Annotated in this window: 53 protein-coding genes, 3 tRNA genes and 1 riboswitch (2 of these 57 running past the window's edge); of the genes, 21 read left to right on the forward strand and 35 right to left on the reverse strand. The window is 70.6% G+C overall.

Annotation, left to right across the window (positions count from 1 at the left end; translation table 11 throughout):
* Together ctaD and ACIRQ9_RS10425 are read left to right on the forward strand one after the other, a co-directional pair.
* Positions 1-1,526 carry the 3' portion of a cytochrome c oxidase subunit I gene (ctaD, locus tag ACIRQ9_RS10420; RefSeq protein WP_404169539.1) on the forward strand. It extends 169 nt beyond the left edge of the window, so 1,526 of the gene's 1,695 nt are visible here — the last part of the coding sequence; its start codon lies beyond the left edge, outside the window; the stop codon is at positions 1,524-1,526.
* Positions 1,523-1,891 (forward strand): cytochrome C oxidase subunit I, encoded by a 369-nt coding sequence (locus tag ACIRQ9_RS10425; protein ID WP_404169542.1) that lies wholly within the window; start codon positions 1,523-1,525, stop codon positions 1,889-1,891. The genes ctaD and ACIRQ9_RS10425 overlap by 4 nt, the downstream gene beginning before the upstream one ends.
* On the opposite strand, the gene ACIRQ9_RS10430 is transcribed toward ACIRQ9_RS10425, so the two are convergent.
* Both ACIRQ9_RS10430 and ACIRQ9_RS10435 read right to left on the reverse strand, forming a co-directional pair.
* Complete coding sequence (locus ACIRQ9_RS10430) at positions 1,877-3,385, reverse strand: MFS transporter (protein ID WP_404169545.1); 1,509 nt, start codon at positions 3,383-3,385, stop codon at positions 1,877-1,879. The two genes, ACIRQ9_RS10425 and ACIRQ9_RS10430, sit on opposite strands and share 15 nt — an antisense overlap.
* A 71-nt stretch (positions 3,386-3,456) precedes the next feature.
* Positions 3,457-4,719: a DUF445 domain-containing protein gene (locus tag ACIRQ9_RS10435; protein ID WP_404169896.1), complete on the reverse strand. Its 1,263-nt coding sequence runs from the start codon at positions 4,717-4,719 to the stop codon at positions 3,457-3,459.
* Between the two features lie 230 nt (positions 4,720-4,949).
* Here ACIRQ9_RS10435 and ACIRQ9_RS10440 point away from each other — a divergent pair, with 230 nt between their 5' ends.
* Positions 4,950-6,287, forward strand: coding sequence for an SGNH/GDSL hydrolase family protein (locus tag ACIRQ9_RS10440; protein WP_404169548.1), 1,338 nt, complete (start codon positions 4,950-4,952; stop codon positions 6,285-6,287).
* Positions 6,288-6,642: 355 nt separating this feature from the next.
* On the opposite strand, the gene ACIRQ9_RS10445 is transcribed toward ACIRQ9_RS10440, so the two are convergent.
* From ACIRQ9_RS10445 to ACIRQ9_RS10460, 4 genes are read right to left on the reverse strand one after another with little or no spacing between them, the layout of a single operon-like run.
* Positions 6,643-7,368 (reverse strand): DUF1707 domain-containing protein, encoded by a 726-nt coding sequence (locus tag ACIRQ9_RS10445; RefSeq protein ID WP_404169551.1) that lies wholly within the window; start codon positions 7,366-7,368, stop codon positions 6,643-6,645.
* A 9-nt stretch (positions 7,369-7,377) separates the two neighbouring features.
* Positions 7,378-8,376: an ATP-binding cassette domain-containing protein gene (locus ACIRQ9_RS10450; RefSeq protein WP_404169554.1), complete on the reverse strand. Its 999-nt coding sequence runs from the start codon at positions 8,374-8,376 to the stop codon at positions 7,378-7,380.
* Positions 8,377-8,391: 15 nt separating this feature from the next.
* Entirely contained in the window at positions 8,392-9,231 is an 840-nt protein-coding gene (locus ACIRQ9_RS10455; protein WP_404169899.1) for an ABC transporter permease, read from the reverse strand.
* A 4-nt stretch (positions 9,232-9,235) separates the two neighbouring features.
* Entirely contained in the window at positions 9,236-10,036 is an 801-nt protein-coding gene (locus tag ACIRQ9_RS10460) for an ABC transporter permease (protein ID WP_404169557.1), read from the reverse strand.
* Positions 10,037-10,289: 253 nt separating this feature from the next.
* Between ACIRQ9_RS10460 and ACIRQ9_RS10465 the strand changes: the two genes are divergently transcribed.
* Entirely contained in the window at positions 10,290-12,722 is a 2,433-nt protein-coding gene (locus ACIRQ9_RS10465; RefSeq protein WP_404169560.1) for a transglycosylase domain-containing protein, read from the forward strand.
* 18 nt (positions 12,723-12,740) lie between these two features.
* On the opposite strand, the gene ACIRQ9_RS10470 is transcribed toward ACIRQ9_RS10465, so the two are convergent.
* From ACIRQ9_RS10470 to ACIRQ9_RS10480, 3 genes are all read right to left on the reverse strand, one after another.
* Complete coding sequence (locus ACIRQ9_RS10470) at positions 12,741-13,061, reverse strand: DMT family transporter (RefSeq protein WP_404169563.1); 321 nt, start codon at positions 13,059-13,061, stop codon at positions 12,741-12,743.
* 32 nt (positions 13,062-13,093) lie between these two features.
* Positions 13,094-13,167: riboswitch (guanidine-III (ykkC-III) riboswitch) on the reverse strand.
* A 53-nt stretch (positions 13,168-13,220) separates the two neighbouring features.
* Positions 13,221-13,523 carry a co-chaperone GroES gene (locus ACIRQ9_RS10475; protein ID WP_076089203.1) on the reverse strand — a complete coding sequence of 101 codons (303 nt, stop codon included), beginning with the start codon at positions 13,521-13,523 and terminating at the stop codon, positions 13,221-13,223.
* Between the two features lie 72 nt (positions 13,524-13,595).
* Positions 13,596-13,925: a DUF3618 domain-containing protein gene (locus ACIRQ9_RS10480; RefSeq protein ID WP_404169566.1), complete on the reverse strand. Its 330-nt coding sequence runs from the start codon at positions 13,923-13,925 to the stop codon at positions 13,596-13,598.
* A gap of 95 nt (positions 13,926-14,020) precedes the next feature.
* Between ACIRQ9_RS10480 and bcp the strand changes: the two genes are divergently transcribed.
* Complete coding sequence (bcp, locus tag ACIRQ9_RS10485) at positions 14,021-14,488, forward strand: thioredoxin-dependent thiol peroxidase (protein WP_351322972.1); 468 nt, start codon at positions 14,021-14,023, stop codon at positions 14,486-14,488.
* Positions 14,489-14,848: 360 nt separating this feature from the next.
* Positions 14,849-14,933, forward strand: a tRNA-Leu gene (locus ACIRQ9_RS10490).
* A 42-nt stretch (positions 14,934-14,975) separates the two neighbouring features.
* Here ACIRQ9_RS10490 and rdgB read toward each other — a convergent pair.
* The 4 genes from rdgB to ACIRQ9_RS10510 form a co-directional block, all read right to left on the reverse strand.
* Positions 14,976-15,581 (reverse strand): RdgB/HAM1 family non-canonical purine NTP pyrophosphatase, encoded by a 606-nt coding sequence (gene rdgB / locus ACIRQ9_RS10495; RefSeq protein ID WP_404169569.1) that lies wholly within the window; start codon positions 15,579-15,581, stop codon positions 14,976-14,978.
* Between the two features lie 33 nt (positions 15,582-15,614).
* Positions 15,615-16,016, reverse strand: a complete 402-nt coding sequence (locus ACIRQ9_RS10500; RefSeq protein WP_404169572.1) for a hypothetical protein — start codon at positions 16,014-16,016, stop codon at positions 15,615-15,617.
* 139 nt (positions 16,017-16,155) lie between these two features.
* Complete coding sequence (gene rph, locus ACIRQ9_RS10505; RefSeq protein ID WP_404169575.1) at positions 16,156-16,893, reverse strand: ribonuclease PH; 738 nt, start codon at positions 16,891-16,893, stop codon at positions 16,156-16,158.
* 77 nt (positions 16,894-16,970) lie between these two features.
* Positions 16,971-17,204, reverse strand: coding sequence for a glucose PTS transporter subunit EIIB (locus tag ACIRQ9_RS10510; RefSeq protein ID WP_234544142.1), 234 nt, complete (start codon positions 17,202-17,204; stop codon positions 16,971-16,973).
* 189 nt (positions 17,205-17,393) lie between these two features.
* On the opposite strand from ACIRQ9_RS10510, the gene ACIRQ9_RS10515 reads away from it, so the two are divergent.
* Positions 17,394-18,692, forward strand: a complete 1,299-nt coding sequence (locus ACIRQ9_RS10515; RefSeq protein ID WP_404169578.1) for a PTS transporter subunit EIIC — start codon at positions 17,394-17,396, stop codon at positions 18,690-18,692.
* Positions 18,693-18,826: 134 nt separating this feature from the next.
* Positions 18,827-20,077 carry a PTS transporter subunit EIIC gene (locus ACIRQ9_RS10520; protein ID WP_404169581.1) on the forward strand — a complete coding sequence of 417 codons (1,251 nt, stop codon included), beginning with the start codon at positions 18,827-18,829 and terminating at the stop codon, positions 20,075-20,077.
* A 90-nt stretch (positions 20,078-20,167) separates the two neighbouring features.
* On the opposite strand, the gene ACIRQ9_RS10525 is transcribed toward ACIRQ9_RS10520, so the two are convergent.
* Positions 20,168-20,920, reverse strand: coding sequence for an MBL fold metallo-hydrolase (locus ACIRQ9_RS10525; protein ID WP_404169584.1), 753 nt, complete (start codon positions 20,918-20,920; stop codon positions 20,168-20,170).
* A gap of 250 nt (positions 20,921-21,170) precedes the next feature.
* On the opposite strand from ACIRQ9_RS10525, the gene ACIRQ9_RS10530 reads away from it, so the two are divergent.
* The gene (locus ACIRQ9_RS10530; protein WP_404169587.1) at positions 21,171-21,629 is read left to right on the forward strand and encodes a type II toxin-antitoxin system PemK/MazF family toxin; all 459 of its coding nucleotides are present in this window, start codon (positions 21,171-21,173) and stop codon (positions 21,627-21,629) included.
* Positions 21,630-21,632: 3 nt separating this feature from the next.
* Here ACIRQ9_RS10530 and ACIRQ9_RS10535 read toward each other — a convergent pair whose 3' ends face one another.
* The 9 genes from ACIRQ9_RS10535 to clpS all read right to left on the reverse strand — a co-directional run bounded on the left by ACIRQ9_RS10535 (position 21,633) and on the right by clpS (position 29,396).
* A complete protein-coding gene (locus tag ACIRQ9_RS10535) occupies positions 21,633-22,124 on the reverse strand; it encodes a hypothetical protein (RefSeq protein WP_404169590.1) in 492 nt (163 codons plus the stop codon).
* 122 nt (positions 22,125-22,246) lie between these two features.
* Entirely contained in the window at positions 22,247-24,301 is a 2,055-nt protein-coding gene (locus tag ACIRQ9_RS10540; protein ID WP_404169593.1) for a putative Ig domain-containing protein, read from the reverse strand.
* A 246-nt stretch (positions 24,302-24,547) separates the two neighbouring features.
* Complete coding sequence (locus tag ACIRQ9_RS10545) at positions 24,548-25,498, reverse strand: PLP-dependent cysteine synthase family protein (protein WP_404169596.1); 951 nt, start codon at positions 25,496-25,498, stop codon at positions 24,548-24,550.
* 7 nt (positions 25,499-25,505) lie between these two features.
* Positions 25,506-25,784 carry a MoaD/ThiS family protein gene (locus tag ACIRQ9_RS10550; protein WP_351322960.1) on the reverse strand — a complete coding sequence of 93 codons (279 nt, stop codon included), beginning with the start codon at positions 25,782-25,784 and terminating at the stop codon, positions 25,506-25,508.
* An 84-nt stretch (positions 25,785-25,868) separates the two neighbouring features.
* A complete protein-coding gene (locus ACIRQ9_RS10555; RefSeq protein WP_404169599.1) occupies positions 25,869-25,964 on the reverse strand; it encodes a putative leader peptide in 96 nt (31 codons plus the stop codon).
* A 117-nt stretch (positions 25,965-26,081) separates the two neighbouring features.
* The gene (locus tag ACIRQ9_RS10560) at positions 26,082-26,504 is read right to left on the reverse strand and encodes a Mov34/MPN/PAD-1 family protein (RefSeq protein ID WP_404169602.1); all 423 of its coding nucleotides are present in this window, start codon (positions 26,502-26,504) and stop codon (positions 26,082-26,084) included.
* A gap of 141 nt (positions 26,505-26,645) precedes the next feature.
* Positions 26,646-28,085: an amino acid permease gene (locus ACIRQ9_RS10565; protein WP_404169604.1), complete on the reverse strand. Its 1,440-nt coding sequence runs from the start codon at positions 28,083-28,085 to the stop codon at positions 26,646-26,648.
* 331 nt (positions 28,086-28,416) lie between these two features.
* On the reverse strand, positions 28,417-29,022 hold the full coding sequence (locus tag ACIRQ9_RS10570) for a DUF2017 domain-containing protein (protein WP_404169607.1): 606 nt from the start codon (positions 29,020-29,022) through the stop codon (positions 28,417-28,419).
* A 56-nt stretch (positions 29,023-29,078) separates the two neighbouring features.
* Entirely contained in the window at positions 29,079-29,396 is a 318-nt protein-coding gene (clpS, locus tag ACIRQ9_RS10575; protein WP_404169610.1) for an ATP-dependent Clp protease adapter ClpS, read from the reverse strand.
* A 56-nt stretch (positions 29,397-29,452) separates the two neighbouring features.
* On the opposite strand from clpS, the gene ACIRQ9_RS10580 reads away from it, so the two are divergent.
* Positions 29,453-30,799, forward strand: coding sequence for a nicotinate phosphoribosyltransferase (locus ACIRQ9_RS10580; RefSeq protein WP_404169613.1), 1,347 nt, complete (start codon positions 29,453-29,455; stop codon positions 30,797-30,799).
* Between the two features lie 148 nt (positions 30,800-30,947).
* Entirely contained in the window at positions 30,948-31,532 is a 585-nt protein-coding gene (locus tag ACIRQ9_RS10585) for an isochorismatase family protein (protein ID WP_404169616.1), read from the forward strand.
* Positions 31,533-32,073: 541 nt separating this feature from the next.
* Here the strand turns inward: ACIRQ9_RS10585 and ACIRQ9_RS10590 are convergent.
* A complete protein-coding gene (locus ACIRQ9_RS10590; RefSeq protein ID WP_351322953.1) occupies positions 32,074-32,403 on the reverse strand; it encodes a hypothetical protein in 330 nt (109 codons plus the stop codon).
* Positions 32,404-32,524: 121 nt separating this feature from the next.
* Positions 32,525-34,885 (reverse strand): immune inhibitor A domain-containing protein, encoded by a 2,361-nt coding sequence (locus tag ACIRQ9_RS10595; RefSeq protein ID WP_404169620.1) that lies wholly within the window; start codon positions 34,883-34,885, stop codon positions 32,525-32,527.
* A gap of 420 nt (positions 34,886-35,305) precedes the next feature.
* Between ACIRQ9_RS10595 and ACIRQ9_RS10600 the strand changes: the two genes are divergently transcribed.
* Positions 35,306-35,590: a hypothetical protein gene (locus ACIRQ9_RS10600; RefSeq protein WP_404169623.1), complete on the forward strand. Its 285-nt coding sequence runs from the start codon at positions 35,306-35,308 to the stop codon at positions 35,588-35,590.
* Between the two features lie 91 nt (positions 35,591-35,681).
* Here the strand turns inward: ACIRQ9_RS10600 and ACIRQ9_RS10605 are convergent, their stop codons facing one another.
* Positions 35,682-36,389 carry an RDD family protein gene (locus ACIRQ9_RS10605; protein ID WP_404169626.1) on the reverse strand — a complete coding sequence of 236 codons (708 nt, stop codon included), beginning with the start codon at positions 36,387-36,389 and terminating at the stop codon, positions 35,682-35,684.
* A gap of 68 nt (positions 36,390-36,457) precedes the next feature.
* Positions 36,458-37,798: an RDD family protein gene (locus ACIRQ9_RS10610; protein WP_404169629.1), complete on the reverse strand. Its 1,341-nt coding sequence runs from the start codon at positions 37,796-37,798 to the stop codon at positions 36,458-36,460.
* 234 nt (positions 37,799-38,032) lie between these two features.
* Here ACIRQ9_RS10610 and ACIRQ9_RS10615 point away from each other — a divergent pair, with 234 nt between their 5' ends.
* The gene (locus ACIRQ9_RS10615; RefSeq protein WP_404169632.1) at positions 38,033-38,446 is read left to right on the forward strand and encodes an SsgA family sporulation/cell division regulator; all 414 of its coding nucleotides are present in this window, start codon (positions 38,033-38,035) and stop codon (positions 38,444-38,446) included.
* 17 nt (positions 38,447-38,463) lie between these two features.
* On the opposite strand, the gene ACIRQ9_RS10620 is transcribed toward ACIRQ9_RS10615, so the two are convergent.
* The gene (locus ACIRQ9_RS10620) at positions 38,464-39,870 is read right to left on the reverse strand and encodes an FAD-binding oxidoreductase (protein ID WP_404169635.1); all 1,407 of its coding nucleotides are present in this window, start codon (positions 39,868-39,870) and stop codon (positions 38,464-38,466) included.
* 92 nt (positions 39,871-39,962) lie between these two features.
* On the opposite strand from ACIRQ9_RS10620, the gene ACIRQ9_RS10625 reads away from it, so the two are divergent.
* Positions 39,963-41,465 (forward strand): tetratricopeptide repeat protein, encoded by a 1,503-nt coding sequence (locus tag ACIRQ9_RS10625; protein WP_404169638.1) that lies wholly within the window; start codon positions 39,963-39,965, stop codon positions 41,463-41,465.
* 29 nt (positions 41,466-41,494) lie between these two features.
* Here ACIRQ9_RS10625 and hppD read toward each other — a convergent pair whose 3' ends face one another.
* Positions 41,495-42,643 (reverse strand): 4-hydroxyphenylpyruvate dioxygenase, encoded by a 1,149-nt coding sequence (hppD, locus tag ACIRQ9_RS10630; protein WP_404169641.1) that lies wholly within the window; start codon positions 42,641-42,643, stop codon positions 41,495-41,497.
* Positions 42,644-42,768: 125 nt separating this feature from the next.
* Here hppD and ACIRQ9_RS10635 point away from each other — a divergent pair, with 125 nt between their 5' ends.
* From ACIRQ9_RS10635 to ACIRQ9_RS10655, 5 genes are all read left to right on the forward strand, one after another.
* Positions 42,769-43,251: an Lrp/AsnC family transcriptional regulator gene (locus ACIRQ9_RS10635; protein ID WP_362168128.1), complete on the forward strand. Its 483-nt coding sequence runs from the start codon at positions 42,769-42,771 to the stop codon at positions 43,249-43,251.
* 27 nt (positions 43,252-43,278) lie between these two features.
* A complete protein-coding gene (locus ACIRQ9_RS10640) occupies positions 43,279-43,926 on the forward strand; it encodes an ABC transporter permease (RefSeq protein ID WP_404169645.1) in 648 nt (215 codons plus the stop codon).
* Positions 43,919-45,151: a betaine/proline/choline family ABC transporter ATP-binding protein gene (locus tag ACIRQ9_RS10645; protein WP_404169648.1), complete on the forward strand. Its 1,233-nt coding sequence runs from the start codon at positions 43,919-43,921 to the stop codon at positions 45,149-45,151. The genes ACIRQ9_RS10640 and ACIRQ9_RS10645 overlap by 8 nt, the downstream gene beginning before the upstream one ends.
* Positions 45,152-45,198: 47 nt before the next feature.
* Positions 45,199-46,002, forward strand: a complete 804-nt coding sequence (locus tag ACIRQ9_RS10650) for an ABC transporter permease (RefSeq protein WP_404169903.1) — start codon at positions 45,199-45,201, stop codon at positions 46,000-46,002.
* An 89-nt stretch (positions 46,003-46,091) separates the two neighbouring features.
* Positions 46,092-46,973, forward strand: coding sequence for a glycine betaine ABC transporter substrate-binding protein (locus ACIRQ9_RS10655; protein WP_404169906.1), 882 nt, complete (start codon positions 46,092-46,094; stop codon positions 46,971-46,973).
* A 183-nt stretch (positions 46,974-47,156) separates the two neighbouring features.
* Here the strand turns inward: ACIRQ9_RS10655 and ACIRQ9_RS10660 are convergent, their stop codons facing one another.
* From ACIRQ9_RS10660 to ACIRQ9_RS10675, 4 genes are all read right to left on the reverse strand, one after another.
* Positions 47,157-47,945 carry a S16 family serine protease gene (locus ACIRQ9_RS10660; protein WP_404169651.1) on the reverse strand — a complete coding sequence of 263 codons (789 nt, stop codon included), beginning with the start codon at positions 47,943-47,945 and terminating at the stop codon, positions 47,157-47,159.
* A 47-nt stretch (positions 47,946-47,992) separates the two neighbouring features.
* Positions 47,993-48,634, reverse strand: a complete 642-nt coding sequence (locus ACIRQ9_RS10665) for an IclR family transcriptional regulator (protein WP_404169654.1) — start codon at positions 48,632-48,634, stop codon at positions 47,993-47,995.
* 308 nt (positions 48,635-48,942) lie between these two features.
* Positions 48,943-50,745, reverse strand: coding sequence for a DEAD/DEAH box helicase (locus ACIRQ9_RS10670; protein WP_404169657.1), 1,803 nt, complete (start codon positions 50,743-50,745; stop codon positions 48,943-48,945).
* Between the two features lie 118 nt (positions 50,746-50,863).
* Positions 50,864-52,294: an MFS transporter gene (locus ACIRQ9_RS10675; RefSeq protein WP_404169660.1), complete on the reverse strand. Its 1,431-nt coding sequence runs from the start codon at positions 52,292-52,294 to the stop codon at positions 50,864-50,866.
* Positions 52,295-52,497: 203 nt separating this feature from the next.
* On the opposite strand from ACIRQ9_RS10675, the gene ACIRQ9_RS10680 reads away from it, so the two are divergent.
* Positions 52,498-52,595: transfer RNA gene (locus ACIRQ9_RS10680), tRNA-OTHER, on the forward strand.
* 20 nt (positions 52,596-52,615) lie between these two features.
* Positions 52,616-52,687, forward strand: a tRNA-Cys gene (locus tag ACIRQ9_RS10685).
* Positions 52,688-52,819: 132 nt separating this feature from the next.
* On the opposite strand, the gene ACIRQ9_RS10690 is transcribed toward ACIRQ9_RS10685, so the two are convergent.
* A complete protein-coding gene (locus ACIRQ9_RS10690; protein WP_404169909.1) occupies positions 52,820-54,268 on the reverse strand; it encodes a HEAT repeat domain-containing protein in 1,449 nt (482 codons plus the stop codon).
* A 554-nt stretch (positions 54,269-54,822) separates the two neighbouring features.
* Positions 54,823-55,029, reverse strand: partial view of a tyrosine-type recombinase/integrase gene (locus ACIRQ9_RS10695; RefSeq protein WP_404169664.1) — the 3' end only. 1,035 nt of this gene lie beyond the right edge of the window; the window shows 207 of its 1,242 coding nt (coding positions 1,036-1,242); its start codon lies beyond the right edge, outside the window — the gene reads right to left on this strand; its stop codon occupies positions 54,823-54,825.

Consider the following 55,029-nt stretch of genomic DNA (forward strand, 5'->3'; position numbering starts at 1 on the left):
GTGGCGTGATGGCGCTGCTGATGCGCGCCGAGCTCGCCCGACCGGGTCTGCAGATCATCTCGAACGAGCAGTACAACCAGGCGTTCACGATGCACGGCACGGTGATGCTGCTGATGTTCGCGACGCCGCTGTTCGCGGGCTTCACCAACTGGATCATGCCGCTGCAGATCGGCGCGCCGGACGTCGCGTTCCCGCGGCTGAACATGTTCGCCTACTGGCTGTACCTGTTCGGCTCGACCATCGCGGTCGGCGGTTTCATCACGCCGCAGGGCGCGGCGGACTTCGGCTGGTTCGCGTACTCGCCGCTGTCGGACGTCGTCCGCTCGCCGGGCATCGGCGCCGACATGTGGATCATGGGTCTGGCCTTCTCCGGGTTCGGCACCATCCTCGGCGCGGTCAACTTCATCACCACGATCATCTGCATGCGCGCACCCGGCATGACGATGTTCCGGATGCCGATCTTCGTGTGGAACGTGCTGCTGACCGCCGTCCTGGTCCTCTTCGCGTTCCCGGTCCTCGCGGCCGCGCTGTTCGCGCTGGAGGCGGACCGGAAGTTCGGGGCGCACGTCTTCGACGCCGCCAACGGCGGGGCGCTGCTGTGGCAGCACCTGTTCTGGTTCTTCGGCCACCCGGAGGTGTACATCATCGCGCTGCCGTTCTTCGGCATCGTGACCGAGGTGCTGCCGGTCTTCTCCCGCAAGCCGGTCTTCGGCTACATGGGCCTGGTCGCGGCGACGATCGCGATCGCGGGTCTGTCGGTGACGGTGTGGGCGCACCACATGTACGTCACCGGCGGTGTGCTGCTGCCGTTCTTCTCCTTCATGACGTTCCTGATCGCGGTCCCGACCGGCGTGAAGTTCTTCAACTGGATCGGAACGATGTGGAAGGGCTCGGTGTCGTTCGAGACGCCGATGCTGTGGGCCACGGGCTTCCTCGTGACGTTCCTCTTCGGCGGTCTGACCGGTGTCATCCTGGCCTCGCCGCCGCTGGACTTCCACGTCTCGGACTCGTACTTCGTGGTGGCCCACTTCCACTACGTGGTCTTCGGCACGGTCGTCTTCGCGATGTTCGCCGGGTTCCACTTCTGGTGGCCCAAGTTCACCGGCAAGATGCTCGACGAGCGTCTCGGCAAGATCACCTTCTGGACGCTGTTCGTCGGCTTCCACGGCACCTTCCTGGTCCAGCACTGGCTGGGCGCCGAGGGCATGCCGCGCCGGTACGCCGACTACCTGGCGGTCGACGGGTTCACCGCCCTCAACACGGTGTCGTCGATCGGTTCGTTCCTGCTCGGCCTGTCGGTCCTGCCGTTCCTCTACAACGTGTGGCGGACCGCCAGGTACGGCAAGCCGGTCGGCGTCGACGACCCGTGGGGCTACGGCCGTTCGCTGGAGTGGGCGACGTCCTGCCCGCCGCCGCGCCACAACTTCGTCACCCTGCCGCGGATCCGCAGCGAGTCCCCGGCGTTCGACCTGCACCACCCGGACATGGCCCTGGCCGAGGCCGAGGCCCACGGCGTGCACTCATGACCGACGCGGGACATCGCGTGGGCGGCGGGCCGCGCCGGGGAACCGGCCAGGACCTCGGCAACCAGGTGGAGGGATACCTGCTGTGGCGGGCCCGGATCGCCGAGGCCGAACAGCGGGCGCGGGAGTTCACCCGCCGTATGGACTGGCTGACCACGTCCCAGCGCGACGAGATCGAACGCCACTACGTCGACGACAGCCTGCGGCGGGCCCGGCAGGACCTGGAGCGGGTCGCCGCCCGCGCGGTGTCCCTGCGGGGCGAGTACGAGCGGCGCTACCGCGTGCTGCGGGCCCGCTGCGCGGGCTGGACGCTGGCCGTGTGCGGGGGCGCCGCCTTCCTGGCGGCCGCGGTGTCACTGGGGCGCTGAGAGCCCCTTCGCGCCGCCCGCCGGGGCCGCCGTGAGCGGGGTGGCGATGTCCTCCAGCGACCGCCGCTCCGCGTTCACCGCGCAGACCGCCGCCACCAGCCCGGCCGCGCACATCAGGCCCGCGCCGATCCCGAAGGCCAGGACCGTGTCGGAGACCTTGCCCGTGGTCGTCAGGTCGGCGAACAGGAGCGGGCCGCTGATGCCGCCGGCCGCCGTGCCGAGCGCGTAGAAGAACGCGATCGACATCGCCCTGGTCTCCATCGGGAAGATCTCGGAGACCGTCAGATAGGCGCTGGAGGCTCCCGCCGAGGCGAAGAACAGCACCCCGCACCAGCACGCCGTCAGCGTCCCCGCCGTCAGCACGCCCTGGTCGAACAGCCACGCCGTGAGGAACAGCAGCACCCCCGACAGCAGGTACGTCGACGAGATCATCACCCGCCTGCCCACGGTGTCGAAGAGCTTGCCGAGCAGCAGCGGGCCCAGGAAGTTGCCGACCGCGATGACCACGAAGTAGTACCCCGTGTCGCCGGTCGGCACGTCGAAGAACGTGGTGAGGATCGTCCCGAAGCCGAAGGTGATCGCGTTGTAGAGGAACGCCTGGCCGATGAAGAGGGAGAAACCGAGGACGGCCCGGCGCCGGTAGTCGTGGAAGACGGTGCGGGCGATCTCGCCGAAGGTGACGCCGGAGCGCTGGTGGATGACCAGCTCCTTCTCCGGTTCCGGCAGCGGTTCGCCCTTCTCGGCCTCCACCCGGCGCTCGATCGAGGAGACGATCTCCTCCGCCTCCTGTTCCCTGCCGTGGATCAGCAGCCAGCGCGGGCTCTCCGGGACGTTGCGCCGTACCAGCAGGATGACCAGGCCCAGCACCACGCCCAGCGCGAACGTCAGCCGCCAGCCGACGTCCTTGGCCAGGAAGTCCGTGTTCAGCGCGACGATCGAGAGCAGCGAGCCGCCGACCGCGCCCACCCAGAAGCTGCCGTTGATGGCCAGGTCCACACGACCGCGGTAGGAGGCCGGGATCAGTTCGTCGATCGCGGAGTTGATGGCCGCGTACTCGCCGCCGATGCCGAAACCGGTCAGGAAACGGAAGATGAAGAACCACCACGGGGCGAAGGAGAGCGACGTCAGGGCGGTGGCGGCCAGATAGACCACCAGGGTGATCATGAAGAGTTTCCTCCGGCCGTGGCGGTCCGTCAGCCGGCCCCAGAAGAGCGCTCCGACGCAGGCGCCCGCCACGTACAGCGCGGCGGCCAGTCCGGTCACCTGGGACGAGGAGATCGCCAGTCCGCTGCCCGGCTCCGACAGGCGGCTCGCGATGTTGCCGACGACCGTGACCTCCAGGCCGTCCAGGATCCACACCGTGCCCAGGCCGACGACGATCGTCCAGTGCCAGCGGGACCAGGGCAGCCGGTCCAGGCGGGCCGGGATCCGGGTGGTGATCGTCCGGCCGGAGCCGTCCGCCCCGTGCACGCCCACGTCCGCACCCATAGCCATCCGCGCCTCCTCGACCGGGAAGGGAACCGACATCCTGGCTCGGGTGCCCCGCCCCCGGCGGTCGAAGCGCCCTACGCGCCCAGCGCCCGCGACACCGTGAAGATCAGCACTCCGGCCAGCGACCCCACCACCGTGCCATTGATCCGGATGAACTGCAGATCACGTCCGATGTGCGCCTCGATCTTCCGGGTGGTGTGCTCGGCGTCCCAGCCGGCCACCGTCTCAGTGATCAGGGAGGTGATCTCCGTGCGGTACGTCGACACCACGTGCACGGCCGCGCCCTCCACCCAGCTGTCGACCTTGTCCTGGACCTTGGCCTCGCCCGCCATCCGGGCCCCCAGGGAGATCAGCGAGGCGCGCACGCGCAGCCGCAGCTCGCTGCGCTCGTCCTCGGCCGCCGAGACGATCATGGACCGTACGGCCGTCCAGGCGGACGCGATCAGGTCCTGCACCTCGCCGCGGCCCAGCACCTCGCCCTTGAGCCGCTCGACCCGTGCCCGGGTCTCGGTGTCGGACTGCAGGTCGTTCGCGAAGTCGGCCAGGAAGCGGTCGAGGGCGCCGCGCGCCGGGTGCGAGGGCATGTCCCGCATCTCGGTGCAGAAGCGCAGCAGTTCCTTGTAGACGCGCTCGCCGACCTTGCGGTCCACGAACCGGGGCGTCCAGCCGGGCGCGCCGCCCTGCACGGCGTCCATCACCGAGTCCGCGTGCAGCTCCAGCCAGTCGTGCGCGCGGCCGACCACCAGGTCCACGACCCGCCGGTGACCGCCGTCGGCGACGACCCGGTCCAGCATCTTGCCGATGCCCGGGGCGATCTCCTGGGCGTCGGCCCGCCGGGTGATCGCCTCGCCGACCACCGCCTGCACGTCGGAGTCGCGCAGCACGGTCAGGGCACCGCGCAGCGCGGTCGCCAGTTCCGCGGTGACCCGGTCGGCGTTCTTCGGCTCCGCCAGCCACGCGCCGAGCCGGCCCGCGATGCCGACGGCACGCAGCCGCTGGCGCACGACGTCCCCGGAGAGGAAGTTCTCGCCGACGAACTCGCCCAGCGAGACGCCCAGCTGGTCCTTCTTGGTCGGGATGATCGCGGTGTGCGGGATCGGCAGGCCGAGCGGGTGCCGGAACAGGGCCGTCACCGCGAACCAGTCGGCGAGCGCGCCGACCATGCCCGCCTCGGCCGCCGCCGCCACGTAGTCCGCCCAGGAGCCGGCGCCCGCGCCGGACGCCCACCTGGCCAGCACGTACACCAGGGCGACGAACAGCAGCAGGCCGGTCGCCGTCGCCTTCATGCGCCGTACCCCTTGCCGGCGCTCCTCGTCGGCGGGGGTGAAGGCGTTCATGGACTTGTAGGACGGGGCGCTGTCCGTCCCGCCGTCCGGCGTCTTTGTACGTTCCGCCATCTGCTCCACCCGTTCGCAGCGGTCCACCCTCTTGGTGATCCCGCACATAGTGTCCCTTCCTGGCTTACTCCTGGAACGGAACGGGAGTTCCCACCGTCTGTCTCTTCGGAAAACTCCGGCAGGTCCGCGCGACGGCGCCCTGCCCGTCGTTCGAGGAGAACTGAACACGCATGCCCCGGCGTCACCACGGTTACGCCCTGCTCAGTGCGGTCGCCGCGCTGATCGTGGCCTTGTCCGCCGCCCTCTACGCCGGTGTGGCCGCCGGCGGCACCTCCCCGCGCGCCGCCGCCCCGGACGGCGGCCGCCGTCACGGTGTCTCGGCGGCACCCGTCTCGGCCGGCACCTGGGTCGGCGCCTGGTCGGCGTCCCCGGTGGGCGGCGAACCCGGCACCGAGACCGAGGGGCTGGCGGGCCGCTCGGTGCGCAACGTGGTGCACCCGACCGCCTCCGGTACGAGTGCCCGGATCACGCTCTCCAACCTGTACGGGCAGTCGGCGCTCACCTTCTCCCACGCCTCCGTCGCCCTCGCGGCCGGTCACGGCACGGCGGCCGCCGACGCCGGGACGCTGCGGCGGCTCACCTTCGGCGGCGCGGCGTCCGTCGTGGTCCCGGCGGGCGGGCAGGTGGTCAGCGACGCGGTGCCGATCCGGGTGGAGCGCGGTGACGACGTGCTGGTCACGACGTACTCGCCGACGCCTTCCGGGCCGGTCACCTACCACCCGCGGGCCCGTCAGACGTCGTACGTCGCGGACGGCGACCACACGCAGGACGCGGGCGCGGACGCGTACACCGGGCAGACGCCGTACTGGCGGTACCTCACCGCGCTGGACGTGCTCAGCGACGACTCCGCCGGCACGGTCGTGGTGTTCGGGGACTCGCTGACCGACGGCATCACCTCGACGGTGGGGGCGAACCGGCGGTGGCCGGACGTGCTCGCGGGGCGGCTGCGGCAGGCCCTCGCGGCGGGGGCCGCCGTGCCGCGCTACAGCGTGGTCAACGAGGGGATCAGCGGCAACCAGGTCCTCGCGGACGGGCTGGGGCGGCCGGCGGAGAACGAGAGCGGGGTCGGGCGCTTCGGCCGTGACGTCCTGTCCCGTCCGAACGTCAGGGTCGTCGTCATCGACCTCGGGATCAACGACATCCTGCGCAACCGCCGGCTGGCCGACCCGGACGCGGTCGTCGCCGGGCTGCGCACGCTGGTCCGTGCGGCTCATGCGCGCGGGATCAAGGTGGTGGGGGCGACGCTGATGCCGTTCCAGGGGCATCTGGGCTGGTCACCGGCCAAGGAAACGGTTCGCCAGGAGATCAACGCGCGGATTCGGTCGGGGCGGGTGTACGACGCGGTGACCGACTTCGACAAGGCGCTGCGGGATCCGTACGCGCCGAACCGGCTCCGGCCGTACTACGACTCCGGGGACCGTCTCCACCCGAACGACAGCGGTTTCGCGCGGATGGCGGAGGTGTTCGCGTTGGCGGATCTGAGGGGTGGGGGGTCTGCGACGCTCTGAGGCGGCTGGAGGGGGGGTCCTGCGGGGCAGGGGGTTCCTACGAGGCAGGGTTCCTGCGGGGCAGGGGGTTCCTGCGGGGCAGGGGGTTCCGCGGGCCGTGGGGATCTGCGGGGCTGTGGGGGCTTGGCGCGCAGTTCCCCGCGCCCCTGGGTGGGGTGGGTCCGGGGCGGAGTGTGGTGCCGCCTGCTGAGGTTGGCCTCTCGGGCCGTGGGGGCTTGGCGCGCAGTTCCCCGCGCCCCTGGGTGGGGTGGGTCCGGGGCGGGGTGCGGTGCCGCCTGCTGGGGTTGGCCTCTCGGGCCGTGGGGCTTGGTGCGCGGTTCTCCGCGGCCCTGGGTGGGGCGGGGCGGACTTGGGGTCAGTGGTCGTCGGGGTTCTCGCGCTGGGATGTGCGGAGTTCGTGGCGGGAGGTCCTGCGGTCCAGCCGGTCCTGGCGGCGGTCCCGGCGGCGGTCCTCCTTGAGGCGGCGGCGTTCCGCTCGGGTGACCTTGTGCTCCACCTGGACGCCGCCCCAGAAGGCGAAGCCCGTCACGACCACCCGCGGCGCGGCCGGGTCCGGCACGGTGCCCTCCTCGCGGTGGTCGAAGCCGCCCATGACGCCGATGCCGCGCACCACGACCTCGACGCCCGGCGGCACGATCACGTTCACCCCGCCCATGACCGCCACGCAGTTGATCTCGATCTCGTGGTAAGCGAAGTTCGCCTCGCGCAGGTCGATCTCGCCACCGCCCCAGAACGCCACGCAGTTGAAGCGCCGGGGCGCCGTCCAGCGGCCCTTGCGCTGGAAGCCGGACATCACGGCCACCGCCCACGTCGACGATCCCTCGCCGCCCACGATCCGGCCGCCCCAACCGCCCCGGTCCACCGGCCCCTTGTCCAGCGAGACCACCGGTGCCGCCCCGGCCGGAAGGTCCCTGGTGATCGGCGTCAGGTCGCCGTACGTACGGGCCTTGTACGTCGCCTCCAGCCGCTCCTCGAACTCCTCCATGTCCAGCCGGCCCTCCGCGAGGGCGTCCCTGAGGATCTCGGCGACGCGTTCACGGTCGGCGTCGGAGGCACGCAGCTGAGGGGCTTCGTCGGTCATGAGTGCAGACTACGAGTTCCGGTCGCCGGGCACTACGCCGTCGGGCTCCCCCAGCGGACCGCGCAGCATCTTCGCGATCACCGTCTCGATGTCCGGTTCCCGGACCGACAGGTCGGCCAGCGGGTACTCCGCCGCGATCCGCGCCACCAGCGGCGCCGCCGACTGGGACGCCGGGAACGCCAGCCACTGCCGCGGCCCCTCCACCTTCACCACCCGCGCCGAACCGCCCGCCACAACGGGCGGCAACTCCCGCTCCAGGTCCACCACCAGGGTCCGTTCGCTCTCCCCCGCCTCGTGCAGACCGGCGAGCGGACCGTCGTACACCAGACGCCCATGGTCGATGACCATCACGCGCGAGCACAACTGCTCGATGTCCTGGAGGTCGTGCGTGGTCAGCAGGACCGTGGTGCCGCGCTCGGTGTTCAACTCCCGCAGGAACTCCCGGACCTTGGCCTTGGAGATGACGTCCAGGCCGATCGTCGGCTCGTCCAGGTACAGCACCTCCGGATCGTGCAGCAGCGCCGCCACGATGTCGCCGCGCATCCGCTGGCCCAGCGAGAGCTGCCGTACCGGGACGTCCAGCAGGCTCTCCAGGGACAGGAGTTCGACCAGCCGGTCCAGGTTCTGCCGGTACCGCGCGTCGGGGATGCGGTACATGCGGTGCATCAGGCGGTAGGAGTCGATGAGCGGCAGGTCCCACCACAGGGTGGTGCGCTGCCCGAAGACCACACCGATGCGATGGGCCAGCTTCGTGCGCTCCCGCGACGGATCGATGCCCGCCACCCGCAGCCGGCCGCCGCTCGGCGTCAGGATCCCCGTCAGCATCTTGATCGTCGTCGACTTCCCGGCCCCGTTCGGACCGATGTAGCCGACCATCTCGCCGCGCGCCACCGTGAAGGAGAGCGAGTCCACCGCCCGTACCTGGCGCCGCTCCCGTTTCAGGAAACCGGTCCTGCGCCGGACGTCGAAGACCTTCTCGACCCCGTCCACCTCGATGAACACCGTCAACTCCCCGCGCTCCTTTCAACTCCCCGTGCTCCGATACGACCTGAGCCCCGCCCGCCACGCGAGGCCCGAAAGCGCGCAGCACACCGCCGCTACCAGCGGCGGAGACCACACCGTCCACTCCGGCAGCCGCAGCGGATACGGCCGCCCCAGCAGGTGGGCGGCCGGCACCCAGTTGACGAAGGCCAGCGGCAGCAGGAAGGTCACCCCTCGCACGAAGTCCCGCCCGAACACCGTCGGCGGGTACTGGAGCAGCGTCGTCCCGCCGTAGGTGAACGCGTTCTCCACCTCGGCCGCGTCCTGCGCCACGAACTGGAACGTCGCCCCCACCAGGAACAGCGCGCAGAAGATCACCGCACCGCTGATCACGGTCACCGGCACCAGCAGCACCTTGGCCGCCGTCCACTCGACGGGCACCGCGGCCAGCGCGTACCCCAGCACCAGACCGCCCTGGATCACCCGGCCCAGGCGGCGCAGCGCGAAACGGTCCGCGGCGAGCTGCGCGAGCACCGGGGCCGGCCGCACCAGCAGGGTGTCGAAGGAGCCGTCGCGGATCCGGGCGCCCAGCACGTCCATCGAGCCGAAGACCAGGTCGGCGAGGCCGAACGCGGTCGTCGACAGGCCGTACAGCAGGGCCACCTCGGGCATGGACCAGCCGCCGAGCCGGTCGACCTGCGTGAACATCAGCAGGATCGTCGCGAAGTCCAGGCCGGTCACCGTCAGGTTGCCGAGCATCGTCAGGACGAAGGACGTGCGGTAGGTCAGCGACGACCGGATCCACATCGCGGCGATCAGCCGGTACGCCCGCACGCCCTCCACCGGCCGCGACGCCCGCGGCCCCGCGGCGCTCTCCGGCATCAGCTCAGCCACCCTGCACCACCACCCGCCGGGTCGCCGCCGACTGGAGCAGCCGCCCCGCCGTCAGCAGCGCCACCGCCCACGCCGCCTGGAAGGCGTACGCGCCCCACGGCACCGTCTCGCCCAGCAGGACGTCCGCCGGCACCTGCAGCTGCGCCGCCCACGGCAGGATCCGCACGACGTCGCCGAGGACCCCGGGGAAGACGTTCAGCGGCAGGGTCATGCCCGAGCAGAAGATCCCCAGGACCATCAGGACCTGGTTGACGCCCATGCCGTCCAGCAGCCAGAACACGCTCAGCGCCGCGAGGTGGCGGATGCCGAAGCTGACGACCATGGCCAGCAGCAGGGAGAGGGCGAAGGCCGCCCAGGTCGCCGGGTCCGTGGGCAGGGCCATCGGGAAGAACAGCGCGCCGAAGACGAACGGGATCACCCCGCGGCCCAGCAGCTGGAACAGCGACCGCCCCAGGTCCGTCGCCAGCCACCACAGCTGCAGATCGGCCGGACGGTACAGATCGATCGCGATCTCACCCGTACGGATCCGTTCCATCAGGTCCTTCTCCACGCCGCCGCCCTGGATGGCGAGCGTCGCGTACAGGCACTGCCCGAGCCACACGTAGGTGACCGCCTGCGCCTGGTCGTAGCCCCCGAGATGCGGCTTCTCGTCCCACAGCGCCAGATACGTGTACACGAGGATGACCCCGAAGGCGGTGTTCGTGAACACCCCGGCGGCGGTCGCCGCCCGGTACGTCGCATAGCGCCGGAATCCTCCCGCCGCGACGGCGGCGTACAACCGTCCCGCGCCCACACCCCACCCCTCCCCCGCCCGTCGGCACCGAAGCGCCGAAGCCTATGCGCAGACCGGGCCGCCGCGCCTGTCCTTTTCCGGAGTGCGCGAGGTCACCCGACGCGTGCCGTGGTAAGGGAACTGATCGGCGGATGGGACAGTCTTCATCAAAGGAGGCATGAGTAGCCTCCCGTAACGAAGGCGCCGTTTGCGCCGAAGACGTACCGCCCGCCGGGACGTACGACGCACCGCAGCACAGGAGTCCGCGCACACCATGAGTGACGAGCCGCAGCCGCAGCAGCCGAACCAGAGCGGCGAAGGCCCGACAGCACCATCGACGGCGGTCCAGGAGACGAAGGGGGGCGAGAAGAAGATGAAGCGGCCCAAGCGGACCGGATGGCGGCGGATCCTCCCCACCTGGCGCATGCTGCTCGGCACCTTCGTGATCGGCATACTCCTGCTGATCGGACTGTTCTTCCTCGGCTACTCGATGGTGAAGATCCCCGCGGCCAACGCGTTCGCCACCAAGCAGTCCAACGTGTACCTGTACGCCGACGGCTCCCAGCTGGCCCGGGACGGCGAGGTCAACCGGGAGAACGTGACCCTCGCCCAGGTCTCCAAGGACGCCCAGCACGCCGTGCTCGCCGCCGAGGACCGCGACTTCTACACCGAGTCCGCCGTCGACCCCAAGGCGATGCTGCGCGCCGCCTGGAACACCGCGACCGGCAAGGGCACCCAGTCCGGCTCGACGATCACCCAGCAGTACGTGAAGAACTACTACCTCGCGCAGGAACAGACCGTCACCCGAAAGGTGAAGGAGTTCTTCATCTCGATCAAGCTGGACCGCAGCGAGTCCAAGGGCGAGATCCTGGAGGGCTACCTCAACACCAGCTACTTCGGCCGCAACGCCTACGGCATCCAGGCCGCCGCCCAGGCCTACTACGGCAAGGACGCCACCGACCTCGACCCGGCCCGCGCCGCCTACCTCGCCGCCCTCGTCAACGCGCCCAGCGAGTACGACGTCGTCGCCCACCCGGAGAACAAGGCGGCGGCCGTCGCCCGCTGGAACTACGTCCTGGACGGCATGGTCAAGAAGGGCTGGCTCAGCGCCTCCGACCGGGCCGGCATGAAGTTCCCGATGCCCAGGGAGCAGACCGCCTCCACCGGCATGTCCGGCCAGCGCGGCTACCTCGTCGAGGCCGTCAAGAGCTACCTGGTCAAGAACAAGATCGTCGATGCCGACGCCCTGGAGGCCGGCGGCTACCGCATCACGACCACCATCGAGAAGGACAAGCAGAACGCCTTCGTGAAGGCGGTCGACGACAAGCTGATCTCCCAGCTCGACAAGAAGAACCGCAAGGCCGACACCTACGTCCGCGCCGGCGGCGCCTCGGTCGACCCGAAGACCGGCCAGGTCGTCGCCCTGTACGGCGGCATCGACTACGTGAAGCAGTACACCAACGGCGCCACCCGCGGTGACTTCCAGGTCGGCTCCACCTTCAAGCCCTTCGTGTTCGCCTCCGCCGTCGACCACGACTCCACCACCCAGTCCGGCCAGACCATCACCCCGAACACCTACTACGACGGCACCAACAAGCGACCCGTCCAGGGCTGGCCCGGCGGCGGCTACGCGCCGGAGAACGAGGACGAGAAGTCCTACGGCCAGATCACCGTCCGCAAGGCCACCGACCTGTCCGTGAACGCGGTGTACGCGCAGATGGCCGTCGACGTCGGCCCGTCCAAGGTCAAGCAGACCGCCGTCGACCTCGGCATCCCCTCCGACACCAAGGACCTCCAGCCCTACCCGTCCATCGCGCTGGGCACCGCCACCGCCAGCGTCCTGGACATGGCCGAGGCCTACGCCACGCTCGCCAACCACGGCAGGCACGGCACGTACTCGATGGTCGAGAAGGTCACCAAGGACGGCACGCAGGAGATCACGCTGCCGAAGACCAGGAGCAGGCAGGCCGTCAGCCGGGAGGCCGCCGACACCACCACCTCGATCCTGCAGAGCGTGGTCGACAACGGCACCGCCACCGCCGCCCAGGGCGCGGGCCGCCCGGCGGCCGGCAAGACCGGCACCGCCGAGGAGGACACCGCCGCCTGGTTCGCGGGCTACACCCCCGACCTCGCCACCGTCGTCTCCGTGATGGGCCAGGACCCGGTCACCGCCGCCCACAAGCCGCTGTACGGCGCCCTCGGCCTGGACCGCATCAACGGCGGCGGGGCCCCGACCGAGATCTGGGCGCAGTACACCAAGGCCGCCCTCAAGGGCGTCGTGGCCTCCGCCTTCGACCTCGACCTCCAGTCCGGCGCCGAGACCGTGGCCCCGGCCACCCGGAGCCCGGCGACCCCGGGCACCGGCGGCCAGGACAACGGCGGCACCACCGGCGGCGACCAGGGCAACGGCGGCACCACCACCGGCGGCGACACCGGCGGGACCACCGACGGCTCCACCACCGCGGGCACCACCGACGGAGGCACCACGGACGGCTCCACCACCGACGGCTCCACCACGTCCGGCACGACGACCTCCGGCACGGACGCCGGGACGACCACCTCGGGCACCGACTCCGGCACGTCCACCGGCACCACCGACGGCACCAGCACCGGCACCAGCACCGGCACGACCAGCGGAACCGGCGACAACGGCGGGCCGGCCGGCACGACCGCCGGCGCCGACGGAGGCGGCTTCGGGATCCCGTAGGCCCGGCGCCCGGCCCGGTCAGTGACCGCTGGTCGCCTTCAGCCCCACCACGGCGACCAGCAGCAGGCACACGAAGAAGATCCGCGCGGCGGTGGCCGGCTCCCCCAGCACCATCATCCCGAACACCGCCGCCCCGGCCGCCCCGATCCCCACCCACACGCCGTACGCGGTACCGATGGGCAGGGTCCGGGCGGCGTACGAGAGCAGCAGCATGCTGGCGACGATGCCGCCGCCGGTGAACAGGCTGGGGACGAGCCGGGTGAAACCGTCGGTGTACTTCATGCCGACCGACCAGCCGACCTCCAGCAGACCGGCGACGACGAGCAGGACCCAGGCCATGACAGGCACCTCCGAGACGTTTCGCTGAACGGGGTGCGTCGTCTTTGCCTGCACGGTCCCGGTACGGCGCGTCTCGTCGGGCTGGCTCCTTCGAAGGTAGCAAAGAAACGACAAAGAGGCCTGGTGACCGCAGTCACCAGGCCTCTTCCGGCCACCGAATCAGAGATACAGGCCGGTCGAATCCTCCGAGCCCTCGAAGCGGTCGGCGGCCACCGCGTGCAGATCGCGCTCCCGCATCAGCACGTAGGCCACTCCGCGCACCTCGACCTCGGCACGGTCCTCGGGGTCGTACAGCACCCGGTCGCCGGGTTCCACCGTGCGCACGTTCTGCCCGACCGCGACCACCTCGGCCCAGGCCAGCCGGCGCCCGACGGCCGCCGTGGCGGGGATCAGGATCCCGCCGCCGGACCGGCGCTCGCCCTCACCGGTGTCCTGCTTGACCAGGACCCGGTCGTGCAGCATCCGGATGGGCAGCTTGTCGTGATGGGTGTCGTTCCTGTTGGCGCTCACGCTCCTGAACCTACCTGTTTCCGCTCAGCCCCTGCGCCGTCGGCCGCCGAACACGAGCAGTCCGGTCACGCCCACGACGACCAGCGCGACCGGCACGACGCGCTCCAGGCGCGGCGCGCCCTCCTCGTCCACGAACTGGGCACGCACCTCGCTCACGACCCGGTTGACCTGGACGTAGGCCCGTCCGAGTGTGTGATCGACGTTGGCCGCGACCTTGGCCTTCGCATCGCCGACGATGGTCTTCGGGTGCACCCGCACCCCGATCTCGTCCAGCGTCTCGGCCAGCACATCGCGGCGTCGCCTGATGTCCGCCTCGATCTGCGCCGGGGTTCTGGTGTCCGACGTCTCCGCCACCGTAGGCCTCCGAAGTCTGCCGTGCTGCATGTTCTGGACAGTCTGTCAGTTCTCCTCGCCGCCGCACTGTCAGGACCCCCCGTTACGCTGGACCGATGAGCGAGCGACTCCAGCCCGGGGACGTGGCCCCCGACTTCACCCTCCCCGACGCCGACGGCAACGAGGTGTCCCTTTCCGCCCACAAGGGCCGCAAGGTCATCGTCTACTTCTACCCGGCGGCGCTGACGCCCGGCTGCACGAAGCAGGCCTGCGACTTCACCGACAACCTCGACCTGCTGGCCGGCGCGGGCTATGACGTCATCGGGGTCTCCCCCGACCAGCCGGAGAAACTCGGCAAGTTCCGCGACAAGGAGAACCTCAAGGTCACCCTGGTCGCCGACCCCGACAAGAAGGTCCTGGACGCGTACGGCGCGTACGGCGAGAAGATGAACTACGGCAAGACGTACCTGGGCGTCATCCGCTCCACGGTCGTCGTCGACGAGGAGGGCAAGGTGGAACGCGCCCTCTACAACGTCCGCGCCACCGGCCACGTCGCCAAGATCATCAAGGACCTGGGCATCTGACCCCCCGACCGCCCTCGACGGCCCGCACCGGATCCCCCGGCGCGGGCCGTCCCCCTTTTCCCTGGACCCCTGCGGGCGTGACGGTGCGACAACCGGTTCGTTGCTCCGTACGGGCGGCGAACACGCGGCCGGAACGGAGGGGGTCCGATGGGGGCCGGTACGTACACCAGGGAGCGGCCGGCGCCGGAAGTCGCGTCTTCACCAAGCCCTGATCGCCGGGAGAACCTTCGCCACCTGTGCCCCAATTGCCGTGCGTTGACGGACACCTGGTGTCGCCGGAAGAGCAGAGTCCCACTCGCCGAGCGTCCCGGAAGCCCCGTACACTGAGTGCCGCCGGTCGAGCATGATGACCGCTTTGGGGCGGCCGTGATGGAATTGGTCAGACATGCTGCGTTTAGGGCGCAGTGGGCGAAAGCCCGTGTGGGTTCGAGTCCCACCGGCCGTACATACACCGAGGGGCGCCCGACGGGCGCCCCTCGGCGGCCACTCAGCCCAACAGCTCTCGCACCACCGGCACCAGCCCCCGGAACGCCTTCCCCCGGTGGCTGATCGCGTTCTTCTCGGACGGGGTCAGTTCCGCGCAGGTCCGGGTCTCCCCCTCCGGCTGGAGGATCGGGTCGTAGCCGAAGCCGTTCGTGCCGGACGGGGTGTGGCGCAGTACGCCCTCCAGCCGGCCCTCGACCACCCGCTCCGTGCCGTCGGGCAGGGCCAGGGCCGCCGCGCAGGCGAAGTGGGCGGCGCGGTGTTCCTCGGCGATGTCCGCGAGCTGGGCCAGCAGGAGGTCGAGGTTGGCCTGGTCGTCGCCGTGGCGGCCGGCCCAGCGGGCGGAGAAGATGCCGGGCGCGCCGTTGAGGACGTCGACGCAGAGGCCGGAGTCGTCGGCGACCGCCGGGAGGCCCGTCGCGCGGGCCAGGGCGTGGGCCTTGAGGAGCGCGTTCTCGGCGAAGGTGACGCCCGTCTCCTTGACGTCGGGGATGTCGGGGTAGGCGTCGGCGCCGACGAGTTCGTGGGGCAGTCCCGCCTCGGCGAGGATGGCGTGGAGTTCGGCGATTTTGCCGGCGTTGCGGGTGGCGAGGATCAGGCGGGTCGTCATGCCAGGCAGTATCCCAAGGGCCGGGACCGGCGGTTACGGCGTGCAGACCTTGGTGAGTTCGCCCGCGGCGTCGGTGACGGGGGTGACGTCGGGGGTGGAGTCGCCGTTCCTGATGGCGGTGCGGACGTTGTCGACGGCCTGGTCGAGGTGGTCGACGGCCTTGTTGACGTCGGCGTCGTCGGTCTTGTCGCCGATCTTCCCCAGGTTGCTCTGGATCGAGTCGAGGGAGGCGTCGGTCCGGGTGGGGTCGTCGGCGGCGTTCTCCACGGCCTGCTGGAGGTCGGTGACACTGTCGGCGATGGAGTCGGCGGTCTGGACGCAGTCCAGGGCCTTGTCGACGGCGTCGCAGCCGGTGAGGCCGAGGGTGAGTGCGGCGGTCGCGGTCACGGCGGCGATGGCGGTGATGCGGCGGCCTCGGCGTCGGCTGGCGGCCATGACGGTGTTCCCCTCCCGTTGACTGACTGGCCGGGCGCACGGTGTTCATACCGTGCGCCCGTACCTATGGGGACGCCGGGTCGGCCGCCCGGGTTGCCGTCGCGTACCTCGGGATTTTTGTTTCCCTTTACTCGGCGTGCTAGTGGGGCAGGTTCGCTTCGAGCGCCGTGCGCTGGATGGTGGCCAGGTCGGTGCAGCCGGCGACGGCGAGGTCGAGGAGGGCGTTGAGTTCGTCGCGGGCGAAGGGTTCGGCCTCGGCGGTGCCCTGGACCTCGACGAAGCGGCCGTCGCCGGTGCAGACGACGTTCATGTCGGTCTCGGCGCGGACGTCCTCCTCGTAGCAGAGGTCGAGGAGCGGGACCTTGCCGACGATGCCGACGGAGACGGCGGAGACGGTGCCGGTCAGGGGCTGGCGGCCGGCCTTGACGAGTTTGCGTTCCTTCGCCCAGGTGACGGCGTCGGCCAGGGCCACGTAGGCGCCGGTGATCGCCGCGGTGCGGGTGCCGCCGTCGGCCTGGAGGACGTCGCAGTCGAGGACGATGGTGTTCTCGCCGAGGGCCTTGTAGTCGATGACCGCGCGCAGGGAGCGGCCGATGAGGCGGGAGATCTCGTGGGTGCGGCCGCCGATCTTGCCGCGGACGGATTCGCGGTCGCCGCGGGTGTTGGTGGCGCGGGGGAGCATGGAGTACTCGGCGGTGACCCAGCCCTCGCCGCTGCCCTTGCGCCAGCGGGGGACGCCTTCGGTGACCGAGGCGGTGCAGAAGACCTTGGTGTCGCCGAAGGAGACGAGGACGGAGCCCTCGGCGTGCTTGCTCCAGCCGCGTTCGATGGTGACCGGGCGGAGTTGTTCGGGGGTGCGGCCGTCGTGTCGAGACATGGCCATGAGCCTATCGGGAGCAGCACAAGGGGCTCGCTCCCAGGAGGGAGGAGCCCCTTCGGGTGGGCCGGGGTGGCTCACATCATGTCTTCGATCTCCGCGGCGATGGGGTCGGCATCGGTGCCGATGACGACCTGGATGGCGGTTCCCATCTTGACGACGCCGTGGGCTCCGGCGGCCTTCAGGGCGGCGTCGTCGACCTTCGAGGCGTCGTGGACCTCGGTGCGCAGCCGGGTGATGCAGCCTTCGATCTCGTCGATGTTCTCGATTCCGCCGAGGCCGGCGACGATCTTCTCAGCCTTGCTGGCCATGTTCCTTCTCCCTGATTCGAACCGCTTTGTCGCAGTAACCCACAGTTGGCCCAACTTTTCGAGCGGCCGTGCCGCGCCTGCCGAATGATGGCGAGCACTGCGGCGGAACCGTCGCCAACTGGTCTACACCAGCGGGCGGGCGGTCGCCAAACCCCTGCGGTGGAGCCGAGCGGTCCGGAGGACGCGCCCATGAGTGCCGAGAGCGCCGACAGCACGGTCAGTCCCGGGCGGGAGCGGTGGAACGCTCTTTTCCAGGGGCTGCAGAAGATGGGGCGGAGTCTGCAGCTGCCGATCGCGGTGCTGCCGGCGGCGGGCATCCTGAACCGGCTGGGGCAGCCGGACGTCTTCGGTGACCAGGGTCTTGGCTGGACGGACGTCTCCAAGGTGATGCAGGGCGCGGGCGGCGCGCTGCTCGACGGGTCGACGGGGCTGCCGTTGCTGTTCTGTGTGGGCGTCGCGATCGGGATGGCGAGGAAGGCGGACGGGTCGACGGCGCTGGCCGCGGTGGCGGGCTTCCTCGTCTATTACGGGGTGCTGCGTCAGTTCCCGCAGGACTGTCCGGGCGGGTCGAGGGTGCTGCCGGGGATCGGCTGCCAGGTGAGCGACGGTTCGGTGTCGCCGTTCGCGTTCCAGAACCCGGGGGTCTTCGGCGGGATCGCGATGGGGCTGCTGACCGCGTATTTCTGGGCTCGTTTCCACCGCACGAGGCTGGTGGACTGGCTGGGGTTCTTCAACGGGCGGCGGCTGGTGCCGATCATCATGTCGTTCGTCGCGATCGTCTTCGCGGTGGTGTGCCTGTGGGTGTGGCCGCCGGTCGGTGCCGGACTGGAGAGTTTCAGCCACTGGCTGCGGGAGGCGGGTGCCTGGGGTGCGGGAGTGTTCGGGGTCGCGAACCGGGCGTTGCTCGTCATCGGGCTGCACCAGTTCCTGAACGTGCCCATCTGGTTCCAGTTCGGCAGTTACACGACGCCGGACGGTCTGACGGTGCACGGCGACATCAACATGTTCCTGGCGGGTGATCCGGACGCGGGTCAGTTCACGTCGGGGTTCTTCCCGATCATGATGTTCGCGTTGCCGGCGGCGGCGCTGGCGATCACGCACTGCGCGAAGCCGCACCGGCGCAAGGAGATCGGCGGTCTGATGCTGTCGGTGGCGCTGACGTCGTTCGTCACCGGGATCACGGAGCCGCTGGAGTACTCGTTCCTGTTCATCGCGCCGCTGCTGTACGCGGTGCACGCGGTGCTGACCGGGGTGTCGATGGCGGTGACGTGGGGGCTCGGGGTGCACGACGGGTTCAGCTTCTCGGCGGGGCTGATCGACTACGTCATCAACTGGAACCTGGCGACCAGGCCGTGGGCGATCGTTCCGATCGGTCTGTGCTTCGCGGTGGTCTACTACGCGGTCTTCCGGTTCGCCATCACGCGGTTCGATCTGAAGACGCCGGGCCGGGAGCCGGAGGACGAGGTGGAGGACGTCACGAAGGCCTAGCCGGAAGGTCACCGGACGGCGCACAAAGCGTGATTCTCCTGTTGCGGAATTGACGGGTTCCTTATACCGCCCCCATCGTGTACAACAGGTCTACACCACTGAGTGGTGTAGACCACCACCGATGGAGGAAGTCTATGAGCACCGCCACCGTGCCCGCGGCGGCCCCCGCAAAGAAGCGGGGATCCGGGCTGTTCCAAGGCCTGCAGAAAGTCGGCCGCAGCCTACAGCTCCCGATCGCCGTTCTCCCGGCCGCGGGTCTGCTGCTCCGCTTCGGCCAGCAGGACATCCACGACAAGCTGCACCTGCCCGACAAGGTCACCGCGGTGTTCGCGACGGCCGGTGGCGCGATCTTCGACAACCTCCCGATGCTCTTCTGCATCGGTGTGGCGATCGGCTTCGCCAAGAAGTCCGACGGCTCCACCGCACTGGCCGCCCTGGTCGGCTTCCTCGTCTACAGCAACGTCCTCAAGGCCTTCCCCGTCACCGAGGCGAAGGTCCAGGCGGGCGCGGACATAGCCGCGACCTACAACAACCCCGGTGTGCTGGGCGGCCTGATCATGGGTCTCCTCGGCGCGGTGGTCTGGCAGCGCTTCCATCGGACCAAGCTGGTCGACTGGCTCGGCTTCTTCAACGGCCGCCGGCTCGTCCCGATCATCATGGCCTTCGTGGGCACGGTCATGGGTGTCTTCTTCGGCCTGATCTGGAAGCCCATCGGTGACGGCATCTCCGACTTCGGCCAGTGGATCACCGGTCTCGGCGCCTTCGGTGCCGGTCTGTTCGGCCTGATCAACCGTGCGCTGATCCCGGTCGGCATGCACCAGTTCGTGAACACCGTCTCCTGGTTCCAGATCGGCGACTTCAAGAACGCCTCCGGCCAGATCGTCCACGGTGACCTCACCCGCTTCTTCGCCGGTGACCCGACGGCCGGTCAGTTCATGTCCGGCTTCTTCCCCATCATGATGTTCGGCCTGCCGGCCGCCGCCCTGGCCATCGCGCACACCGCCCGCCCGGAGCGCCGTGCCGCCGTGATGGGCATGATGCTGTCGATGGCGCTGACCTCGTTCGTGACCGGTGTGACCGAGCCCATCGAGTTCACCTTCATGTTCATCGCGCCGCTGCTGTACGCGATCCACGCGGTGCTGACCGCCCTGTCCATGGCGATCACCTGGGCGCTCGGCGTCCACGCGGGCTTCACCTTCTCCGCGGGTGTCATCGACTACGCGCTCAACTGGAACCTGGCGACCAAGCCGTGGCTGATCATCCCGATCGGTCTGGTCTTCGGCGCGATCTACTACTTCGTCTTCCGGTTCGCGATCATCCGGTTCAACCTCCCCACCCCGGGCCGCGAGCCCGAGGAGGAGGTCGAGGACCTCACGAAGGCGTGAGTCCGGCCCGGCCATGACGAGGCCCCCGCAGCCCGGCGGCTGCGGGGGCCTTTGCCGTGCCCACAGGCCTGAACCCCGTGGTGCGGCGGGTCAGATCTCGTAGACGGCGCGGGGCACCGCCAGGTCCACCGGACCGTCGAAGACCTCGCGCGCGTCGGCGAGGTTCACCGCCGGGTCGGTCCACGGGGGGATGTGGGTGAGGACCAGGCGCCCGGCGCCGGCGCGGGCCGCGGTCTCGCCGGCCTCGCGGCCGTTGAGGTGCAGGTCCGGGATGTTCTCCTTGCCGTGCGTGAAAGCCGCCTCGCACAGGAACAGGTCGGTGTCCCGGGCCAGTGTCTCCAGCGCCTCCGTGACGCCCGTGTCGCCCGAGTACGTCAGCGACTTCCCGGCGTGCTCGACGCGGACGGCGTAGGCCTCCACGGGATGGCGGACCCGTTCGGTGTGGACCGTGAAGGGGCCGAGGTCGAACGTGGACGGCTTGACCGTGTGGAAGTCGAAGACCTCGCTCATCGAGGAGGCGCTCGGGGTGTCGGCGTAGGCCGTGGTGAGACGGTGCTCGGTGCCCTCGGGTCCGAAGACCGGGATCGGCGGGCACGGGCCGCCGTCGTGGCGGTAGTAGCGCGCCACGAAGTAGGCGCACATGTCGATGCAGTGGTCGGCGTGCAGATGGCTCAGGAAGATCGCGTCGAGGTCGTAGAGACCGCAGTGGCGCTGCAGCTCGCCCAGGGCGCCGTTGCCCATGTCGAGGAGCAACCGGTAGCCGTCGGCCTCTACGAGGTAGCTCGAGCAGGCCGATTCCGCGGACGGGAACGACCCCGAGCAGCCGACGACGGTGAGCTTCATGAAGCAGAAACCTCCGTTGGCGGAACACCCGGTACGACCGGGAACTGGAGTCGGAGAACAGAGAGGTGAGCGGGGGGGGGAGCGGGTCGTGCGGTTTGTCGAGCGTAAGGCGCAAAAGGGCCGGTCGCTCCTCTGCCAGGGGCCGTTGTGGGCGAACTCACCTGTGCTGTCACCGGTTCGGCTGGACTAGGGGCGGATGAGGATCGCACAAGGGCGCGCGTTGGTCATCTCGCGCCGGTAACGTCGTCGTATGGACACGTCATGGTGGCTCGCGCTCGCGGCTGTCGTCCTGCTGGCGCTGGTCGCCACACTCGTCGACGGGTGGGGCCGGGGGCATCGTCCGCGCGGGCAGCGCACCCGGCCGCCGGGGCATCCGCGTCCGCCGCGCGCGCAGACCGGCAGGCCCCGGCCCGGGGACATCTGGTGGGCCAACGTGCCCTACGAGGACGGGCCGGGCGCCAAGGACCGGCCCTGTCTGGTGCTCGCGGTGCGCGGCGGCCGGGCGACCGTCGCGAAGATCACCAGCAAGTACCACGACGAGCGGGCCGGTGTGATCCCGCTGCCGCCGGGCTCGGTCGGGGACGCCCGGGGCCGGCCGAGCTTCCTGGAGACGGACGAGCTGCGCGAGGTGTCGGTGGGCGAGTTCCGGCGCCGGGTGGGCGTGGTCGACCCGGTGCTCTGGGACCAGGTCCGGCACCTGGCGCCCTGAGGGTCACCGCACCCGGACGGTGACCTGCCACTCCTGGATGCCCTTGCAGGAGACCCCGCCGGGGGTGGCGGGCTCGGCGCACAGCGGCCGGGACGAGGTGAGGGTGACGGTGCCGGGTGCCACGGCGGTGTAGGCGGCGGTGGCGTCGCCGGGCTGGAGCACGATCCCGCCGTTGGTGGCCCGCAGTCCGTCGCCGTCGACCGTGACGGCCTTCCACGGGCGCTGCCGGGTGCCGTCGAGGGTGAGCCGGAGCTGTCCGCCGACCTGCACGCAGACCGTGCCGCGGTCGTCGGCGGCGGTGAGTTCGGAGGTCCGGGGCGTGCAGCCGGCCGCGGAGCCGCTCGCGCCGGGGCTCGTGGCGGGGGCGGGGGACGACGGCGGGGAGGAGACCTTGCCGCTGCCCTGGTCGGTGTCCGCGCTCTGCGAGCCGCAGCCCGCCAGCAGGAGGAGGGTCGCCGCGGCGAGCGAGGTGCGGTGGGCCGTCGTACGGCGCATGGGGTGTCCGCCTTTCCGTCGGGGAACGGAACCCTTGATGCCGATGTGACGTATGCCCCGGACAGACGGATCCCGCACCCGGACGGCTTCCGGGTGCGGGATCCGGTCATGTCACGGACGGATCAGCCGGTCGTGACGGCCGTGTCGTCGACGACGAAGCTGGTCTGCAGGGAGGAGTCCTCCGCACCGCTGAACTTCAGGGTGACGGTCGAGCCCGCGTAGGACGACAGGTCGAAGGACTTCTGGGCGTACCCGGTGGCCTTGTTGAGGTTGGAGTAGGTGGCCAGGGTCGTCGAACCGGCGGTGACCGTCAGCTTGTCGTACTGGCTGCTGGTGGTGGTCTCGGCGGTGTCGACGTGCAGGTAGAAGGTGAAGGTCGCCTTGCAGCCGGACGGGATCGTCACCGACTGGGAGAGCGTGTCGGTGTGGGTGGAGCCGTAGCCGTCGAGCCAGGCCTTGTAGGAGCCGGCGTGCGCCGCCTCGCCGGTGTCGTTGGTGATGACTCCGCTGGAGGCGGTCCAGGTGGTGTTGCCCGACTCGAAGCCCGGGTTGCCGAGCAGCTGGGACGAGGTGCAGGTGCCGCCGCCACTGGTGCTGACGGTCCAGCCGAACGAGGCCGAACCGGTGGCGCCGGTGGAGTCCTTGGCCGTCACGGTGACCTGGTAGGTGCCCGCGGTGGACGCCGTGCCGGAGATCAGGCCGGAGCTGCTGATCGACAGGCCGGTGGGCAGGCCGGTCGCGCTGTAGGTGAGGGAGGCGCCCGCGCTGTCGGTCGCCGAGATCTGGAGGCTGACCGAGCTGCCGGTGACGGTCGACTGGCTGCCCGGGTTGGTGACGGTCACCGTGTTGCCGGAGGTGCTGCCGGCGGTGAAGGCGGTGGTGCCGTTCGGGGTGCCCCAGCCGGTCGGGCCGTCGTAGCCGGTGCCGGCGGTGCAGAAGTACGACGTCGAGCAGGAGCCGTTGTTGCCGCTGGTGACGTCGTACAGGTTGCCGGTGTGGGAGTAGGGGTACTTCGCCGGGTAGTCGGCGGAGCCCGGGGTGCCCGCGAGGGCGTAGACGCCGGCGATGATCGGCGAGGAGGCGCTGGTGCCGCCGTAGACGGCCCAGCCGGAGCCGCCGTAGGTGTCGTAGACGGCCACGCCGGTGGCGGGGTCGGCGACCGCGGAGACGTCGGACTCCATGCGCTTGGAGCAGCCGGTGTCGGTCTGCCAGCTCGGCTTGGCGTCGTAGGCGGAGCAGCCGGAGCCGGTGCCCTCGGAGGAGCTGGTCTTCCACACCGACTCGGTCCAGCCGCGGGAGTTGGACGAGGTGGACAGCGCGGTGCCGCCGACGGCGGTCACGTACTGGGAGGTCGCCGGGTACTCGGCGCCGTAGTCCTCGTCACCGGCGGAGACGGTGATCGCCACGCCCGGGTGCTTGAAGTACGAGGTGTCCTCGCCGGTCTGGGAGGAGGACTCGGAGCCGCCCCAGCTGTTGGAGACGAACTTGGCGCCGAGGGCGACGGCCTCGTTCTCGGCGATGCCGAGGTCTGTGTCGTTGGCGGAGTTGGCCTCCACGAGGATGATGTTGCAGTTCGGGCAGACCGCGCTGACCATGTCGATGTCGAGCGCTTCCTCGCCGGCCCAGCCGGAGTCGTTCGTGGGCAGCGAGGTGGTCGAACCGGTCTGACTGACCTGCTGGAAGCAGCCGTTGGCCTTGGTGCAGGCCGACAGGCCGAACTGCGAGCGGTAAGTGGCCAGGTCCGAGGCGGCGTTGGGGTCGTTGTACGCGTCGACCACGGCGACGGTCAGGCCGGAACCGCCCGTCGAGGGCAGGTTGTAGGCGCTGTGCAGGTTCGAGGGGCTCAGGCCGGAGGGGGCGGCGGCGAGCGCCGAGGCCAGCTGCTGCTTGATGTCGGTGCGGCGCTGCGCGAAACAGGAGACCTGGCCGGCCTTGGTGGCGGTGGCGCACAGGTGCTCGGTGGGCACCTTCTGACCGGCCTTGCCCGTGCCGTGCACGGCCTGGTGGGCGGGGTCGGTCAGGGCCTTGGCGTTCTGGGTGGCCCTGGTGGTGGCGTGGGGGGCCGCGGGCTGGACGGCTCCGGCGGTGGGTGCCGCGGCGAATCCGGAGACGGCGAGGGCGAGGGCGGGGAAGGCGACGGCCAGGAGTCTTCGCAGGCTCCGTCGAGATTCACGCATGGGGGTACTGCCTCCATCGGTGGGGTTACAGGCAGGCCCGTGACGCGCGTAGCGGCGGCAGAGTGCGCGCAGTCATGAGCATGACACTTCGAACACCCTGGGATGCCGACATGCATGGCATGAACAGGACGAGGAGAAGCTAGCCGGGTTCCACGGAGGCCGGTCCCCCCGGACGAAGATCTTTGCTACGGCATGGACAGCGCTTAGCCCCCTCATAGGAGGGGGTTGGCGCGTGCATGATGAGGGCTATGCCCAGAGCTGACCCTGGAGGGTCTCGATGGCTTCCTCGGTGGTGGCGGCCGTGTAGACCCCGGTCGAGAGGTACTTCCAGCCGCCGTCGGCGACGACGAACACGATGTCCGCGCTCTCGCCGGCCTGCACGGCCTTCTTCCCGACACCGATCGCGGCGTGCAGCGCGGCGCCGGTGGAGACGCCCGCGAAGATGCCCTCCTGTTGCAGGAGTTCACGGGTCCGGGTCACGGCGTCGGCCGAGCCCACCGAGTAGCGGGTGGTGAGCACCGAGGCGTCGTACAGCTCGGGCACGAACCCCTCGTCGAGGTTCCTGAGCCCGTAGACGAGGTCGTCGTAGCGGGGTTCGGCGGCGACGATCCGCACGTCCGGCTTGTGCTCGCGCAGATAGCGGCCCACGCCCATGAGCGTGCCGGTGGTGCCGAGTCCGGCGACGAAGTGCGTGACGGAGGGGAGGTCGGCGAGGATCTCCGGCCCGGTCGTCGCGTAGTGCGCCCCCGCGTTGTCCAGGTTGCCGTACTGGTAGAGCATCACCCAGTCCGGGTGCTCGGCGGCGATCTCCTTGGCCACCCGCACGGCGGTGTTGGAACCGCCGGCCGCCGGACTGGAGATGATCTCCGCGCCCCACATGCCCAGCAGGTCCCGGCGCTCCTGCGAGGTGTTCTCGGGCATCACGCACACCATGCGGTAGCCCTTGAGCTTCGCCGCCATCGCCAGCGAGATCCCGGTGTTGCCCGAGGTCGGCTCCAGGATGGTGCAGCCCGGGGTGAGCCGGCCGTCCTTCTCCGCCTGCTCGATCATGTGCAGGGCGGGGCGGTCCTTGACCGAGCCGGTCGGGTTGCGGTCCTCCAGCTTGGCCCAGATCCGCACCTCGGAAGAGGGCGAGAGCCGCGGCAGGCGCACCAGGGGGGTGTTGCCGACCGCGGCCAACGGGGAGTCGTAGCGCATGCCGATCTCAGGCCATGCCGCCGGCCACGGCCGGCAGGATCGTGATGGTGTCGCCGTCGGTCAGCTTGGTCTCGATGCCGTCGACGAACCGGACGTCCTCGTCGTTGAGGTACACGTTGACGAAGCGGCGCAGCTTGCCGTCGTCCACGATGCGGGCCTGGATGCCCGGGTGCCTGCTCTCGAGGTCGGCGAACAGCTCGGCGAGGGTGCCACCACTGCCGTCCACCGCCTTCTGACCGTCGGTGTACTGGCGGAGGATGGTCGGGATGCGGACCTCGATGGCCATGGCTCAGGGCTCCTGTCGGAAAGTCTGGGTGGGTGGGCGCGCGGCGGCACGCCGCGGCTCACGGCCGTACGGCGGCAGGGAACGTCAACAGAATGCGCTGTTCAGCCTGCACAGGTCGACGTGCAGCCGCGCCACGAGCAGGGTGCTCCGCGCCTTGTCGCTCACGTCGTTCAGAACCATGGGGTCATCGTATCGATTCCCGGCGCCCATCCCCGAGTGTGATCTCGGATGACGGACACTTTCCGGCCGAGGAATGAGACACCCCAGGGGCGCCGGGGCGTGCGGGGCCGCCGGGCGTCAGTACGCCTCGACGGTCCTGACCTCCTCCTCCGTGACCTCGCCCTCGACGATGCGGAAGGAACGGAACTGGAAGTCGCCGCCGCCGTCGGTGTCGGCCGTCGAGACCAGGACGTAGTGCGCGCCGGGCTCGTTCGCGTAGCTGATGTCCGTCCGGGACGGGTACGCCTCCGTCGCGGTGTGGGAGTGGTAGATGACCACCGGCTCCTCGTCGCGGTCGTCCATCTCGCGGTAGAGCCTGAGCAGGTCGCCGGAGTCGAACTCGTAGAAGGTCGGCGACATGGCCGCGTTCAGCATCGGGACGAACCGCTCGGGGCGGTCCGATCCGGCCGCTCCCGCCACGACGCCGCACGCCTCGTCGGGGTGGTCCTTGCGCGCGTGGGCGACGATCCGGTCGACGAGTTCCTGGGTGATGGTCAGCATGTCGGCCAGGATAAGCAGAGGGCCGCCCCGTACCGAAGGCTGGTACGGGGCGGCCCACATGCCGGACGTCCTGAGCGGCGGCCGCGGGGGGCGCCACGAGAGCTCCCCGCGGCGGGACGTCCTGAGGGGGTGGCGAGGGGGTCAGCTCACCTTCTCCAGCGACGTCCGCTCGCGCCGCTCGGTGACCTCCGGACGGCGGTTCTTCAGGACCAGCCAGCCGACGCCGAGGGCTGCGGCCCAGCCGGCCATCACGTACAGGCAGACCCGGGAGTCGCCGTCGTAGGCGATCAGGCCGGTCACGAAGAGCAGGAAGACGATGGCGATCCAGCTGCACACCGCGCCGCCCGGCGCCGGGAACGGGGAGGCGGGCAGCCGGCCCGCGTCGACCGCGCGGCGGTAGAGGACGTGGCTGATCAGGATCATCAGCCAGGTCCAGATGCCGGCCGCGGTGGCCACCGAGGTGACGTACCCGAACGCCTTCTCCGGGACGATGTAGTTGAGGATCACGCCGATGCCCATGAAGAGCACGGAGACGGTGACGCCGAACGCCGGGGTCTTCGACGCGGACAGCTTCCGGAACGCGGCCGGGGCCTCGCCGCTGTCCGCCAGGTTCCGCAGCATCCGGCCGGTGGAGTACATGCCGGAGTTGCAGGAGGACAGCGCGGCGGTCAGCACGACGAAGTTGACGATGCCGGCGCCGGCCGGGATGCCGATCTTCGCGAAGGCCGCGACGAACGGGGAGACGCCCGGTGCGAACTCGGTCCACTTGACGACGCACAGGATGACGGTGAGCGCGCCGACGTAGAAGAGGGCGATGCGCCAGGGGAGGGTGTTGATCGCCTTGGGGAGGGTCTTCTCCGGGTTCTCGGACTCGCCGGCGGTGACGCCGACCAGCTCGACCGCGAGGTAGGCGAACATGACGCCCTGGAGGGTCATCAGGGAGGAGCCGACGCCCTTGGGGAAGAAGCCGTCGAACTGGTAGAGGTTCGCCACCGACGCGGTGTCACCGGCGGCGCTGAAGCCGAAGGTGAGGACGCCGAGACCGATCACGATCATGCCGATGAGGGCGGTGACCTTGACCATGGAGAACCAGAACTCCAGTTCCCCGAAGACCTTCACGGAGATGAGGTTGACCCCGAAGAGGATCACCAGGAAGACCAGCGCGGTCACCCACTGGGGGACGGACGGGAACCAGTAGTTGACGTAGATCGCGGCGGCCGTCAGTTCGGCCATGCCGGTGACGACCCACATCAGCCAGTACGTCCAGCCGGTGAAGTAGCCGAAGAACGGGCCGAGGAACTCCCGTGAGTACTCGGCGAAGGACCCGGAGACCGGGCGGTACAGAAGCAGTTCGCCGAGCGCCCGCATGATGAAGAAGATGATGCCGCCGGCGAGGGCGTACATCAGGATGAGGCTGGGACCGGCCTTGGCGATGTTCGCCCCGGCGCCGAGGAAGAGGCCGACGCCGATGGCGCCGCCGATGGCGATCATCTGGACCTGGCGGCTGCCGAGTCCGCGCTCGTATCCCTCTCCCGAGGCTTCGGAGGACTGCTCCGACGTGTCGACCTGAGCGGAGGTCATGTGTGGTGTGCGCCTTTCTCCATGCCGACCCGGGCCTCTGGTCGGCCGCGGATCGGGTTTCGATCCCCCCGGATTGCTGGAGTGGTGCCTGGCCGACGATGGTCGGCTCGGTGGCGCACCCGGACGGGCACGTGGGTGGTGCCGCCGGGCGGTCGTGAAGATTTATCACGGTCGCCACACTGATCACAGGGATCGCCCGCGAGGCATTGTGGCGCACACCACAGAAAGAACCGGACAAAGATGAGCCGAATCAGCCATACCGGGCCACAACGGTGACTGGATCGTTATCCGGATTTGAGCGTCCTCTGAGCGAACGCGAAAGCAGGGCGGATTACGACATAAGGGTGGCGATCAAGGTCTCCTGGAGGCCGCCGAGCCACAGATAGGCCATCACCATCGGCTTGCGCGCGTCCTCGTCGGGGAGCTGGTACAGCAGATCGGTGTCGTCCTCGTCGGTGATGTCGAGGCGGGCCCCGATGGCCAGGCGCAGGTCGTTCAGGGCGCCGAGCCACTGCCGGGACTCCTGCGGCGCCAGTTCGAGGACCGCGCCGCCCTCCCCCACCGGAGCCAGCGCGTCCAGGGAGCGGATGACCGCGAGCGCGCTCTCCCGCTTGCCGGCCCGCAGGTCGTTCTCGGTGTAGCGGCGGAACTCCGCCGAGTGCGCCGTGCGCTCCTCGGCCTCCCGCGCGGAGCCGGGCAGCCGCTCCGGGTCGGAGTAGGCGTCCGGGAAGAGCCGGCGCAGCACCGGGTCGCTGGGCGCCTCGCTCGGCCCCTCGGCGAACAGCTCGGCGAGCGGGTCGTCGGGGGCGTCCTCGGCGGGGCCGGGGCCGATGAGCTCCAGGAGCTGGACGGCCAGCGACCGGATGATCGAGATCTCGACGTCGTCGAGCGCGACGGCCGCGCCGCCGCCGGGGAGCGGTTCGAAGATTCCTGGCATGGAGGGGGTTCGCTGCTTCCGGTCCTGGTCGAGGAGTCGAGTCGAGGAGGGGGTGACTACTTCCGGTCCTGCTGGAGGGTGGCCCACAGGCCGTAGCCGTGCATCGCCTGCACGTCGCGCTCCATCTCCTCGCGGGAGCCGCTGGACACGACCGCCCGGCCCTTGTGGTGGACGTCCAGCATGAGCTTGGTGGCCTTGTCCTTGGGATAGCCGAAGTACGTCTGGAAGACGTACGTCACATAGCTCATGAGGTTGACGGGGTCGTTGTGCACGATCGTCACCCAGGGGACGTCGGGCTCGGGTACGGCGAAGACCTCCTCCGCCGACTCGGGGCGTTCGATCTCTACGGGAGCGGGTGACGTCACATCGCCCATGCTGCCACGCGGCCCACAAATCGTCACACTGACGAGATGGGGGTAGCATGCTTGCCATGAACACAGCGGACCTTGGGCTGCCGGTGGACGTTCCCTCGACGGCACTCTTCACGGACCAGTACGAGCTGACGATGCTGCAGGCCGCCCTCAAGGCCGGGACGGCCGAGCGGCGCAGCGTCTTCGAGGTCTTCACCCGGCGGCTCCCGGAGGGACGCAGGTACGGCGTCGTGGCGGGCACCGGACGCGTCCTGGACGCCGTGGAGAACTTCCGGTTCGACCCTGACGTCCTCGGCTTCCTGGCGGACCGGGAGATCGTCGACGAGCCCACCCTGCGCTGGCTCGCCGGCTACCGCTTCAGCGGCGACATCTGGGGCTACCCGGAGGGCGAGGTCTACTTCCCGGGCTCGCCGGTCATGCGGGTGGAGGGCTCCTTCGCCGAGTGCGTGCTGCTGGAGACCGTGATCCTGTCCATCCTCAACCACGACTCGGCGATCGCGGCCGCCGCCTCCCGGATGGCCTCGGCCGCCGGCGACCGGCCGCTGATCGAGATGGGCGCCCGCCGCACCCACGAGCTGGCCGCCGTCGCCGCCTCCCGCGCCGCCTACGTCGGCGGTTTCGCCACCACCTCCGACCTCGCCGCCGGCTTCCGCTACGGCATCCCCACCGTCGGCACCTCCGCCCACGCCTTCACCCTGCTCCACGACCGCGAGCGGGACGCCTTCCAGGCCCAGGTCGACTCGCTCGGCCGCGGAACCACCTTGCTGGTGGACACCTACGACGTCGCCGAGGCGGTCCGGACGGCCGTCGAGGTCGCCGGACCCGAGCTGGGCGCCGTCCGCATCGACTCCGGCGACCTGCTGCTGGTCGCCCACCGCGTCCGCCAGCAGCTCGACGAGCTGGGCGCCCGGGACACGAAGATCGTCGTCACCTCCGACCTCGACGAGTACGCCATCGCGTCGCTGGCCGCGGCGCCCGTGGACGCGTACGGCGTCGGCACCCAGCTGGTCACCGGCTCCGGGCACCCCACCTGCTCCATGGTCTACAAGCTGGTCGCCCGCGCCGAGTCCGCCGATCCGAAGGCTCCGCTGCTGCCGGTCGCGAAGAAGTCCACCGGCGGCAAGACGTCCGTCGGCGGCCGCAAGTGGGCGGCGCGGCGGCTGGACGCCGACGGAATCGCGGAGGCCGAGGTCGTCGGCACCGGCGAGGTGCCGGCCGAGCTGGTCGACCAGCAGCTGCTGGTCGAGCTGGTGAAGTCCGGCCAGGTGGTCGCCCGCGAACCGCTGGACGCCTCCCGCGCGCGCCACGCGGCGGCCAAGGCCGGCCTGCCGCTGTCCGCGACCCAGCTCTCCCGCGGAGAAGCGGTCCTTCCGACGGAGTACGTCCAGGGGCGCTCGGGTAGCTAGAGCGGGAGCCCGCGTACGCGCCCCGCGAAGCCCCCTCCCCTAAGCCTCCGTAAGTCTCTACGCTCGGAAGTTCAGGCCGGGCCCGCACCCTGTTTTTCTGCGTCTCCCCCCTCGACCGACCCGATACCGAACGCGAAGGACACCGACCATGCGCCGCGCCTTGATCGTCGTCGATGTGCAGAACGACTTCTGCGAGGGGGGCAGCCTCGCGGTCGCGGGCGGCGCCGACGTGGCCGCCGCGGTCACGGAGCTGATCGGACAGGCGCCGGCCGGCTACCGGCACGTGGTGGCGACCCGCGACAACCACATCGCGCCGGGCGGCCACTTCGCGGACAACCCCGACTACGTGCACAGCTGGCCGGCGCACTGCGTGGCCGGCACCGAGGGCGTCGGCTTCCATCCGAACTTCGCCCCGGCGGTCGCCTCCGGGGCGGTGGACGCGGTGTTCAGCAAGGGCGCGTACTCCGGGGCCTACAGCGGCTTCGAGGGCGCCGACGAGAACGAGGTCCCGCTGGGCGACTGGCTGCGGGCCCGGGAGATCACCGAGGTGGACGTCGTCGGGATCGCCACGGACCACTGCGTGCGGGCCACCGCGCTGGACGCCGTCCGCCTGGGGTTTCGCACCCAGGTCCTGCTGGAGCTGACGGCGGGGGTCTCGGAGGAGACGACGGGGCGGGCGCTGGAGGAGCTGCGGGCGGCGGGCGTGGAGCTGACGGGCAAGCCGGTGGTGTGACCTCCGCGTTCGCCTGGGCGGCGTGGTGAGGGCTGCTTGCGGCCTGGCGGTGCGGCGCACGGCCGGTGTGCGGCCGCGGGCCGGTGGGGGCGGGTTGCGCAGTTCCCCGCGCCCCTGGAGGTCGGGCGTGCGCCCGGCGATGAGCGGTCCCGGCTGCTACCGGCGCCCCGGCGGTGCGGCTCACGGGCGTGGTGCGGCCGCGGGCCGGTGGGGGCGGGTTGCGCAGTTCCCCGCGCCCCTGGAGGTCGGGCGTGCGCCCGGCGATGAGCGGTCCCGGCTGCTACCGGCGCCCCGGCTCACGGCCGGTGTGCGGCCGCGGGCCGGTGGGGGCGGGGCGCGCAGTTCCCCGCGCCCCTGGAGGTCGGGCGTGCCCCCGGCGATGAGCGGTCCCGGCTGCTACCGGCCCGCCGGCGGTGCGGCGCACGGCCGTGGTGCGGCCGCGGGCCGGTGGGGGCGGGGCGCGCAGTTCCCCGCGCCCCTGGGGGCCCGGGGCGCAGATCCTCGTGTCTCTGGAGGTCGGGGCGTCATCGGTGGGCGGTGGTCAGGCTGCCGCCGATCTTCGGAGGAGGGCTCTGATCGGGTGCCACAGTTCGGTGGCGGTGACACCGTTGTCAGGTGCGGTGCGCCATATGAGGCCGTCGGGGTGGTGCAGGACGGCCGTGATCTCGTCCGGGGTCGGCGGGGCGGCGTTGCCCCGCAGGTAGACCGCTCGCATGCCGAGGTTCCGGAGCCTGGTCAGGGCGCGGGCGCGGTTCTGGGCGAGGACCAGTACCCGGACCCCCGAGGCACCCCCGGCGGGGGCGGGGCTGGGCAGGTTCAGTGCCACCACCACGCTGCCGTTCGGCAGCTTACAGAACCCTCCTGCGGCCATGCGGTCATACCCCCGTACGAGTAGGTGTCAATAAGAAAGCCACAGGACGCACCTAAACACGATCGGCGGCGACCCGCCAGGGGGTCGCCGCCGATACGTCTCTGACCTGCGCAGATGCGCGTTACTTCACCGCGGGTCCGACCTGGAGGGACATCGTGGAGCCGTCCTTGGCCTCCGTGACGATGTTGATCTTCGTGTTGGTGTCAGTGATCTTGACACCACCGGTCGGGTTCGAGGCGTCGTAGTAGTCGCTCTTGTGGTCGTTGAAGACCGACACCCCGGAGGACTGCCTGATCTTGGTCGCCACGTCCGCGTTGTGCAGCGTGATCCCGTCGCTCGCGTAGAGGCTGAACGGCGAGTCGTAGGCCTGCACGCGGTTGCGCATCAGCGTGCCGTTGGACCACTTCAGCGCCGTCGGGTGGGAGTCGATCGGGAGGATCAGACCGGTGCCCGGGTGGCCGCCGTCGCCCAGGTGCGTGTTGTTGTCCGCCTGGGAGGTGTCCCACTTCCAGATCAACAGGCCGTTCTGGTACGGGTAGTGCTCCACCCAGTCCGGACGGGTCGTCGAGAAGCCGAAGTTGTACGGACCGGTCTTCAGGGTCGTGTCGTACGACACGTACTGGCGGTTCTCCGCGATGTAGTACTGCGCGTAGTCCTTGGTGAAGGACGCGCCGATGCGGGAGAAGCCGGCCGCCGTCCACGCCGGGTCCGCCGACTCGGCGTTGTCGGAGAAGAGCGCCGAACCGTCCGCGGTCACCGTGATCTCGTCGGCCGCGAAGCCCTTGAGGGCGACCCCGCCGTCGGTCTGGTAGCGGAAGCGCAGCTGGATCTTCTGGCCCGCGTAGGCGTTCAGCGGGTACGACAGCTTGGTGTACGCGGCGGACGAACCGGTGAGCGCCGGCTTGTCGCTGCCGTCGCGCGGGATGGCCTGGCCGTCGGCCGTGCCGTCCAGGGCCGTCCAGTTGGCGCCGCCGTCGGTGGACACCTCGGCGTAGAGGTAGTCGTAGCCGGCCTCGATGTCGTACCAGCCGTCCAGGCTCAGCGTCGCCGAGGACTTGCCGGTCAGGTCGACCGCACGGGTCAGCGTGTTCTTGAGGTTGTCGCCGCTGCCGCTCCACCACTGGGTCGCGCCCTGGGCCGGGGCGACGACGGTGGTGGTGACCGCCTTGTCGGGCAGCGTGACCACCAGGGCCTGCTTGTTCTTGGTGTTGTACTCGGCGACGCCCAGCTTGTGGCTGGACTTCTTGCCGGCCTTGGCCACGTCGTAGTTGAGCCAGCCGAGCTGGAGCTTGTCCCAGGCGTTCATGTCGCCGGGCAGGTCGCCGATGGCTTCCTTGCCGGTGCCGAGCCAGGAACCGGAGGACATCAGGGTCCAGAAACCGGTGGAGTTCTCGCCGCCGTCGGTGTCGTACTCGTCCGGCAGGCCGAGGTCGTGGCCGTACTCGTGCGCGTAGACGCCGAGTCCGCCGTTCTCCGGCTGCATGGTGTAGTCGCCGACCCAGATGCCGGTGTCACCGACCTGCGTGCCGCCGAGCTTGTTGTTCGCGGGGCCGGTGGCGCCGGCGTCGGTGCCGAAGGCGTACCAGCGGTGGGCCCAGATGGCGTCGTCGCCCTGTGCGCCGCCGCCCGCGGACTGGTCCTCGCCGGCGTGCACGATCTGGAAGTGGTCGATGTAGCCGTCGGGCTCGTTGAAGTTGCCGTCGCCGTCGTAGTCGTAGCGGTCCCACTGGTCGTACTGGGCGAGGTCGGCCTTGATGTCCGCGTCGGTCCGGCCGGCCGCCTTCTGCCCGGCGACCCACGCGGTCACACCGTCGCTGACCGCGTTCCAAGCGGACGCGCAGACGTGGCTTCCGCAGGCGTCGTTGCCGTAACGGGCCTCGTTGTAAGGGACCTTGACCCAGTCGGTGACCTCGCCCTGGACCGAGTAGCGGCCCGAGGACTGCTTCTCGTAGTACTTCTTGAGCGACTCGCTCTTCTTGCCGGTGCCGAAGTACAGGTCCTGGAAGTGGGCCTGGTTGTAGTCCGCCTGCCAGGCCGTGGAGTTGTCCTTGGTGCGGTCCGGCTTGGCTATCTGGTTGTGCAGCGGGCCAACGGTGCCGCCGTAGCGGGGGTCGGTCTGGTCGCCGAACTCCACCAGGATCGTGAAGATCTTGTCGGTCTTCTCCCGGCCGAGCTCGACGTACTTGCCGTCGCCCTTCTTGCCCTTGAGCTGGACGACCTTCGAGCCGTCCCGGTCCTTGACCTGGGCCTTGCCGGATATGACCTGGTCGAGGGCTTCCTGTCGCTGGGCCTCCTGGGTCTTGCTCAGGGGCCCGTCGAGGTCGTGATCGTCCTGCTTCGTCGACGGGTCCTTGCGGTCGACGGTGGTGCTCGCCTGTTTCGTGGCGGCCTGGGCGACCGCGAAGGTGGTGAAGCCCGCGGACGCCGTCGCGAGGGTCACCCCGATGGCGAGCGCTCTCAACGTCAAGGATCTGTTGGTCACTTGAGGTCCTCCCCTGCGCCGCGCGCACGGAAGGGGGGTCCGGATGCATGGAAGGATCCGTGCGCGCACGTTCAACGCGTCGATTCAAGTGACGTCATTTGACTACTGGTTTACGAGAAAAGACAGACCTTGACTTGGACAGTTCAACTGCACTATGCGGAGAGGAAGTTCGCTTTACGGACACCGTGATAGGGGAGACCCCGCCGAGCACGCTCACCCGGCGCGCATATGCCGCCGAGCGCCGTATGCCATGCGACCGTGCGCCCCCTGTGCACCGGTACCGTGGGTTAGGTCACGCTTACCGGACGTTCCCGTCGGGCATGCACGCGAATAGAGTCGAACGGTGGAACGCCCGGAAGCCGGTGGAAAGCAAGGCCGGCTCCCCGTCTCACCCCCACATCTTCCGAGGACACGATTGCCATGCCTCGTCCGACCCCGGCACAGCTCGTCTACGGTTCGTGCACCGTGATCTGCTCGACGCTCGCCATGCTGCTGCTGTCACAGACGAGTTCGGGCATCGGGATCGCGGTCATCGCGCTCGCGGCGCTCGGTCTGGGACTGCTGGTCGCCATGACCGTCCCGCTCCCCCGGCCGCGCGCGGCCGCCCAGCCCGAGCCCGCTCCGATCACCTCGCCCGGGGTGCGGGTCCCCCGCCGCCGGGAGACCGTGGCCGCCGCCGCGGCCGACTCCGTCCGGGAGCCCTGACCCCCGTACCCCCGACAAGCACCGCGCGCACAAGCAGCCGGCGGGTCCGTGAGACTGACGGACCCGCCGGCTGCTTGTGCGCGCCCCGGGGTCAGTTCCGCGTAGTGACCACGACCGTCTTGGCGGCCTTGTCGTGCAGCCCCTGCTTGTACGGCTTGTCGAAGAAGCTCCAGCCGCCGCAGATGACCGTCCACACGCAGGCGCAGCAGAAGGCGAACGGCAGCCACAGCACGAGCGCCCGCACCAGCGAGGTCCGGGCCGAGGGCGTGGAGCCGTCGGACAGGTCGGCGACCCGCATGCCGAGCCACTTCTTGCCGAGGGTGCGGCCCGACCTGGCGGTCATCAGGGTGTCGTAGCCGATGAACAGGACGGCGGCGACCAGCGACTGCGCGAAGGACTTGCCGACCTCCATCCTGTCGCCGTTCACCTCGTACTCGCGCACCCCGAACGCCCAGGTGAGCAGCCAGACCACGATGAGCACCAGGATCATGTCGATGATCCGGGCGAGCGTGCGCCGGCCGCTGTCGGCGAGCGGCGGCATCCCGGCGAGCGGATCGGCCGGATAGCCGCCGGCCCCTCCGTCGTACGGGCCGCCGCCCCCGGCTCCGTACGGGCCGCCGCCCCCGGCTCCGTAGGGGCCGCCGCCGTAGGAGGGCGGCGGAGGCTGCGCGCCGCCGTACGGGGTGTCGTACGGCGAGCCCGGCCCCTGGCCCTCGTCCGGCGGCCCGGACGGGGGCTGTTTCCTGAACGGGTCGTCCTCCGGCGGCTGTCCGGAGCCCGGGGGCGGTTCGGTGCTCATGGCCCGAGTGGACCGCGAAGCCGCCCCGGCCGCACCCGGCGCGAGGCCGTACGGGGTACGACGCCCCGTCAGCCGGCGACGAAGGTGTGCGCCGCCTTGTCGTGCCAGCACTGGTGCCAGGGCCGGTCGAACAGGCACCAGGCGACGCCGACGATCCCGATGCCGAGCAGACCCGGCACCGTGTACACCAGCCAGCGGCGCAGGGCGGCACCGAACGCCGGGGGCGCGTGGCCCTCGATGTCCCGCACCTCCAGGCCGAACAGCTTCTTGCCGAGGGTGCGGCCCCACTTGGCGGTGGGCCACACCTCGTAGAGGACGCCCGCGGCGACCAGGACGGCGAGGACGATGCCGAGGTAGAGGCCGGTGGTGCCGTCGAGCAGCCAGACGGTCTCGGTACGGCCGGAGAGCTTGGCGACGTCGATCTTCTCCTGCACGTGGTCGGCCGCGCGGCTGCCCAGCGGCACCGCGGCCGCGGCGGTCAGCACGCCGACGATCAGGCTGTCGACGAGCCGCGCGGCGAACCGCTTGCCGAGCCCGGCGGGACGGGCCGCGGCCTGCCGCCGGGCGGCCGCCTGGAAGACGTCCTCCACCGGCGGCTTCCAGGGCGCGGCCTGCTGGTCGCCCGCGAGCCGGTGCACCTGCTGCGCCCAGGAGGACTGGCCGCCGCCGGGCCCGGAGGTCATGGGCGCGCCGGACCCGGGCCGGGAGCCCGCGGACTGCGGGGGCACGGGCGGCGCCACGGCCTGGGGCGCGGCGGGCGCCGGGGTCGCGGCGGCCCGTTCGGCGGCGGCCTTTCCGGCGCCGAAGCCGGGGCGGGCGCTCGCGGGGGCGCCGGACGGACCCTGCGCGCCGGGCCCGCCCGCGCCGGACGCGGCGCCGGACCCCGCGGCGGGCGCCGCGTTCCCGGTGCCCGGGGCGCCGTCGGTGCGGATCGGACGGAAGGTCAGCGTGCCGTCGTCCAGGGGCGGCCGGTCGGTCCCCGGAGCGGACGCGGGCCCCAGGGTGGGCCTGCGGAAGATGAACGTGCCGCCGGAGTCGACGTCCTCCTGGTCGGCCGGCGGGATCGTCGCCGAACCGTCCGTGTGGGAGGACCGGCCGTCGGGCTGGGCCGGCGAACCCGCCGCCGCCCGCGGGTCGGTGCCCCACGGGCTCCCCTCGGCCGCCCAGCCCGAGGCGCCCCGCTGCGGGTCCTCGTCGAAGAAGTGCGGGCCGGTCTGCTCCACCACCGGGGTCGAGGGGCGGGAGCCGGGCGGCGGCGCGAGCTGTTCGCCGCCGGACGGGGCCGGGCGGCTGGTGCCCGGCACCCACGCGGCGCCGTTCCAGTAACGGACGTAGCCGGGGATGGACGGGTCCGGGTAGTAGCCCTCGCGGGGCCGTTCGTCACCGGGTGCCGGGGTAGGGGCGGTCATGTCCGTCATCCCGTATCTGCTCGGGGGTCGTGTGGGAGGCTCCACATCTACCAGACCCGCGTGCCCGCCACCGCCAGTCCCGCAGGACCCGCCCCTTTCCGGGCATTCCCGTGCGCCCCACGGCCCGGTGGAAAAACTTCCCGCGACCCGCGTAATGCTCGCGGCCCCGGCGCCTCTCTCCTCGTACGGGCCCGTCCAAGGCGCCCGCACGACCGGCCGAGAGGAACGAACGTCATGCAGCACACCGTGGTGGAGCGCGAACTGGAGCTGCGGCTCATCCTGTCCCCCGAGCGGAGCATCCCGGTCCCGGCCCGGCTCCGTTACCGATCCGACGATCCGTACGCGGTCCACGTCGGCTTCCACGTCACCTCCGACACCCCCGTCCTGTGGACCTTCGCCCGGGACCTGCTGGTGGAAGGGGTGTTCCGGCCGTGCGGGCACGGGGACGTGCGGGTGTGGCCGACGAAGGTGGAGGGCCGCAGCGTCGTGCTGATGGCGCTCAGCTCACCCGACGGGGACGCCCTGCTCGAAGCGCCGGTCGCCCAGGTGTCCGCCTGGCTGGAGCGGACGCTGCGGGTGGTGCCCCCGGGGACCGAGGCCGGCCGGCTCGGCATCGACGACGCACTCGACCAGTTGCTCGCGCAGTGAGGGCCCGTGCCGGGGGCCTAGAACAGCTTGCCCGGGTTGAGGAGGCCCAGCGGGTCGAAGGCTGCCTTCACGGCCCGCTGCATCTCCACGCCCACCGGTCCGAGTTCCCGGGCCAGCCACTCCTTCTTCAGGACGCCGACGCCGTGCTCGCCGGTGATGGTGCCGCCGAGTTCCAGTCCGAGGGCCATGATCTCGTCGAAGGACTCGCGGGCGCGGCGGCACTCCTCGGGGTCCCGCGCGTCGAAGCAGACCGTGGGATGGGTGTTGCCGTCGCCCGCGTGGGCGACCACGCCGATGGTCAGCCGGTGCTTCTCCCCGATGCGCTCGACCCCTTCGATCAGGTCGCCGAGCCGGGAGCGGGGCACGCACACGTCGTCGATCATCGTGGTGCCCTTGACGGCCTCCAGGGCGACCAGCGAGGTCCGCCGGGCCTGGAGGAGGAGTTCGGACTCGGCGGCGTCGTCGGCCGGTACCACCTGGGTGGCGCCGGCCTCCTCGCACAGGGCGCCGAGCGCGGCGAGGTCGGCGGCCGGGTCCGGGGTGTCGAAGGCGGCCAGCAGCAGCGCCTCGGTGGACTCCGGCAGGCCCATGCGGGTGAGGTCGTTGACCGCTTTCACGGTCGTACGGTCCATCAGTTCGAGGAGGGACGGCACGTGTCCGCCCGCCATGATCCGGCACACCGCGTCGCAGGCGGCGCCGGCGGACCCGAACTCGGCGGCCAGCACCAGCTGCCGCGGCGGCTTGGGCTTCAGGGCGAGGACGGCCCGTACGACGACGCCGAGCGATCCCTCGGAGCCCACGAACAGCCGGGTCAGGTCGTATCCGGCGACGCCCTTGGCGGTACGGCGGCCGGTCGACATCAGCCGGCCGTCGGCGAGCACGACGTCCAGCCCGAGCACGTACTCGGCGGTCACCCCGTACTTCACGCAGCACAGCCCGCCCGAGGCCGTGCCGATGTTGCCGCCGATCGTGCACATCTCCCAGCTGGAGGGGTCCGGCGGGTAGGAGAGGCCGTGCTCCTCGACGGCGCGGGAGAGGGTGGCGTTGACGACGCCGGGTTCGACCACGGCGATGCGGTCGACCGGTGAGATCTCCAGGATGCGGTCCATCCTGGTCAGGGACAGCACGATGCAGCCTTCGGTGGCGTTGGCGCCGCCGGACAGGCCGGTGCGGGCCCCCTGCGGGACGACCGGCACCCGCAGCTCGGTGGCGGTGCGCAGGACGTGCTGGACCTGCTCGACCGTGCGCGGCAGTACGACGACGGCCGGGGCGCCCGCCGGGCAGAAGCTCGCCATGTCGTGGGCGTAGGAGGTGGTCACGTCGGGATCCACGAGAACCGCGTCGGCCGGCAGACCCGCGAGGAGCCGGTCGGTGAGGTTGCCGGTGGTCTCGTCCCGAGGCGCTTCGATACGGCTCATGATCACAGCGTCGCACTCGGGGCCATCGGTGTGAACCCCGTGGGCGCCCTCCTTGGGCCGCCGGGGCGCGGTCGTCGCGGTGACGCACAGTGGCGGGCATGTGCGCGCTCGATAACCGACCGTCAGGGCCCACCACCTCGCTGTTCACGGACCCGCGGCAGCCGCGCCCCCGGCGCCGGGTGCTGCGGCGGCTGCTGGTCGTCGCGCTGGCGGGCGGGGCGGCGGCCGGTGCGGCGCTGCTGCTGTGGCCGCACGCGCCGGAGCACCGGGGCGCTCCGTCCCCGGCGGCAGGGGCGGAGGCCAGGGTCCGGGCGAGGGCGCAGGCCGCGGCCCAGGCGGCGGCACAGACGGCCGTCCTCGACGGCCTGCCGGCCGCGCTGCCGGACCTCGCCTCGCTGATCGGCGCGCGCGAGAGCCTGGTGCGGGCGCGGCCGCGGGACGCGCGGGCCTGGGCGGTGCTGGGGGCCGCGTACGTGGAGCGGGCGCGCAGGACCGCGGACGTCGCCGACTATCCGCGGGCGGAGCACGCCCTGCGGACCTCCCTGCAGGTGGCGGCGCGGGGGAACACCGACGCGCTGGCCGGTCTCGCCGCGCTCGCGAACACCCGCCGGGACTTCGCGGAGGCCAGGCGGTTCGGCGAGGAGGCGCTGAAGGCGGCGCCGAAGCGGTGGTCGACGTATCCCGCGCTGATCGACGCCTACGACGGGCTCGGCGACTACAAGGCGGCCCGGTCGGCGCTCGACAAGCTGATGGCGCTCAAGCCCGGGGCGGCCGCGAAGCCGGCCGTGATGGCGCGGGCCGCCGCGGTGTACCGCGACCGGGGCTGGCGGGAGGACGCGGCCGCGCAGATCACCGACGCGGCGGCGGCTGCCGGGACCCCCGCCGAACAGGCCGCGTACCTGACCCAGGCCGGGGATCTGGCCTTCGAGCGCGGGGACCGCGAGGACGCGCTGCGGCACTTCACGGCGGCGGTGCGCCTGGACCCGGGCCAGGCGGCGGCGCGGGCCGGCCAGGGCCGGGCGCTGGCGGCGCTGGGCCGCACGCAGGAGGCGCTGACCGCGTATCAGGAAGCCCTCGCGCACCGGCAGGCCCCGGACGTCACGCTGGAGCTGGCCGAGCTGTACGAGTCGCTGGGGATGGGGCAGCAGGCGGAGGCGCGGTACGCGCTGCTGCAGACGCAGGTGCGGCGCGAGACGGACGCCGGGGTCGACGACGAGCTGCTGCTCGGGCGGTACGAGGCGGACCACGGGGACGCCGAGGAGGCGGTGCAGCGGCTGTCGGCGGAGTGGGAGCGGCAGCCCGGCATCGAGGTCGCCGACGCGCTCGGGTGGGCGCTGCACCGGGCCGGCGACGACAAGGAGGCGATGGTCTACGCCGCGATCGCGACGGACTCGACCAAGGGCGGCGGGGTCCGCAGCGCGTCGTACGCCTTCCACCGCGGGATGATCGAGCACGATCTGGACCTGGACGCATCGTCCCGGCGGCACCTCCAGGACGCCCTGCGCATCAACCCGTACTTCTCGCCGTTGCAGGCCCCGGTGGCCCGCGCGACCCTGGGCACCCTGGGCGACCAGCCGCCCAGCGAGGACCTGCCCCGCTGAGCGGCGGTTGAGGGCACCGGCCGGGGCGGTCAGAGGTTGCCGCGGCGTTCCTGCTCGCGCTCGATCGCCTCGAAGAGGGCCTTGAAGTTGCCCTTGCCGAAGCCCATGGAGCCGTGCCGCTCGATGATCTCGAAGAAGACCGTCGGGCGGTCCTGGATCGGCTTGGTGAAGATCTGCAGCAGGTAGCCGTCCTCGTCCCGGTCGGCCAGGATCCGCAGCTCGCGCAGGGTGTCCAGGGGCACGCGGGTGTCGCCGACCCATTCGCCGAGGGTGTCGTAGTAGGAGTCGGGGGTGCCGAGGAACTCGACGCCGGCCGCGCTCATGGTCCGTACGGTCTCGACGATGTCGTTGGTGTTGAGCGCGATGTGCTGGACGCCGGCCCCGCCGTAGAACTCCAGGTACTCGTCGATCTGGGACTTCTTCTTGGCGACGGCGGGCTCGTTGATCGGGAACTTGACCTTCAGGGTGCCGTCGGCGACGACCTTGGACATCAGCGCGCTGTACTCGGTGGCGATGTCGTCACCCACGAACTCCTTCATGTTCGTGAAGCCCATGACCTTGTTGTAGAAGCCGACCCACTCGTTCATGCGGCCGAGTTCGACGTTGCCGACGCAGTGGTCGACGGCCTGGAAGGTGCGGCGGGCGGGCGGCTCCACGATCGGGGACGCGGCGACGAATCCCGGCAGGTAGGGGCCGTCGTAGCCGGTCCGCTCGACGAGCGTGTGGCGGGTCTCGCCGTAGGTGGCGATCGCGGCGAGGACGACGGTGCCGTGCTCGTCCTTGACCTCGTACGGCTCGGCCAGCGACCGGGCGCCGTGCTCGACGGCGTAGGCGTGCGCGGCCCGCGCGTCGGGGACCTCGATGGCGAGGTCGACGACGCCGTCGCCGTGCTCGGCGACGTGCCGGGCCAGGAAGGTGCCCCACTCGGTCTCGGGGCGGACGACGGAGGTGAGGACGAACCGCGCCGAGCCGTTCTCCAGGACGTAGCTCGCCGTCTCCCGGCTGCCGTTCTCCGGTCCGGAGTAGGCGACCAGCCGCATGCCGAAGGCGCTGGAGTAGTAGTGCGCCGCCTGCTTGGCGTTGCCGACGGCGAAGACGACGGCGTCCATTCCCTTGACCGGGAAGGGGTCGTCCTGCCGGGTGGTCGCGTCGGGAGTGTGCTCTGTGGTCTGCGTCATGGTCGAAGGGTGACCCTGGCACACAAGGTGCGCAATAGTTCTGGTTTCGAGTGGGCAACATGTTCAGCGGTACGGCCGTATCGGCGGACTTTCTGTACAGGATGACCAACCATCCGGAGGCGGGCATGGCGATCGATCGTCTGGACGGGCGGATCCTGGTGCTGCTGGCCAGGGAACCGCGGATCGGCGTGCTGGAGATGTCCCGCCGGCTCGGGGTGGCGCGCGGGACCGTGCAGGCGCGGCTGGACCGGCTTCAGTCGAATGGAGTGATCCAGGGATTCGGCCCGCAGGTGGACCCGGCGGCCCTCGGCTACCCGGTCACCGCGTTCGCCACGCTCCAGATCCGCCAGGGCCAAGGCCCGGACGTGCGGGCGCACTTGACGACCGTGCCGGAGGTGCTGGAACTGCTCACCACCACCGGCACCGGGGACATGCTGTGCCGGCTGGTGGCCCGCTCCAACGCCGATCTCCAGCGGGTGATCGACCGGGTCGTCGGCTTTGATGGCATTGTCCGGGCCTCCACGGCGATCGTCATGGAGAACCCCGTTCCGCTGCGGGTCATCCCGCTGGTGGAGCAGGCCGCCGCGGACAGCGAAGGGACGACCTGACCCGTCCACAGTCGGGGGTGAGCGCGCGTGAGTTTCTGGGAGTACCTCGGCAACCGGCACCAGACCCTGCTGGCGGACGCCTACCAGCACGCCAGCGCCGTCTTCCAGTGCATGGTCGCCGCGACCCTCCTCGGCGTGCTGATCGGGGTGGTCACCTACCGCAGCGAATGGGCCGGCAACCTCGCCACCACGGCGACCGCCACCGTCCTGACCGTCCCGTCCCTCGCCATGATCGGCCTGCTGATCCCGGTGGTGGGCCTCGGCGTCCCGCCGACGGTGATCTCCCTGACGCTGTACGGGCTGCTGCCGGTCGTGCGGAACTCGATCGTGGGCCTGCGCGGGGTCGACCCGATGCTGGTGGACGCGGCCCGCGGGATCGGCATGTCGCGGGCCGCCCGGCTGCTGCGGGTGGAACTGCCGCTGGCCTGGCCGCCGATCCTGACCGGCATCCGGGTCTCCACGCAGATGCTGATGGGCATCGCCGCGATCGCCGCGTACGCCTCGGGTCCCGGCCTCGGCAACGAGATCTTCCGCGGGCTGGCCTCCCTGGGCAGCAAGAACGCGCTGAACCAGGTGCTGGCGGGCACCGTCGGGATCGTCATCCTCGCGCTGCTCTTCGACGCGGCGTACGTCCTGCTCGGACGGCTGACCATTCCGAGGGGGATCCGTGGCTGAGTCCCATGGTGCCTCGATCGAGCTGGATCACCTGACCAAGCGCTATCCGGGCAGCGCGCAGCCGGCCGTGGACAGCGTGAACATGGAGATCGGGGCGGGCGAGACGGTGATCTTCGTCGGCCCGTCCGGCTGCGGCAAGTCGACCACGCTGAAGATGATCAACCGGCTGATCGAGCCGACCGGCGGCCGGATCAGGATCGGCGGCGAGGACGTCACCGACATCGACGCGGTGAAGCTGCGCCGCAAGGTCGGGTACGCCATCCAGTCCGCCGGGCTCTTCCCGCACATGACGGTCGCGCAGAACATCGCCCTGGTGCCGAAGATGCTCGGCTGGCCGAAGGCCCGGATCCGCGCCCGCGTCGAGGAACTCCTCGACCTGGTCGGCCTGGACCCCGGCGAGTTCCACGGCCGGTATCCGCGCGCGCTCTCCGGCGGCCAGCAGCAGCGGGTGGGCGTGGCACGGGCCCTGGCCGCCGATCCGCCGGTCCTGCTGATGGACGAGCCGTTCGGCGCCGTCGACCCGATCACCCGCGACCATCTCCAGGACGAGCTGATCCGGCTCCAGCGCGAACTGCACAAGACCATCGTCTTCGTCACCCACGACTTCGACGAGGCGATCAAGCTCGGCGACCGGATCGCCGTGCTGCGCGAGCGCTCGCACATCGCCCAGTTCGACACCCCGGAGGCGATCCTCACCAACCCGGCCGACGACTTCGTCTCCGGTTTCGTCGGCGCGGGCGCGGCCCTGAAGCGGCTGAACCTCACCCGGGTCCGGGACGTGGAGATGGGCGACTATCCGACGGTCACCTTGGACACCCCGCTCCAGGAGATCTTCAACAAGCTGCGGGGCAGCGGCACGAACGAGATCCTGCTGCTCGACAAGCGCGGCCGTCCCTACAAGTGGCTGCGGCGCGGCGACCTGATGCGGGCCAGGGGCTCGCTGGCCCGCGCCGGGACGCTGGTGCACGACACGGTGACCCGGGACGCGACCCTGCGGGACGCCCTGGAGGCGGTGCTGACGGACAACGCGGGCCGCGTCGCGGTGACCGGGCGGCGGGGCGAGTTCATCGGGGTCGTGGACATGGAGACCCTGATGAACTCGGTGCACGAGCTGCTGGAGGCCGACCGCCTCGAAGCGATGGAGCACCAGCACGAACTCCAGGAGGCCAGGGCCGACCGGACCCACGCCGAGCAGGAGGGCGAGGAAGGGGAGCAGAAGGCGTGAACACGTCTCCCGGCACCCGGCCCGAGGGCGAGCACGAGGTCCGTGGCCTGGTCTTCCGCGACGAGGGCGAGGCGGAGCAGGAGGCACCGCCACCGCCGCAGGGCCCGCCGGGCAGGCGGATCACGTGGCGGAAACTGACGTTCCTGCCCGCGTTCCTGGTGGCGCTGCTGCTGGCCACCTGGCTGTGGTTCCAGCAGGCCCGCCTGGACACGATCTCCGCGAACGCCCTGGCGCACGGCCAGGTCTCCACGTGCCTGTGGCAGCACGTGCGGCTGACGGTGATCTCGACGTTCTTCGTGCTGATCATCGCGATCCCGCTGGGCGTCCTGCTGACCCGCCGGGCCTTCCGCAGGGCCACGCCGGTCGCGATGGCCGTCGCCAACACGGGCCAGGCGACCCCGGCGATCGGCCTGCTGGCACTGCTGGTCATCTGGCTGGGCGTCGGCGAGAAGGCGGCCCTGATCGGCATCATCGTCTACGCGATCCTGCCGGTCCTCTCCAACACCATCGCGGGCCTGAAGGCGAACGACCCGACGCTCCTGGAGGCGGCCCGCGGCATCGGCATGTCCCCGCTGGGCGTGCTGCGCACGGTGGAGCTGCCGCTGGCGGTCCCGCTGATCCTCGCGGGCGTCCGGACGGCCCTGGTCCTCAACGTCGGTACGGCGACCCTGGCCACCTTCGGCGGGGGCGGCGGACTGGGCGTCCTGATCACCACCGGCATCACCAACCAGCGCATGCCGGTCCTGGTCCTCGGCTCGGTCCTCACCGTGGCCCTCGCGCTGCTGGTGGACTGGCTGGCCTCGCTGGCGGAGGTCCTGCTGCGGCCGCGGGGCCTGGAGACGGGCCGGTGAGCGGGCTCCGGGCGCCCACGGCGCTGCCGCTGGCCCTGCTGCTGGCCCTGCTGCCGGCCGCCGGCTGCGGCCTGACCAGCGGCTCGCCCATGGTGGATGACGTGTCGCCGGGCTCGATCGGGGCGGGCGAGCCGCTCAAGGGCGCCCATCTCACCGTCACCTCCAAGGAGTTCACGGAGCAGCTGATCCTCGGCGCCGTGATGGGCATCGCCTTCGAGGCGGCGGGCGCGAAGGTCCTCGACCGCACCGGGATCCAGGGTTCGGTCGGCGCCCGCGAGGCGGTCAAGTCCGGTCAGGCGGACGGGATGTACGAGTACACGGGCACGGCCTGGATCACCTACCTGGGCAACGGCCACCCCATCACCGACCCGCAGCGGCAGTGGCAGGCGGTCCACGACGCGGATCTCGGCAACGGCCTGACCTGGCTGCCGCCCTCCCGGCTCGACAACACCTACGCGCTGGCCATGAACCAGGCCAACGCCCGGAAGTACGGCACGAGGACGCTGTCGGACGTGGCGGCCCTGTCGCGGTCGGATCCCGGGGCGGTGACCCTGTGCGTGGAGGGCGAGTTCGCCAACCGGGCCGACGGTCTGCCCGGCATGGAGAAGGCGTACGGCATGAGCGTGCCGGCGAAGAACATCACGCAGATGGACACCGGGATCATCTACACCCAGGTTCAGAATGGCAGTTGCACCTACGGCGAGGTGTTCACGACCGACGGCCGCATCAGGTCCATGAACCTGGTGCTGATGCGGGACGACCGGAAGTTCTTCCCCAACTACAACGCGGCACCGGTGATCAACACCAAGGCCCTTGAGAAGTGGCCGGCGATCGCGACGGTCCTGGACCCGGTGACGGCGAAGCTGGACAACACGGTGGCCCAGACGCTGAACGCGAAGGTGGACGTGGCCGGGGAGGACCCGCACCAGGTGGCGCTGGACTGGATGAAGGCGGAGGGGTTCGTCAAGTAGCGGCCGTCGGCGCGGAGTTCCGAAGACCTCGATGCAAAGAAGGCGTTGCCCCCGCGGCAGGAACCGCGCACCCGCCTGGACTGGACCCTGGTGGAAGTGGGCCTGCGCCTGACGGCCCCGGCACCGGCGACCTGACAGCCACGGTGAACCGCACGACCGGTCCCCGCCCGCCGCGCCCCGGACTCAGCAGCCGGGGACCTTCGTCCCCTTCTCCAGCCTGACCAGGTCGGCCACGGCGCCCTTGAGCGTCGTCACCGGCACCAGCCGCAGCCCCTCGGGCAGCTCGGACTTGGCGTCGGCGCACTCGTCCTTCGGCACCAGGAAGACGGTCGCCCCGTCCCGCCGCGCGGCCTGCGTCTTCAGCGCGACCCCGCCCACGGCGCCCACCGTGCCGTCGGCGCTGATCGTCCCCGTACCGGCGATGTTCTTCCCGCCGGTCAGGTCACCGCCGCTCCCGTTCCCGTCCAGCTTGTCGATGATCCCGAGCGAGAACAGCAGCCCGGCGCTCGGTCCTCCGACGTCCGCCAGCTTCAGGGTCACCTTGACCTTGTCGGCGCTCAGGTTCAGGTACGTCAGCGCGGCCTGCGCCGCCGCGTCCTGCGACTGCTCCATCTGCTCGGTGTTGTGCCGCTCGATCTCCTTGACGTCACCGCCGCCCGGGTACACCGCGTCGCGCGGCATCACCGCGCGGTCCGTGCGGAACCAGTTGCCGACGACGTCGCCCAGCGACACCCGGGCGTCCGGTCCGGTCGCCTCGATCGTCGTCATCCGCAGCTGCCCGCCGGTCGGCCGGACGGGCGCCCCGGCGATGGTGATCACCGGGGTGCCCTGGTTCTCGCCGAGCACGTTCGCCGTCATCCCGGGCTGGGCCACCGAGAAGGGCAGCGGCGCGAGGACGGCCGTGGCGATCAGGGCCACGACGGGAAGCGCGCAGACGGCGACGGCCTGGAGACGTGTGAGACGTGAGAGCACGGAGTCAATCTAACGCGGCGGCCACGCCGGGCCACCGCCCCGGCCCCTCAGCGCAACGCCTCCGCGACCTCCCGCGCCGCGTCCATGACCCGGGTCCCGACCCGCTCGGGCACGGCGTCGGCCAGCATCACGACCCCGACGCTCCCCTCGACCCCGGTGACGCCGAGCAGCGGAGCGGCCGCGCCGCTCGCACCGGCCTCCAGTTCCCCGTGGGTCAGCGTGTACCCGGGGTCGTCCTTCGGCGAGTGCCGCGCGGACAGGATCGCCTTCCCGGCGGCCCCCCGGTCCAGCGGATGCCGGAACCCGGCCCGGTACGCCACGTGGTAGTCGGTCCAGGTGGGCTCGACGACCGCGACGGCGAGCGCCTCGGTCCCGTCGACCAGCGTCAGGTGCGCCGTCGCCCCTATGTCCTCGGCGAGCGACCGCAGGGCCGGCAGGGCGGCCTCCCGGACGAGCGGGTGCACCTGCCGTCCCAGGCGCAGCACTCCGAGGCCGACCCGGGCTCGCCCGCCCAGGTCACGCCGTACCAGCGCATGCTGCTCAAGCGTGGCGAGCAACCGGTACACCACGGTCCGGTTCACGCCCAGTTTGGTGGAAAGCTCGGTGACGGTCAGCCCGTGGTCCGTGTCGGCGAGCAGCTTCAGGACCCTGAGGCCCCGGTCGAGCGTCTGAGAGGTCTCCGCGGTCACGACGCCCACTCCTTAAGTGGTGAGGCCGGCAGCCTCCGATGCGGCGGATGCGTCACCGAGTCCCGTCAGCGACGCGCTTCAGAGGCCGCCGATCGGCAGAAGGGCCCGGTGGCTCCGGGCCCAGTCGCTTCACGGCTGCGCTCCGCGGCGGCGCTGCCACGGGGCGTGTGCGTAGGCGGACAGTAGCGAAGGGGGTTCGCTGAGCGGAAGCCTTCGTCCAGAATCCGGTCACGCTCCGGTACGGACTGTTTCCGTATGTGCTGGTATGTACGCCGCACGCCTCGGTGTCACCACAAGGTCCCCGCCGGTCACCGCATGCGGGTGGCCCACTCCTGCACCTTGGCGATCCGCTGCCGCAGCTGCCCCGCCGTGGCCTCCGCGCTCGGCGGCCCTCCGCACACCCGGCGCAGCTCCGTGTGGATCACACCGTGCGGCTTGCCACTTTGGTGCACATACGCGCTGACCATCGTGTTCAGCTGCTTCCGCAACTCCATCATCTCCTTGTGGGAGACGACCGGCCGCCGTTCCGCGGGCAGCTCCAGCAGGTCGGCCTCGTCGTCCGGCTTCTTGCGGCTGTGCGCGATCTGCCGGGCCTGCCGCTTCTGCAGCAGCAGTTGCACCTGATCGGGTTCGAGGAGCCCCGGGATGCCGAGGTAGTCCTGCTCCTCCTCGCTGCCCGGGTGCGCCTGCATGCCGAACTCGGCGCCGTCGTACAGCACCCGGTCGAAGACCGCCTCGGACTCCAGCGCCTCGAAGGCGAACTGCTCCTGCTCGCCGGTGTCCTCGTCCTGCTCCTTGTTCGCCTCGTCCATCTCCTTCTCGGACTCGGCGTACGGGTCCTCCTCGCCGTCCTTCTTCGGCTTGTCGAGGGCGTGGTCGCGCTCGACCTCCATCTCGTTGGCGAAGGTCAGCAGGTCGGGGACGGTCGGCAGGAACACGGACGCGGTCTCGCCGCGCCGCCGTGACCGCACGAAACGGCCGACGGCCTGGGCGAAGAAGAGCGGCGTCGAGATGGTCGTGGCGTAGACGCCCACCGCGAGACGGGGCACGTCGACGCCCTCGGACACCATCCGCACCGCGACCATCCACCGGTCGTCGCCGGCGCTGAAGGCGTCGATGCGCTTGGACGCGCCGGTGTCGTCGGAGAGGACGAGGGTGGCCTTGGTCCCGGTGATCTCGCGGATCAGCTTGGCGTAGGCGCGGGCGGACTCCTGGTCCGAGGCGATGACCAGGGCCCCGGCGTCCGGGATCCCCTTGCGCACCTCCGTCAGCCGCTGGTCCGCAGCGCGCAGCACCGCCGGCATCCACTCGCCGCGCGGATCCAGCGCCGTGCGCCACGCCTGGCTGACGGCGTCCTTGGTCATCGGCTCGCCGAGCCGGGCGGCGATCTCGTCACCGGCCTTGGTCCGCCAGCGCATGCTGCCGCTGTAGGAGAGGAAGATGACCGGCCGCACGACATGGTCGGCGAGCGCGTTGCCGTATCCGTAGGTGTAGTCGGCGGCGGACCGCCGGATCCCGTCCTGCCCCTCCTCGTACGTCACGAAGGGGATGGGGTTGGTGTCCGACCGGAACGGCGTACCGGTCAGCGCCAGCCGGCGGGTGGCCGGCTCGAACGCCTCCAGGCAGGCCTCGCCCCAGGACTTGGAGTCACCGGCGTGGTGGATCTCGTCGAGGATGACGAGCGTCTTGCGCTGCTCGGACCGGTTGCGGTGCAGCATCGGCCGCACCCCGACACCGGCGTAGGTGACGGCGACCCCGTCGTACTCCCGGCTCAGCGGCCCCGCGCTGTACTCCGGGTCGAGCTTGATCCCTATCCGCGCCGCGGCCTCCGCCCACTGCTTCTTCAGGTGCTCGGTGGGAGCGACGACGGTGATCTGCTGCACGACGTGGTGGTGCAGCAGCCAGGACGCCAGGGTCAGCGCGAAGGTCGTCTTGCCGGCGCCGGGCGTGGCGACGGCGAGGAAGTCGCGCGGCTGCTCCTGGACGTACTTCTCCATGGCCCCCTGCTGCCAGGCCCGCAGCTTGCCGGCGGTGCCCCAGGGCGCCCGGCCCGGGAAGGCCGGCGAAAGGTGGTGGGAGGACGAGGAGGCAGAAGCGGTGGAGGTAGTCACGGTCTCCGTAGTAAGGGGTCGGGCGGCTACGTATGCGTATGACAACCGGGCCACCCTACCGGCGTCCCGTCACGGTCGACGCGAGACGAGCCCGCCTGCCCCTCGGGTGGGACCCACGTCACAGATCACGAAGCCGGGTCGTCACCCACACCCCGACGAGCGCCACGGCGGCCATCGGCAGGAAGACGAAGGCGAAGGCGGCCGGGTGGGCGCCGGAACCGGCCGCATCCGTCGTGCTGCCGCCGCCCAGCGCGGCGAAGGCGGCACCGGCCGTGGCGAGCAGGACGACGTTCGACAGGCCGTCGGCGATCTGCAGGGCGGCCGAGTTGGACCCGGCCTCGTGCGGAGCGGAGAGCCGGAGCATCAGCACGCTCGACGAGGCGATCACCAGGCCCATCCCGAAGCAGCCGAAGCCCCAGGCGACGGCCACGATCCACACCGGCACGCCGTGCAGGAGCACGCTGGGCGCGGTCGCGATCGCCGCGGCGACCAGCACCATACCGAGGCCCATCAGCCGTTCCCGGTACGGCGCCACCCGCGGCCGCGCCTGCACCCACGAGCCCAGCGCCCAGGTCACCCCGCCGGCCGCCAGCGAGAACCCGGCGAGGGTGGGCGAGAGACCACGCTGGGTCACCAGCATCAGCGGCACGAACGACTCCGCGGAAATGAACGCGCCGGCCGCGACCCCGCGCAGCAGCACCACCGACGGCAGCCCCCGGACCGCGCGACAGGTCCCGCGCGGCAGCAGCCCGAGGACGGCGGGAACCAGCAGCGCGGCCCCGACGGCCGCCGGCAGCAGGGAGACCCAGCGCAGGTCCTGGGCCGCGTACTGGAGCAGGCCCGCACCGGCGGAGAGGGCGAACGCGAGCCGGATCCGCCGCCGCTCGAAGGGCTCCCGCGGCTCGTCGGCGACCGGCCCACCGGTCCGGCGGCGGATCTGCGGCAGGGCGAGCGCCAGCGGGAAGACCACGAGCACCGGGATCCCGACGAACACCCACCGCCATCCGAGGTGCTCGGTCACCGCGCCGGCGGCCAGCGGTCCGACGATCGACGGCACCACCCAGCCGGCGGCGAAGGCGGCCATGATCGCGGGCCGCAGCCGCTCCGGGTAGGCCCGGCCGACCACCACGTACAGCGCGACGATGACCAGCCCGCCGCCCAGCCCCTGCACGGCCCGCCCCAGGATGAACACCCACATGGCCTGGGCGGTCCCCGCGACGACGAGCCCCGCGGCGAAGCCCCCGATCCCGGTCGTCAGCGCGCCGAGCGGTCCTCGCCGGTCCGACCACTGCCCGGCCAGCACCATCCCGAACAGGCTGGTCGTGAAGTACCCGGAGAAGGCGAACGCGTACAGCGACACCCCGTCCAGCTCCCGCGCCGCCACCGGCATCGCCGTCCCGACGGCGGTCGCCTCGAACGCGATCAGCAGCACGACGGAGACGATCCCGACGCTCAGCGCCCGGTACGACCGGCCGAGGACTCCCTGGTCATCGACTCTGTCGGCGGTCTCGTCCGCGACGACGGCGTCGCTGCGCTGGGGGGTGGTCATGCTGACCACGGTAAGCCCCGTTCCCGCCCTTGACCCCTGTCCCGAGCCCTACCCGGCCTCGGACCTTGGTCGTAGACCCCGAGCCCCGTTCATGAACGGCACATGGCAGTCCCATTGCAGCCCCACGCGTCCCCTTGAGCCCACCCCCGGCCCCGGCCTACCTTCAGATCACCGACAGGGCCGACAACGACCCGACCGGCAACGGCCGTGTGCCCGAGTGGTTCAGGGGCTCGCCTGCGCTGCATCCATCAGCGAGCTCCGCTCGCGGGGAGTCACGCGGGTTCGAATCCCACCACGGCCGTGACTGAAGAAGCAGTTCCCGGCCGTGTGCCCGAGTGGTTCAGGGGCTCGCCTGCAAAGCGAGTTACGTGGGTTCGAATCCCGCCATGGCCTCTGGTTGCGTGACCAGGCAAAACAAGAGGGCGGCATCCCCGAAAGGGTGCCGCCCTTGTGCCGTCCGTCTCAGTTGTCGTGGGGCCGACCCACTCACGAAGCATGGGCGCCAAAGACTTCGGACGCGGGCACCTAACCTTCATCCGTTGGATGGATCGGCAGCACCGCCGCTTCCTTGGATGGAAACTCTGGCCCACGCGTAGCCTTGGGCCAGCCCGCCTTTAGCACTGACAGGGCAGCCTGCCGGACCTCTCCGACCGAATCCTCGGCGAGTGGGAAGAGTGCGTTGCCAGCCGCGGTATCACCGGGCCAGCCTTTCCCTAGCCCTACAGCGGCGGTGCCCCGGACGATCTGATACTGGTCATGAGTGAGTCGGATGAGAGCATCGCGAGCTTCGACGTCACCGGACCATCCCTGCGCCAACCCTTGCGCGGCTGATCCCCGCACCTCATAGGAGTCAGCATGGGTAAGTCGAATGAGGGCATCGCGAGCTTCGACGTCCCCAGACCACCCGCGCGCCAGTCCTTCTGCTGCGGCCTGCTGGGCCGGAGCGTTGCTGGTGAGTTTGGTTGCGGCGAGCAGCACAGCACGTTCGTCATCCGGCTGAAGTGGGCTCGTTGACGCAAGCGAATGCTGCAGATCGCGAGCTGTGCGTTCCTCCTGGGTGTTCAGTGCCTGGGCCTTATCCAGGGCAGTGGCGATGTCGTCGAGAGTCGGCTGAGCCAGAAGGTCGTCAGGAAGCATGCCTTGCGGCGGAATTGCGCCCGCGAGGGGCCCCATGAGGTCAGCAGCGTCTGGGTGCATGAGCAACCGGTTCACCTCAGCGCGGGCCTGCTCCCAGGTCACCTCTAGGGCCCGGATGCGCGCAGTGGCGAGGTCAACCTGCTTCTGAGCAGTTCCCCTATGGGCGAATGCTTGCTCGGTCTCTTTACGCAACTGTTCAAGTACACCTGGGCCAGTACTGCTGTATTGGGCCTGGGCTACCAGGATGTCATGGTCGCAGATGATGTCTCTTAGGGCGCTGATGATGCGCCACAGAGTGGTTGCAAGGAACTGGGCGTCTCTCAGCGCATATCGAAGACGGGTCTCCGTGTGTCGCGCGCGCTCAAGTTCGACTTCATGCTGTAGAGCGACAACTGTCTCATGTGGACTGGGCGAACTCACTGCGGAAAACGGGGCCGGTACTGGCACGACCACGGTCTTGGGCAGCGCGGAGATTGCACTGAGTAGGGCACGTGCCTGGTTACAGCGCTCCTGATGCTCTTCCTTGGAAAGACCGGCCGCTCTGCTAGTGATCCGCAGGAATTGCAGCGTGAACGCCCAGGGTGGGTTAGGCAGAGCCTGGGCTTTGAATAGGCGGGCAAGGTGCGACTTGGAAAACGCCATCTTACGGACAGGATGTTCCGGCAAGCTCCCGGAACCGCCCTCGACAGCCTGCTCTTCTCTCCTGGCTTCCTGCTCAAAACGCTCGGCAATGTCCCGAACCTTCAAGCCACCCTGTTCCGCCTGACGCTGAAGGAAGGTCGCAAACTCCTCGCGTGGATCACCCGCACCCCCTGATGGCGTGTGTACGGCCGCCATGCTCACCCCGCTCACCTCACCCTGTCTTCCCCTAGAACAGTCACGAAGTCCCAGGGACAGCACCAGTGTTACAGCCATGATGCACGACAGGGGCTGCTCCAGCGCGATCGCGCGTCCCAGCTTGTCCCTGGCCGTCCCTGGCTGTCCCGAGAGCACTTGGGGACCGACAGACAGCGGTTCATCGTCACCTTCACACCGCCCAGCCAGCAGAGGGGTTGGGCCAACAGCAAGGAGATGCTGACCGTGTACTCCGCTCCGAACGGGTTCGTCAACGTCCTGGCCTCATCTGCCCTGTCGAAAGCAGCCGAGGATTTCCTCTTGGCCGCAGTGCCTGAGTTCCTTGGCTCACTAGCAGCGGCCCTAGTCGTTGCGAGCGCCACTTGGGGCCTGCGTCGACTGCGTCGACAGCGGGCCAAGAATTAGCGGCAGGCCCTACCTCATGCGCTAGTTACGCCAGTGCCCCGATCACCGATGCATCCCACTGGTCCATCGACGGTTACCCGGAGAACGAGTCCCGGGGCAGCCCTAACCGCGGCTGCCCCGAGACCTCGCGCTTAGCTTCGAGATCGCTCGTTGCCTGACTTCCAAATGAGATCGTCGACTTGACTGGCAACGTTGGCACGCACCGCATCGATCATGTGTTGATATCGAGCGGCCATGGCGGTAGTCGACCACCCCATAAGGCCCATGACAGCGCGCTCTGGAACACCCAGAATCAGCAGTACCGTCGCGGCCGTGTGGCGGGCGTCGTGGAGGCGCCC

The organism is Streptomyces sp. NPDC101237 (assembly GCF_044767465.1).
Taxonomy (GTDB): domain Bacteria; phylum Actinomycetota; class Actinomycetes; order Streptomycetales; family Streptomycetaceae; genus Streptomyces; species Streptomyces gramineus.

What these genes read in the sequence shown, in the direction of transcription:
- ACIRQ9_RS10590 (WP_351322953.1), bottom strand. Translation starts at nt 32,403, where the DNA reads ATGGCCGCAGGAGGGTTCTGTAAGCTGCCGAACGGCAGCGTGGTGGTG.
- ACIRQ9_RS10610 (WP_404169629.1), bottom strand. Translation starts at nt 37,798, where the DNA reads ATGACCGCCCCTACCCCGGCACCCGGTGACGAACGGCCCCGCGAGGGC.
- ACIRQ9_RS10425 (WP_404169542.1), top strand. Translation starts at nt 1,523, where the DNA reads ATGACCGACGCGGGACATCGCGTGGGCGGCGGGCCGCGCCGGGGAACC.
- ACIRQ9_RS10510 (WP_234544142.1), bottom strand. Translation starts at nt 17,204, where the DNA reads ATGGCCAGCAAGGCTGAGAAGATCGTCGCCGGCCTCGGCGGAATCGAG.
- ACIRQ9_RS10560 (WP_404169602.1), bottom strand. Translation starts at nt 26,504, where the DNA reads ATGCTGACCATCACCCAGGAACTCGTCGACCGGATCGTCGCCCACGCG.
- rph (WP_404169575.1), bottom strand. Translation starts at nt 16,893, where the DNA reads ATGTCTCGACACGACGGCCGCACCCCCGAACAACTCCGCCCGGTCACC.
- ACIRQ9_RS10545 (WP_404169596.1), bottom strand. Translation starts at nt 25,498, where the DNA reads ATGCGCTACGACTCCCCGTTGGCCGCGGTCGGCAACACCCCCCTGGTG.
- ACIRQ9_RS10540 (WP_404169593.1), bottom strand. Translation starts at nt 24,301, where the DNA reads ATGCGTGAATCTCGACGGAGCCTGCGAAGACTCCTGGCCGTCGCCTTC.
- clpS (WP_404169610.1), bottom strand. Translation starts at nt 29,396, where the DNA reads ATGGGCGATGTGACGTCACCCGCTCCCGTAGAGATCGAACGCCCCGAG.
- ACIRQ9_RS10455 (WP_404169899.1), bottom strand. Translation starts at nt 9,231, where the DNA reads ATGCCGGAGAGCGCCGCGGGGCCGCGGGCGTCGCGGCCGGTGGAGGGC.
- ACIRQ9_RS10500 (WP_404169572.1), bottom strand. Translation starts at nt 16,016, where the DNA reads ATGGCCGCCAGCCGACGCCGAGGCCGCCGCATCACCGCCATCGCCGCC.
- ACIRQ9_RS10625 (WP_404169638.1), top strand. Translation starts at nt 39,963, where the DNA reads ATGTGCGCGCTCGATAACCGACCGTCAGGGCCCACCACCTCGCTGTTC.
- ACIRQ9_RS10525 (WP_404169584.1), bottom strand. Translation starts at nt 20,920, where the DNA reads ATGAAGCTCACCGTCGTCGGCTGCTCGGGGTCGTTCCCGTCCGCGGAA.
- ACIRQ9_RS10530 (WP_404169587.1), top strand. Translation starts at nt 21,171, where the DNA reads ATGGACACGTCATGGTGGCTCGCGCTCGCGGCTGTCGTCCTGCTGGCG.
- ACIRQ9_RS10580 (WP_404169613.1), top strand. Translation starts at nt 29,453, where the DNA reads ATGAACACAGCGGACCTTGGGCTGCCGGTGGACGTTCCCTCGACGGCA.
- ACIRQ9_RS10585 (WP_404169616.1), top strand. Translation starts at nt 30,948, where the DNA reads ATGCGCCGCGCCTTGATCGTCGTCGATGTGCAGAACGACTTCTGCGAG.
- ACIRQ9_RS10440 (WP_404169548.1), top strand. Translation starts at nt 4,950, where the DNA reads ATGCCCCGGCGTCACCACGGTTACGCCCTGCTCAGTGCGGTCGCCGCG.
- ACIRQ9_RS10675 (WP_404169660.1), bottom strand. Translation starts at nt 52,294, where the DNA reads ATGACCACCCCCCAGCGCAGCGACGCCGTCGTCGCGGACGAGACCGCC.
- ACIRQ9_RS10615 (WP_404169632.1), top strand. Translation starts at nt 38,033, where the DNA reads ATGCAGCACACCGTGGTGGAGCGCGAACTGGAGCTGCGGCTCATCCTG.
- ACIRQ9_RS10520 (WP_404169581.1), top strand. Translation starts at nt 18,827, where the DNA reads ATGAGCACCGCCACCGTGCCCGCGGCGGCCCCCGCAAAGAAGCGGGGA.
- ACIRQ9_RS10475 (WP_076089203.1), bottom strand. Translation starts at nt 13,523, where the DNA reads ATGCTGCACGACCGGGTCCTGGTCAAGCAGGACACCGGTGAGGGCGAG.
- ACIRQ9_RS10605 (WP_404169626.1), bottom strand. Translation starts at nt 36,389, where the DNA reads ATGAGCACCGAACCGCCCCCGGGCTCCGGACAGCCGCCGGAGGACGAC.
- ACIRQ9_RS10655 (WP_404169906.1), top strand. Translation starts at nt 46,092, where the DNA reads ATGGTGGATGACGTGTCGCCGGGCTCGATCGGGGCGGGCGAGCCGCTC.
- ACIRQ9_RS10690 (WP_404169909.1), bottom strand. Translation starts at nt 54,268, where the DNA reads ATGGCGGCCGTACACACGCCATCAGGGGGTGCGGGTGATCCACGCGAG.
- ACIRQ9_RS10435 (WP_404169896.1), bottom strand. Translation starts at nt 4,719, where the DNA reads ATGAACGCCTTCACCCCCGCCGACGAGGAGCGCCGGCAAGGGGTACGG.
- ACIRQ9_RS10445 (WP_404169551.1), bottom strand. Translation starts at nt 7,368, where the DNA reads ATGACCGACGAAGCCCCTCAGCTGCGTGCCTCCGACGCCGACCGTGAA.
- ACIRQ9_RS10465 (WP_404169560.1), top strand. Translation starts at nt 10,290, where the DNA reads ATGAGTGACGAGCCGCAGCCGCAGCAGCCGAACCAGAGCGGCGAAGGC.
- ACIRQ9_RS10600 (WP_404169623.1), top strand. Translation starts at nt 35,306, where the DNA reads ATGCCTCGTCCGACCCCGGCACAGCTCGTCTACGGTTCGTGCACCGTG.
- ACIRQ9_RS10565 (WP_404169604.1), bottom strand. Translation starts at nt 28,085, where the DNA reads ATGACCTCCGCTCAGGTCGACACGTCGGAGCAGTCCTCCGAAGCCTCG.
- rdgB (WP_404169569.1), bottom strand. Translation starts at nt 15,581, where the DNA reads ATGACGACCCGCCTGATCCTCGCCACCCGCAACGCCGGCAAAATCGCC.
- ACIRQ9_RS10550 (WP_351322960.1), bottom strand. Translation starts at nt 25,784, where the DNA reads ATGGCCATCGAGGTCCGCATCCCGACCATCCTCCGCCAGTACACCGAC.
- hppD (WP_404169641.1), bottom strand. Translation starts at nt 42,643, where the DNA reads ATGACGCAGACCACAGAGCACACTCCCGACGCGACCACCCGGCAGGAC.
- ACIRQ9_RS10470 (WP_404169563.1), bottom strand. Translation starts at nt 13,061, where the DNA reads ATGGCCTGGGTCCTGCTCGTCGTCGCCGGTCTGCTGGAGGTCGGCTGG.
- bcp (WP_351322972.1), top strand. Translation starts at nt 14,021, where the DNA reads ATGAGCGAGCGACTCCAGCCCGGGGACGTGGCCCCCGACTTCACCCTC.
- ACIRQ9_RS10635 (WP_362168128.1), top strand. Translation starts at nt 42,769, where the DNA reads ATGGCGATCGATCGTCTGGACGGGCGGATCCTGGTGCTGCTGGCCAGG.
- ACIRQ9_RS10555 (WP_404169599.1), bottom strand. Translation starts at nt 25,964, where the DNA reads ATGGTTCTGAACGACGTGAGCGACAAGGCGCGGAGCACCCTGCTCGTG.
- ACIRQ9_RS10570 (WP_404169607.1), bottom strand. Translation starts at nt 29,022, where the DNA reads ATGCCAGGAATCTTCGAACCGCTCCCCGGCGGCGGCGCGGCCGTCGCG.
- ACIRQ9_RS10515 (WP_404169578.1), top strand. Translation starts at nt 17,394, where the DNA reads ATGAGTGCCGAGAGCGCCGACAGCACGGTCAGTCCCGGGCGGGAGCGG.
- ACIRQ9_RS10535 (WP_404169590.1), bottom strand. Translation starts at nt 22,124, where the DNA reads ATGCGCCGTACGACGGCCCACCGCACCTCGCTCGCCGCGGCGACCCTC.
- ACIRQ9_RS10430 (WP_404169545.1), bottom strand. Translation starts at nt 3,385, where the DNA reads ATGGCTATGGGTGCGGACGTGGGCGTGCACGGGGCGGACGGCTCCGGC.